Annotated in this window: 51 protein-coding genes and 1 tRNA gene (1 of these 52 cut by a window edge); 24 read left to right on the top strand and 28 right to left on the bottom strand. The window is 39.3% G+C overall.

Going from position 1 to position 57,671, the window contains the following annotated elements:
- The 3 genes in view from sdhA to sdhC are tightly spaced (at most 1 nt apart) and all read right to left on the bottom strand, a layout consistent with a single transcriptional unit that may run on beyond the window.
- Positions 1–968, bottom strand: the 5' portion of a protein-coding gene (sdhA, locus tag QQK09_RS07135) for a succinate dehydrogenase flavoprotein subunit (RefSeq protein ID WP_284203424.1). Its footprint begins 799 nt before the window's first position; 968 of the gene's 1,767 nt are visible here — the first part of the coding sequence; its start codon is at positions 966–968; its stop codon lies off the left edge, out of view.
- Position 969: 1 nt separating this feature from the next.
- Entirely contained in the window at positions 970–1,314 is a 345-nt protein-coding gene (gene sdhD, locus QQK09_RS07130; protein WP_284203423.1) for a succinate dehydrogenase, hydrophobic membrane anchor protein, read from the bottom strand.
- Entirely contained in the window at positions 1,308–1,682 is a 375-nt protein-coding gene (sdhC, locus tag QQK09_RS07125; protein ID WP_348532701.1) for a succinate dehydrogenase, cytochrome b556 subunit, read from the bottom strand. The genes sdhD and sdhC overlap by 7 nt, the downstream gene beginning before the upstream one ends.
- Positions 1,683–2,055: 373 nt before the next feature.
- Here sdhC and QQK09_RS07120 point away from each other — a divergent pair, with 373 nt between their 5' ends.
- Together QQK09_RS07120 and aat are read left to right on the top strand one after the other, a co-directional pair.
- On the top strand, positions 2,056–3,369 hold the full coding sequence (locus QQK09_RS07120) for a citrate synthase (RefSeq protein ID WP_284203422.1): 1,314 nt from the start codon (positions 2,056–2,058) through the stop codon (positions 3,367–3,369).
- An 86-nt stretch (positions 3,370–3,455) separates the two neighbouring features.
- A complete protein-coding gene (gene aat / locus QQK09_RS07115) occupies positions 3,456–4,175 on the top strand; it encodes a leucyl/phenylalanyl-tRNA--protein transferase (protein ID WP_284203421.1) in 720 nt (239 codons plus the stop codon).
- Here the strand turns inward: aat and QQK09_RS07110 are convergent, their stop codons facing one another.
- On the bottom strand, positions 4,176–4,580 hold the full coding sequence (locus QQK09_RS07110) for a CBS domain-containing protein (RefSeq protein WP_284203420.1): 405 nt from the start codon (positions 4,578–4,580) through the stop codon (positions 4,176–4,178).
- Between the two features lie 134 nt (positions 4,581–4,714).
- Between QQK09_RS07110 and QQK09_RS07105 the strand changes: the two genes are divergently transcribed.
- A complete protein-coding gene (locus QQK09_RS07105; protein ID WP_284203419.1) occupies positions 4,715–5,257 on the top strand; it encodes a DUF2058 domain-containing protein in 543 nt (180 codons plus the stop codon).
- Positions 5,258–5,375: 118 nt separating this feature from the next.
- Here the strand turns inward: QQK09_RS07105 and QQK09_RS07100 are convergent, their stop codons facing one another.
- Positions 5,376–6,332, bottom strand: coding sequence for a magnesium transporter CorA family protein (locus QQK09_RS07100; protein WP_284203418.1), 957 nt, complete (start codon positions 6,330–6,332; stop codon positions 5,376–5,378).
- A 338-nt stretch (positions 6,333–6,670) separates the two neighbouring features.
- On the opposite strand from QQK09_RS07100, the gene QQK09_RS07095 reads away from it, so the two are divergent.
- Together QQK09_RS07095 and QQK09_RS07090 are read left to right on the top strand one after the other, a co-directional pair.
- Complete coding sequence (locus QQK09_RS07095; RefSeq protein WP_284203417.1) at positions 6,671–7,540, top strand: mechanosensitive ion channel family protein; 870 nt, start codon at positions 6,671–6,673, stop codon at positions 7,538–7,540.
- Positions 7,541–7,554: 14 nt separating this feature from the next.
- On the top strand, positions 7,555–8,901 hold the full coding sequence (locus QQK09_RS07090; RefSeq protein ID WP_284203416.1) for a magnesium transporter: 1,347 nt from the start codon (positions 7,555–7,557) through the stop codon (positions 8,899–8,901).
- A 98-nt stretch (positions 8,902–8,999) separates the two neighbouring features.
- Here the strand turns inward: QQK09_RS07090 and QQK09_RS07085 are convergent, their stop codons facing one another.
- On the bottom strand, positions 9,000–9,848 hold the full coding sequence (locus QQK09_RS07085) for a LysR family transcriptional regulator (RefSeq protein ID WP_284203415.1): 849 nt from the start codon (positions 9,846–9,848) through the stop codon (positions 9,000–9,002).
- A gap of 152 nt (positions 9,849–10,000) precedes the next feature.
- Here QQK09_RS07085 and rimK point away from each other — a divergent pair, with 152 nt between their 5' ends.
- Genes rimK through QQK09_RS07070 form a run of 3 tightly spaced genes read left to right on the top strand, consistent with a single transcriptional unit; the run spans position 10,001 to position 12,401 of the window.
- Positions 10,001–10,906 carry a 30S ribosomal protein S6--L-glutamate ligase gene (gene rimK / locus QQK09_RS07080; RefSeq protein ID WP_284203414.1) on the top strand — a complete coding sequence of 302 codons (906 nt, stop codon included), beginning with the start codon at positions 10,001–10,003 and terminating at the stop codon, positions 10,904–10,906.
- Between the two features lie 3 nt (positions 10,907–10,909).
- Positions 10,910–11,953: a succinylglutamate desuccinylase/aspartoacylase family protein gene (locus tag QQK09_RS07075; protein WP_284203413.1), complete on the top strand. Its 1,044-nt coding sequence runs from the start codon at positions 10,910–10,912 to the stop codon at positions 11,951–11,953.
- 4 nt (positions 11,954–11,957) lie between these two features.
- Complete coding sequence (locus QQK09_RS07070) at positions 11,958–12,401, top strand: ATP-dependent zinc protease family protein (RefSeq protein ID WP_284203412.1); 444 nt, start codon at positions 11,958–11,960, stop codon at positions 12,399–12,401.
- Positions 12,402–12,555: 154 nt separating this feature from the next.
- On the opposite strand, the gene QQK09_RS07065 is transcribed toward QQK09_RS07070, so the two are convergent.
- From QQK09_RS07065 to QQK09_RS07050, 4 genes are all read right to left on the bottom strand, one after another.
- The gene (locus QQK09_RS07065) at positions 12,556–13,278 is read right to left on the bottom strand and encodes an amino acid ABC transporter ATP-binding protein (protein WP_284203411.1); all 723 of its coding nucleotides are present in this window, start codon (positions 13,276–13,278) and stop codon (positions 12,556–12,558) included.
- Complete coding sequence (locus QQK09_RS07060; protein ID WP_284203410.1) at positions 13,275–13,925, bottom strand: amino acid ABC transporter permease; 651 nt, start codon at positions 13,923–13,925, stop codon at positions 13,275–13,277. Before QQK09_RS07060 ends, QQK09_RS07065 begins: the two co-directional genes overlap by 4 nt.
- Positions 13,925–14,596: an amino acid ABC transporter permease gene (locus QQK09_RS07055; RefSeq protein WP_284203409.1), complete on the bottom strand. Its 672-nt coding sequence runs from the start codon at positions 14,594–14,596 to the stop codon at positions 13,925–13,927. Before QQK09_RS07055 ends, QQK09_RS07060 begins: the two co-directional genes overlap by 1 nt.
- A 212-nt stretch (positions 14,597–14,808) precedes the next feature.
- A complete protein-coding gene (locus tag QQK09_RS07050; RefSeq protein WP_284203408.1) occupies positions 14,809–15,636 on the bottom strand; it encodes a transporter substrate-binding domain-containing protein in 828 nt (275 codons plus the stop codon).
- 430 nt (positions 15,637–16,066) lie between these two features.
- Here QQK09_RS07050 and QQK09_RS07045 point away from each other — a divergent pair, with 430 nt between their 5' ends.
- On the top strand, positions 16,067–17,146 hold the full coding sequence (locus QQK09_RS07045) for a threonine aldolase family protein (RefSeq protein WP_284203407.1): 1,080 nt from the start codon (positions 16,067–16,069) through the stop codon (positions 17,144–17,146).
- 47 nt (positions 17,147–17,193) lie between these two features.
- On the opposite strand, the gene QQK09_RS07040 is transcribed toward QQK09_RS07045, so the two are convergent.
- Positions 17,194–17,526 carry a thioredoxin family protein gene (locus tag QQK09_RS07040; RefSeq protein ID WP_284203406.1) on the bottom strand — a complete coding sequence of 111 codons (333 nt, stop codon included), beginning with the start codon at positions 17,524–17,526 and terminating at the stop codon, positions 17,194–17,196.
- 292 nt (positions 17,527–17,818) lie between these two features.
- On the opposite strand from QQK09_RS07040, the gene QQK09_RS07035 reads away from it, so the two are divergent.
- Both QQK09_RS07035 and QQK09_RS07030 read left to right on the top strand, forming a co-directional pair.
- Complete coding sequence (locus QQK09_RS07035; protein ID WP_284203488.1) at positions 17,819–18,760, top strand: cytochrome-c peroxidase; 942 nt, start codon at positions 17,819–17,821, stop codon at positions 18,758–18,760.
- 1 nt (position 18,761) lies between these two features.
- Entirely contained in the window at positions 18,762–21,098 is a 2,337-nt protein-coding gene (locus QQK09_RS07030; protein WP_284203405.1) for a response regulator, read from the top strand.
- A 214-nt stretch (positions 21,099–21,312) separates the two neighbouring features.
- On the opposite strand, the gene QQK09_RS07025 is transcribed toward QQK09_RS07030, so the two are convergent.
- A tRNA-Ser gene (locus QQK09_RS07025) sits at positions 21,313–21,403 on the bottom strand.
- 164 nt (positions 21,404–21,567) lie between these two features.
- Between QQK09_RS07025 and QQK09_RS07020 the strand changes: the two genes are divergently transcribed.
- The 3 genes from QQK09_RS07020 to QQK09_RS07010 all read left to right on the top strand — a co-directional run bounded on the left by QQK09_RS07020 (position 21,568) and on the right by QQK09_RS07010 (position 27,516).
- The gene (locus QQK09_RS07020; protein WP_284203404.1) at positions 21,568–23,541 is read left to right on the top strand and encodes an exoribonuclease II; all 1,974 of its coding nucleotides are present in this window, start codon (positions 21,568–21,570) and stop codon (positions 23,539–23,541) included.
- Positions 23,542–23,755: 214 nt separating this feature from the next.
- Positions 23,756–26,005, top strand: a complete 2,250-nt coding sequence (locus tag QQK09_RS07015; protein ID WP_284203403.1) for a YgiQ family radical SAM protein — start codon at positions 23,756–23,758, stop codon at positions 26,003–26,005.
- A 263-nt stretch (positions 26,006–26,268) separates the two neighbouring features.
- Complete coding sequence (locus QQK09_RS07010; RefSeq protein ID WP_284203402.1) at positions 26,269–27,516, top strand: patatin-like phospholipase family protein; 1,248 nt, start codon at positions 26,269–26,271, stop codon at positions 27,514–27,516.
- A gap of 77 nt (positions 27,517–27,593) precedes the next feature.
- Here QQK09_RS07010 and recR read toward each other — a convergent pair whose 3' ends face one another.
- Both recR and QQK09_RS07000 read right to left on the bottom strand, forming a co-directional pair.
- Complete coding sequence (recR, locus tag QQK09_RS07005; RefSeq protein WP_284203401.1) at positions 27,594–28,190, bottom strand: recombination mediator RecR; 597 nt, start codon at positions 28,188–28,190, stop codon at positions 27,594–27,596.
- 162 nt (positions 28,191–28,352) lie between these two features.
- Positions 28,353–28,934, bottom strand: a complete 582-nt coding sequence (locus QQK09_RS07000; protein ID WP_284203400.1) for a superoxide dismutase — start codon at positions 28,932–28,934, stop codon at positions 28,353–28,355.
- Positions 28,935–29,145: 211 nt separating this feature from the next.
- On the opposite strand from QQK09_RS07000, the gene grxD reads away from it, so the two are divergent.
- On the top strand, positions 29,146–29,478 hold the full coding sequence (gene grxD / locus QQK09_RS06995; RefSeq protein WP_284203399.1) for a Grx4 family monothiol glutaredoxin: 333 nt from the start codon (positions 29,146–29,148) through the stop codon (positions 29,476–29,478).
- 89 nt (positions 29,479–29,567) lie between these two features.
- Here grxD and QQK09_RS06990 read toward each other — a convergent pair whose 3' ends face one another.
- From QQK09_RS06990 to zipA, 4 genes are all read right to left on the bottom strand, one after another.
- Complete coding sequence (locus tag QQK09_RS06990) at positions 29,568–30,272, bottom strand: DUF3581 domain-containing protein (protein WP_284203398.1); 705 nt, start codon at positions 30,270–30,272, stop codon at positions 29,568–29,570.
- Positions 30,273–30,319: 47 nt separating this feature from the next.
- Complete coding sequence (locus tag QQK09_RS06985) at positions 30,320–30,580, bottom strand: DUF5062 family protein (RefSeq protein ID WP_284203397.1); 261 nt, start codon at positions 30,578–30,580, stop codon at positions 30,320–30,322.
- A gap of 9 nt (positions 30,581–30,589) precedes the next feature.
- Positions 30,590–32,587 (bottom strand): NAD-dependent DNA ligase LigA, encoded by a 1,998-nt coding sequence (gene ligA, locus QQK09_RS06980; protein ID WP_284203396.1) that lies wholly within the window; start codon positions 32,585–32,587, stop codon positions 30,590–30,592.
- Positions 32,588–32,664: 77 nt separating this feature from the next.
- Entirely contained in the window at positions 32,665–33,552 is an 888-nt protein-coding gene (zipA, locus tag QQK09_RS06975) for a cell division protein ZipA (protein ID WP_284203395.1), read from the bottom strand.
- 181 nt (positions 33,553–33,733) lie between these two features.
- Between zipA and cysZ the strand changes: the two genes are divergently transcribed.
- Positions 33,734–34,519, top strand: coding sequence for a sulfate transporter CysZ (gene cysZ, locus QQK09_RS06970; protein WP_284203394.1), 786 nt, complete (start codon positions 33,734–33,736; stop codon positions 34,517–34,519).
- Positions 34,520–34,531: 12 nt separating this feature from the next.
- Here the strand turns inward: cysZ and QQK09_RS06965 are convergent, their stop codons facing one another.
- The 3 genes from QQK09_RS06965 to pepN all read right to left on the bottom strand — a co-directional run bounded on the left by QQK09_RS06965 (position 34,532) and on the right by pepN (position 39,241).
- Positions 34,532–35,005, bottom strand: coding sequence for a response regulator (locus tag QQK09_RS06965; protein WP_284203393.1), 474 nt, complete (start codon positions 35,003–35,005; stop codon positions 34,532–34,534).
- 11 nt (positions 35,006–35,016) lie between these two features.
- Positions 35,017–36,426 (bottom strand): SLC13 family permease, encoded by a 1,410-nt coding sequence (locus tag QQK09_RS06960; protein WP_284203392.1) that lies wholly within the window; start codon positions 36,424–36,426, stop codon positions 35,017–35,019.
- A 148-nt stretch (positions 36,427–36,574) separates the two neighbouring features.
- Positions 36,575–39,241: an aminopeptidase N gene (gene pepN, locus QQK09_RS06955; protein WP_284203391.1), complete on the bottom strand. Its 2,667-nt coding sequence runs from the start codon at positions 39,239–39,241 to the stop codon at positions 36,575–36,577.
- A gap of 161 nt (positions 39,242–39,402) precedes the next feature.
- Between pepN and QQK09_RS06950 the strand changes: the two genes are divergently transcribed.
- Entirely contained in the window at positions 39,403–39,702 is a 300-nt protein-coding gene (locus QQK09_RS06950; RefSeq protein WP_284203390.1) for an MGMT family protein, read from the top strand.
- 152 nt (positions 39,703–39,854) lie between these two features.
- Here the strand turns inward: QQK09_RS06950 and modF are convergent, their stop codons facing one another.
- The 3 genes from modF to QQK09_RS06935 all read right to left on the bottom strand — a co-directional run bounded on the left by modF (position 39,855) and on the right by QQK09_RS06935 (position 44,962).
- Positions 39,855–41,312 carry a molybdate ABC transporter ATP-binding protein ModF gene (gene modF / locus QQK09_RS06945; protein WP_284203389.1) on the bottom strand — a complete coding sequence of 486 codons (1,458 nt, stop codon included), beginning with the start codon at positions 41,310–41,312 and terminating at the stop codon, positions 39,855–39,857.
- 51 nt (positions 41,313–41,363) lie between these two features.
- The gene (locus QQK09_RS06940) at positions 41,364–42,092 is read right to left on the bottom strand and encodes a hypothetical protein (protein WP_284203388.1); all 729 of its coding nucleotides are present in this window, start codon (positions 42,090–42,092) and stop codon (positions 41,364–41,366) included.
- 182 nt (positions 42,093–42,274) lie between these two features.
- Positions 42,275–44,962: a bifunctional acetate--CoA ligase family protein/GNAT family N-acetyltransferase gene (locus tag QQK09_RS06935; RefSeq protein WP_284203387.1), complete on the bottom strand. Its 2,688-nt coding sequence runs from the start codon at positions 44,960–44,962 to the stop codon at positions 42,275–42,277.
- Between the two features lie 302 nt (positions 44,963–45,264).
- On the opposite strand from QQK09_RS06935, the gene QQK09_RS06930 reads away from it, so the two are divergent.
- A complete protein-coding gene (locus tag QQK09_RS06930) occupies positions 45,265–46,611 on the top strand; it encodes an MATE family efflux transporter (RefSeq protein WP_284203386.1) in 1,347 nt (448 codons plus the stop codon).
- 67 nt (positions 46,612–46,678) lie between these two features.
- Here QQK09_RS06930 and QQK09_RS06925 read toward each other — a convergent pair whose 3' ends face one another.
- Complete coding sequence (locus QQK09_RS06925; protein WP_284203385.1) at positions 46,679–47,497, bottom strand: GGDEF domain-containing protein; 819 nt, start codon at positions 47,495–47,497, stop codon at positions 46,679–46,681.
- A gap of 265 nt (positions 47,498–47,762) precedes the next feature.
- Here QQK09_RS06925 and QQK09_RS06920 point away from each other — a divergent pair, with 265 nt between their 5' ends.
- The 3 genes from QQK09_RS06920 to QQK09_RS06910 are packed head-to-tail and all read left to right on the top strand — an operon-like array spanning position 47,763 to position 50,363.
- Positions 47,763–48,428: a regulatory protein RecX gene (locus QQK09_RS06920; RefSeq protein WP_284203384.1), complete on the top strand. Its 666-nt coding sequence runs from the start codon at positions 47,763–47,765 to the stop codon at positions 48,426–48,428.
- A 4-nt stretch (positions 48,429–48,432) separates the two neighbouring features.
- Positions 48,433–49,842 (top strand): DNA repair protein RadA, encoded by a 1,410-nt coding sequence (gene radA, locus QQK09_RS06915; RefSeq protein WP_284203383.1) that lies wholly within the window; start codon positions 48,433–48,435, stop codon positions 49,840–49,842.
- The gene (locus QQK09_RS06910) at positions 49,842–50,363 is read left to right on the top strand and encodes a class I SAM-dependent methyltransferase (protein ID WP_284203382.1); all 522 of its coding nucleotides are present in this window, start codon (positions 49,842–49,844) and stop codon (positions 50,361–50,363) included. The genes radA and QQK09_RS06910 overlap by 1 nt, the downstream gene beginning before the upstream one ends.
- On the opposite strand, the gene trxC is transcribed toward QQK09_RS06910, so the two are convergent.
- Together trxC and QQK09_RS06900 are read right to left on the bottom strand one after the other, a co-directional pair.
- The gene (gene trxC / locus QQK09_RS06905; RefSeq protein ID WP_284203381.1) at positions 50,356–50,787 is read right to left on the bottom strand and encodes a thioredoxin TrxC; all 432 of its coding nucleotides are present in this window, start codon (positions 50,785–50,787) and stop codon (positions 50,356–50,358) included. The two genes, QQK09_RS06910 and trxC, sit on opposite strands and share 8 nt — an antisense overlap.
- 31 nt (positions 50,788–50,818) lie before the next feature.
- The gene (locus QQK09_RS06900; RefSeq protein WP_284203380.1) at positions 50,819–52,246 is read right to left on the bottom strand and encodes an aminotransferase-like domain-containing protein; all 1,428 of its coding nucleotides are present in this window, start codon (positions 52,244–52,246) and stop codon (positions 50,819–50,821) included.
- A 198-nt stretch (positions 52,247–52,444) separates the two neighbouring features.
- Here QQK09_RS06900 and QQK09_RS06895 point away from each other — a divergent pair, with 198 nt between their 5' ends.
- Together QQK09_RS06895 and QQK09_RS06890 are read left to right on the top strand one after the other, a co-directional pair.
- On the top strand, positions 52,445–52,645 hold the full coding sequence (locus QQK09_RS06895; protein ID WP_284203379.1) for a hypothetical protein: 201 nt from the start codon (positions 52,445–52,447) through the stop codon (positions 52,643–52,645).
- Position 52,646: 1 nt separating this feature from the next.
- Entirely contained in the window at positions 52,647–53,255 is a 609-nt protein-coding gene (locus QQK09_RS06890) for a LysE family translocator (RefSeq protein WP_284203378.1), read from the top strand.
- A gap of 10 nt (positions 53,256–53,265) precedes the next feature.
- Here QQK09_RS06890 and QQK09_RS06885 read toward each other — a convergent pair whose 3' ends face one another.
- Entirely contained in the window at positions 53,266–55,671 is a 2,406-nt protein-coding gene (locus QQK09_RS06885) for a DNA polymerase II (protein WP_284203377.1), read from the bottom strand.
- A 129-nt stretch (positions 55,672–55,800) separates the two neighbouring features.
- On the opposite strand from QQK09_RS06885, the gene QQK09_RS06880 reads away from it, so the two are divergent.
- On the top strand, positions 55,801–57,558 hold the full coding sequence (locus QQK09_RS06880; RefSeq protein ID WP_284203376.1) for an AMP-dependent synthetase/ligase: 1,758 nt from the start codon (positions 55,801–55,803) through the stop codon (positions 57,556–57,558).
- Positions 57,559–57,671 lie beyond the last annotated feature (113 nt).

Here is a 57,671-nt window from a genome sequence, read left to right as displayed (position 1 = left end):
AACAACTCTTCACCTAAGTGATCTAGTTTCAGCTTGATGTGTGTGCCCCAAGGACCTTCACAACCACGACCTTCACGAATTTCAATCATGATAGAACGTGCAACAACATCACGACCTGCTAGATCTTTCGCGTTAGGTGCATAACGTTCCATGAAACGTTCGCCATCTTTATTTAATAGATAACCACCTTCACCACGACACCCTTCTGTTACTAATACACCCGCACCTGCTATCCCCGTTGGATGGAATTGCCACATTTCCATATCCTGTACGGGTACACCTGCACGTAATGCCATACCAACACCATCGCCAGTATTAATGTGTGCGTTAGTTGTTGATGCATAAATACGACCAGAGCCACCTGTTGCTAGTACTGTTGCCTGTGCTTTAAACATCACCACTTCACCAGTTTCAATGTCTATTGCAGTACAACCAACAACATCACCATCATCATTTTTAACTAAATCAAGTGCATACCACTCAGAAAAAATAGTAGTTTTGTTTTTAATATTCTGCTGATAAAGCGTATGTAATAAAGCATGCCCAGTACGATCGGCAGCTGCCGCAGTACGTGAAGCTTGCTCACCACCAAATTCTTTAGACTGACCACCAAACGGGCGTTGGTAAACAGAACCATCTTCGAAACGAGAAAATGGTAGTCCCATATTTTCTAGCTCACGAACCGCATCGGGTCCCTCTTTACACATATACTCAATCGCGTCTTGGTCACCGATATAATCAGAACCTTTGACCGTGTCATACATGTGCCACTGCCAGTTATCGGCATGTGAATTACCCAATGCAACGGTAATACCACCTTGAGCAGAAACCGTATGCGAGCGCGTTGGAAATACTTTAGTAATCAACGCACAACTTTTTCCTTCTTGCGAAATAGATAAAGCAGCACGCATACCTGCACCACCTGCACCAATTACAATCGCATCAAACTCACGAATAGGTAAACTCACCTTAAACACCCCACAAAATTACGAAACCAGAGAGAACATAGATAAATGCCACTGATGTTAAAAGAAATTGTAATGCACCGCGTAACTTGGTGCATTTAACGTAGTCTGTTAATACTTGCCATAAACCAATCCATGCATGTACCAACATTGCAATGAGTGCAAATAGCGTAAATACTTTAGTAGTCGTTAATGAAAAGAAACCAGTCCACGTTGCATAGGTAATATCAGTGCCTGCGATAAAACCAACAAGGTATAAGGTATAAGCAAGTAAAATAAGTGCACTTGCGCGTAATAAAATATAATCATGAACACCACTGCGTCCAAACGTACCAGCAACCTTTACCATACTAAAACCCCCGCTAATAATGACAGTACAGCTGTCACGATGAATCCAACTTTAGCGCTTAGTGATGCAGTATCCATCTCTTCCCAAAAACCTAAATCTTGAATCATATGGCGCACACCAAATACAGCATGGTATGCAAGACCCGTTAAGCAGCCCCACATGACAAATTCAATCAAAAAGTTATCAAAATATCCTACAACTCGATAAAAGTCAGGTTGGCTTGATAATGAACAACTTAAAAGGCTAAGGAATATTGCTAAAGCAATAAAAACGATAATTCCTGAAACACGATGCAGTATTGAAGCAGTTGCAGTGATAGGGAATTTGACCGTGGCTAGGTCTAAATTTTTAGGTCTGTTTTTGCGCACAATTTTTCTCTTTATACTTGGCTAAAACTAAGGGTTGGCTAACAAATGCTATTGTTAGCATATTGTTAAACCATTGTGACAGTCTTATGTCTTTTTTTTGTGATGTAGTATATAAAAACCAGCTCAATTTTGTGATGTAGAATACAGATTTTTTTTATCACTTAAAAAATGATATCTGCTCATTTAGGTCAATGTTATAAACACTTTACCTGTTTGTTTTAATGAATATTTGTTGATTAATCCAACGTTATTGGTTTCGCCATTTGCAAATGTCTCATTGTTGATATGTTAAAATTGACAAGGCACTTTTTAGCCTGTAAAAATATGCGTACTGAAATTCAAGTAATATAAAAAAAAGATAAGGGAGCATCAAATGTCAGAACAAAAAGCAATACTTCAATTACCAGGGAAAGAGCCAATTGAGCTTCCAATCCTTAAAGGTTCTGCAGGTAATGACGTTATTGATATTCGTACTTTAGGCCAAACGGGTTATTTTACTTATGACCCAGGTTTCTTAGCAACGGCATCTTGCGAGTCATCAATAACATTTATTGATGGAGATAAAGGAATTTTAGAACACCGAGGTTACCCAATTTCTCAATTGGCAGATAAATCTGATTACCTTGAAGTTTGTTACTTGCTATTAAATGGTACTTTACCTGACAAAAAACAGTTTGATGAATTTCACCTTACTGTATTAAGACATACGATGTTGCATGAACAATTAGTGCAATTCTACAAAGGCTTCCGTCGTGACTCTCACCCGATGGCAACGTTAGTTGGTGTTGTTGGTGCCCTTTCTTCTTTCTATCATGACTCTTTAGATATTACTAATGAAGAACATCGTGAAATTGCTGCCTTCCGTTTGATTTCAAAAATGCCAACGCTAGCAGCAATGAGTTTCAAATACTCAACAGGCCAACCTTTTGTCTACCCTGACAATTCACTTTCTTATGCAGGTAACTTCTTAAAAATGATGTTCGCCGTGCCTTGTGAAGAGTATGTGGTTAACCCGGTTCTTGAAAGTGCAATGGATAAAATCTTAATTTTACATGCAGACCACGAACAAAATGCATCAACGTCAACAGTACGTTTAGCCGGTTCATCAGGTGCTAACCCATTTGCTTGTATCGCAGCGGGTATTGCATCGCTATGGGGCCCTGCTCACGGCGGCGCTAACGAAGCTTGTTTAGAGATGTTAGAAGAGATTGGTTCAGTTGATCGCATCCCTGAATTTATCGCAAGAGCAAAAGATAAAGACGACCCATTCCGCTTAATGGGCTTTGGTCATCGTGTATACAAAAACCATGATCCACGCGCAACAGTGATGCGTAAAACTTGTCATGACGTGTTAGACGATCTTAATATCGACGATCCTTTATTAGACGTTGCAATGGAACTTGAGCGTATTGCACTTGAAGACCCTTATTTTGTTGATAAGAAACTTTACCCGAATGTAGATTTCTACTCAGGTATCGTATTACGTGCAATGGGTATTCCACGTACCATGTTTACCGTTATCTTCGCTACAGCACGTACAGTTGGTTGGATCTCACATTGGAAAGAGATGTTAGATCAACCAGGTCAAAAGATTGGTCGTCCTCGTCAGTTATACACGGGTGAAGTAGGCTTAGAGTTTGAACACGTGGTTGAACGTTGTAAACAAAGTAAGCTAACTACAGCTTAATAGTAAAAATTTATTTAAATCTATCAAGCCAGTGTTTACACTGGCTTTTTTGTATCCAGCATTCACTGGATTTTTAGAGCTTTGTTATGACTATTTACCTGCCTCAATTGACCGATGACCCACAATTTTTTCCCAACGTAGAAAAAGCATTACAAGAACCAGATGGTTTGTTGGCGATAGGTGGCGATCTTTCTCCTCAACGCATTTTTAATGCCTATCGAAATGGGATATTCCCCTGGTTTAGTGCCGGCGAACCGCTTTTATGGTGGAGCCCAAGTGAACGTGCAACTATCATTGCAGGTGAAGTCCATGTAAGTAAAAGTATGAAACGTTTCATTAACAAAAATCACATGTCGATCACTGTTAACCATTGTTTTTCATCAGTTATTTCTGCCTGTGCAATGCCGCGTGCGACACAAGCTGAAACATGGATTTCAGAGCAGATGATCGATGCCTATATTGAATTGCATCGAATGGGGTTTGCTCACTCTATTGAGGTTTGGCATGAAAAAAAGTTAGTAGGTGGTTTGTATGGTGTTTGTGTGGGACAAACCTTCTGTGGCGAGTCAATGTTTAGTCAAATGGATAACAGCTCTAAAATTGCATTCATCGCGCTTAATCAACACTTTCAGCAAGCGGGAGGAAAGATAATTGATTGCCAAATGCAAACAGGACACCTAAAAAGTTTAGGCGTCCAAACAAGTTGTCGTGATAGCTTTATACAAAATTTGATGGTAACAAAAGATGAAGCGATAAAAACAACGTGCTGGGATCAACAACAAATAAAAATTCAACTTACAAAGTAGTTAACAGGATGCTATCTGCTTATTCATCGCACCTAATACTTTTTTACGAGATATGAGGCCAATATAGTGGTCTCCACTATCAACAACCGGATAAATTTTAGGTTTAGCATCTAGCATTAACTGTGCGACATCCACCACACTCATCTCTTTTTTGATGGTAACGGCAGGGCTAACCATCGCATCTTCAACTAATGCGACTAATTCACAGTGATAACTTGCTTCGAGCATTTTAGCTAAACAGTCCTGTTCAGATAACCAACCGATCACACGCCCTGCATCATCAATTACCGGCCCACCAATTTGATCATTTTCTAATAAAATTTCGACGGCGGTTTGAATTGCCATCTCTTTTCTAAAAGATAAACTTTTACCAATCATATAATGTGAAACGTCTAGATTATTCATATAGTTCCCTTACGTTTATTTATCATCTAATCTTAATCCTTTTTCACTATTTGTCGATTTTTGACAAGAAAAAATTTCTTTCATTACGCTTTGTCGTTAAAATGTTTCTTTATCTCCATTTTCAAAGGTAACTCATGGCCTCTCTACAAGAACAATTGATGAAATCAGGGCTTATCAACAAACAAAAAGCCAAGCAAGCGCAAACTGAAAAACGCCGCAAGGCTAAACAGAAAAAGAAAAAAGGAACCGTTGAAGTTTCTGAAGCACAACGCGCAATAGATGCTCAAAAAGAGCAACAAAAACAACAAGATTTAGAAAAAAATCGCGCAATACAAGCAGAGTTAGATGCGCGTGCCGCACACGGTAAGTTGATTCAGATGATTGCACAGCATTGTGAGAAAAATTATCAAGGTGAAATAGATTATCACTTTACTTACGATAACAAAGTGAAACGTATTGCAATTAATGACACGACGCAGCAAAGCTTAATCAATGGCCTCTTGGCAATTTGTGTTTTGAATGATGAGTTCTACTTAATCAACAAAGAAGCAACAGAGAAGTTGGCTGAAATTGATGCATCTGTATTAGTGGCACTGCATGAGAAAGTCGATATGAGTGATATGGATGAAGATGATCCCTACGCGGAGTTCGCTATTCCTGATGATCTTATTTGGTAGGTCAGGCATAAAATATGCTAAAGGTATTTACGTGCTATTGCACGTAAATACCCTCAATTGCAAATTAGCAAACCGAGACAGCGCCCACTTCCAGCGAGGAGGTTAAATACAAACAAGGTTACAGCCAGCGCTTTTTCTTAAACAAAATAATCAAACTAAGTGCGATTAAAGCCATCACAGTCAGTAAATAATAATACCCATTAACCACTTTCAATTCTGGAATATACTCAAAATTCATTCCATATAATCCCGCCAAAAAGCCTAATGGAATAAAAATTGCGGTAATAACGGTCAGCACACGCATCGTTGCGTTCAGTTGATGAGAAGCGACAGATAAATAGCCGTTAATCAAATCACTGCAAATATCATAATGCATCTGAGAGAGGCTTAGTAAACGTTCTATTCGCTCATGCACATCCGTCACTGTATGCATTTCAGCTTGATTGATAATGTCTGTTTCATCAGCAACTAATAATTTTAATTCGGCACCAATGTTACTGTGATAGTTAAAGATTCGTTTTAATTTGATAAGACGTGAACGATAGAGGGTGATCTCCTGCATCATTTTATCATCACCACCCAATTGAAATTGATCCTCAAGCAACTCTAACTTCTCTTCAAATTCAAATAGCTCCTCTAAATACACGCCACAACTATTGTGAAATACCCTTAATGCCAATGTTATCGGACTTTTGGTCAAATATTTTTCACCTTCACCTGTAAACAACTTATCGATGGAAATAGATTTCTGCTCATGGGATGTAATTAATATATTGGTGCCAACAAACATGCCTATTTGTAAATGCTTAAACTGTAAGTCACCTTGACACTCATAAATACCACGGTAAAGCATAAAAATATAATCATCAAACAACTCAATTTTGGGAGGATGACGCTCTCGATGTAGATCCGTTATCGCTAGAGCATGACAACCAAACTGTTGCAGTATCAAGAGCTCATCAGCTTTATTATGTGACTCCAAATCAACCCATAACGTTGTTTCGGGTTGTACTTTCCAAAGCTCTATTAACTCCTCATTACCATAACGACATGTGTTATCTGACTGTAATAGCATGCACTTGATCATTGTTATTCTCATAATTTGACGGGGACTTTTATTAGTATTACACAACACTTTGGATTTGCTGTACTTTTTGTCATGTTTACCTATTCAAATAAACCTGAAATTATCTGTTGATTACGGTTATATTTGATAACCCCAATATCTGCTAGTTTCCAGTCCCTTAATCTCTCTTTCTGCACAGTAAAATTAAATAAAAAATAAGTATTGTTGGCAATAATAATATGGTAAATAACAGATCAATTTACTGTGGGCTTAAATTGGCTTAACAATATTTAATATACAACAAGAGATTCGCTCTTAACTGCTCCGTTATTAAGGTATGAAAGATAATGCAAGAAAATATATCACCCTTTGATTTTACCGCTTCAGAGTTACTTGAAATGTTATCAGGTAACAAGGCCATATTGACGGTTTTCCTTATCCTGATGGTCATGCTGTGTAAATTTTATTTTTTAAAAATGATCAATAAAAAGGCAGATACCAATAAGCGCGTAAAAATTAATATCGTAAACAATGCCGTTACGGTGATCATTTTAATCGGCATTTTTCATATATGGTCTGCAGAATTCCAAAAATTTGCCATCTCTATTGCCGCATTTGTTGTGGCTATTGTGATTGCGACAAGAGAGTTAATTCAATGCTTCATTGGTTTTTTATACATTGTCTCAAGCCGCCCTTTTCGTATCGGTGATTGGATACAAGTTGGCGATAGTTATGGAGAAGTACACTCTATCGACTGGGCTAAATTAACCCTATTAGAGGTCAATATTGATGCCTATGAATATACGGGTAAAACACTTTACACCCCAAATAGTCAATTGATTACCTCTTCAATCAAGAATTTGAATTTTTTAAAACGTTATGCGATGCACCACTTTACTATTACCCGTGATGAAAGCGTTAACCCGTTTATTTTCTTAGATGAATTGTATGAAAAAGCGGTCGAATATTGTGCTGACTTTAGGGACGTAGCGATTAGATATAACCAACTCATTGAAAACCGATTAGACGTCAACATTGCAGGTCCAGAGCCGCATATCCAAGTTGCCACCTCTAATATTGGAGATACACAGGTATTTTTTACTATCTTTTGCCCAACTGAACGAGCGATGGAGATAGAGCAAAGCTTAACCGCCGACTTTATGCGCCTATGGTTCGACCAAAAACAATCAACTTTAATGAAAGTAAACAACGACTAGTACAAGGAAGAAGCATGTCATTAGATTTATTGCCTGACTACATCGATAAAATCAATCAACGTTTGGAGCGGGAAAAGCCAGTAAATGGACTTATTAGCGAGATTGAGTCTGTTTTAAATGTTGATCAACTTGCTATTTTATTAGAGTCATTTCCGATTAAATTAAGAACCGATTTATGGGAAATATTGAGTGATGAAACACAACAAAATGTGTTTATTGTCATGAAAAATGAATCAAGACAACTGCTATTAGATGTATTGGATGATGCACAATGCTTTCCACTTTTAACAAAATTAGACGCCTTTAATCTTCTTGAATTATCAGAAAGTTTAAACGATCGTTTTATCGATTATGCGGTCAGTAACATGACCGCCAAACAGCGTAGTTTATACAAGAAATCTTGTGATTATGATTTATCAGAAGTGGGTCACTGGCAAAATTTTACCGAATTACAAATACCACAGCGTTTGAAACTTTCTGCGGTTAAAAAGGTCTGCGCAAAAAGCTTACCTGCGTTTACTGATGTCGCTTATATCGTTGATGACAATGCATTATTAGTTGGTGAAATTGCGATTAATGGCATTTTTAATGCAACTGATCAGCAACAATACCTTACAGCGATTAACCAACATGTTGAATTTATTGATAGTAACAATAACATCAGTGAAGCCGCTGAAAAACTTATTAACTCAGGTAAGTCAGCCTTACCTGTTGTTGATGATAATGGCTGCTTAACCGGTCGTTTAGATTTGCCAACGGCTTATCGCTATAAAGAACAAATCATTGAGACACAACTCATTCAATCTGCAGGTTTAGTGGAAGAGGAAGATCTATTCAGCAGTGTTTGGCTAAGCTCAAAAAACCGTGCGGTGTGGTTGGGTATCAATTTAGTCACCGCATTTTTAGCATCATGGTTTATTGGTCTCTTTGAGGCAACTATTCAACAGGTCGTTGCTTTAGCAGTATTAATGCCCGTAGTCGCTTCTATGGGAGGAATTTCAGGTAGCCAAACCATTACGTTAATAATACGGGGATTAGCACTAGGGCAAATTACAGAAGCAAACAAAAGAGATATCATCGTAAAAGAACTTAAAGTTGGTGCTATTAATGGCTTATTATGGGCGATTGTTATTGGTGTGATTACCTATTTGTGGTTCGATACCTTTTTATTATCACTGACCATTTTCATCGCTATTCTAGGCAATATCGTTATTGCCTCGCTGTCTGGTGTATGGGTGCCTTGGGTGCTAAGCCGGTTTAAAATAGACCCGGCATTATCAGGCTCAGTGGTATTAACAACGGTTACTGATATCTTTGGGTTTATTGTTTTCCTCGGTTTAGGTAGTTTATTACTGCTCTAGTATTTTTAGGTGATGAATTAAGGGATTAAGCTTTATATTCATCACCTTACTTACCCGTTTAGCAAAACATGTTCGTGCTTAAAGCGTGCATTCAATGATCATATTACTACATAGGGAAACAGGTTCAACACCTCTTCTATCGTATCTACTTTTTGACTTTTAATGAGGTAATTTGCATAAATTTCTCGGCTAAACACCGGTGCATCTTCGACTAAAAAAAGTTGCTTATTACGTAAATACTCAAAGGTAATTTGGCGAGGTAAATACGCGGCTCCCCCCACTTCTAAAATAAAGTTTAAAGCGAGTCCAGGCTGGCTCATATTATGTCTTGCTTCAGGCGCATCTTGAAAGGCACGTAAATACTGGACGGTGATCGCTTCACCATAATCAACCATTACAAAGTCGTTTAATAGCGATAATTTACTCGCATAATCAGGGTCGGTGGTCACTAAGTGTAGAGGAACCGTTGCGACTTTCTCTGATACCAGTCCCTCAACAAAAGTAGGTTCAAATAAGAAAGCAATATCGATAACTCGGTTCAAGAGGCTTTTTCTTAATTCTAATGGGCTGTATGTGTTTGTTAATAGACTTATATCATCATTATTTAAATGAATTTTTTGCAGCCAATTTTGTAAAATAATATCCCAAATAGACCCCATTGCCCCGACCACTAACTGCATCGAATGCTGCGCGGCAATGCCTACGTCCTGTTTGGTTTTTTGCCACATGAAAATCATCTCATTGGCATGTTTAATCAATCGATGTCCTTCTGGCGTTAACTTAAGGTGTTTTTTACTGCGATCAAATAACATCACCCCTAAATCATCTTCTAACAATTTTATTCTTGCACTAACAGCGGACTGTGTAATGAACAGATTTTCAGACGCGATGCGAAAATGCAGCGTCCGACTGACCTCTAAAAAAGTATTTAGCAACTCTATTTTCATAATTCCCTCAGAAAGCCTAATCAAATAATTTAATCAAACAACGCAAAATAATTAATTTTATTATATTTAAAATTGGTCTTACACTCTAGCGACTTTTACAGCAGTACCACAAATAAATCATATTACATTGACATTTAAACAAGGAATAACCCATGAAAATTGCCATCTTATCTCGAGGCCCTAATTTATACTCAACTCGCCGTTTGAAAGAAGCTGGCGAAGCCCAAGGTCACCAAGTGGATATTATTGATACACTGCATTGCTATATGGACATTACCAGTAGCCGCCCTACTGTACGTTATAAAGGCGAAGAGTTGCCGCACTATGATGCCATCATTCCTCGTATTGGCGCTTCAATCACTTTTTACGGCACTGCAGTTGCTCGCCAATTTGAAATGATGGGCACATTCAATATCAATGAGTCGGTCGCAATAAGTCGTTCTCGCGATAAATTACGTTCAATGCAACTGTTATCTCGTAAAGGAATCGGGATGCCACGTACTGGGTTTGCAAGTAAACCAGATAACATTAAAGATTTAATCAAAAATGTAGGTGGTGCCCCTGTTGTGATCAAGCTACTTGAAGGGACACAGGGAATTGGTGTGGTATTAGCAGATACTGCTAAAGCTGCAGAAAGTATTATCGAAGCATTTATGGGGTTAAAAGCGAATATTTTAGTGCAAGAGTTTATCAAAGAAGCTGGCGGTGCAGATATCCGCTGCTTGGTGATAGGTGGGCGTGTGGTTGCAGCGATGAAACGTCAAGGTGCTGAAGGTGAATTCCGCTCTAACCTGCATCGTGGTGGCTCTGCAGAGGTGGTTAAGCTTTCTAAAGCGGAACGTGAGACAGCGATTAATGCCGCTAAAGTGATGGGTCTAAACTTCTGTGGCGTGGATCTATTACGCTCGGAAACTGGACCTAAAGTGATGGAAGTTAATTCTTCACCAGGCCTAGAAGGTATTGAAAGTGCTACAGGCAAAGATGTAGCAAGTATGGTATTTGATTTTATTGAGAAAAAAGCAAAATCAAGCACTAATAAAACACGTGGGAAAGGATAAACGATGAAACCATTACGTATAGGTGAGTTTGATATATTACCCGGGACTCAGTGTAAAATTGATCTGCCGGTCGCTAAGTTATATACCGATGCGGATGTGTCTTTGCCGGTACAAATTATCCGCGCTAAAAAAGATGGCCCGACCATTTTTATTAGCGCCGCAGTGCATGGTGATGAACTCAATGGCATCGAAATTATTCGCCGTTTAATTAACAAACCTAATTTTAAGATCATTCGAGGCACCGTGATTGCGGTGCCCATGGTCAATGTTTATGGTGTGGTTAATCAAAGTCGCTACATGCCCGATAGGCGAGACTTGAATCGTTGTTTTCCTGGTTCAGCAAAAGGCTCATTGGCCGGACGTGTCGCACATATTTTCTTAACTCAAATAGTGCAACATTGTGATTACGGCATCGACCTGCACACAGGCGCAATTCATCGCTCTAACTTGCCGCAAATTCGTGGCGATATGACTGATCACGAGACAAAAGAGTTAGCAAAAGTATTTGCGGTACCGGTTATTTTACACTCTAATTTATTAGATGGCTCTTTGCGTGAATCAGCCGTTAAAAACAAGACCAAGGTCTTGTTATATGAAGCAGGTGAAGCACTGCGTTTTGATGATTTTTCGATTAATGCAGGTATTAAAGGCATTGAAAATGTGTTGCGACATTTAAAAATGATGCCGCAACGACGATCTAAAAGAAAGCTAGCAGAGCCCTATATTGCTAATAGTAGTGGTTGGTTACGCGCCAATGCAAGTGGTGTGGTAAAGCACTTAGTAACACTAGGCGACCAAGTAACGTGTGGTGATCGACTCGCGGAAATTGGTAGCCCATACGGGGAAATTTTAGGTGTTGTCTGCGCATTAAGATCGGGCATTTTAATCGGTAAGCAAAATATCCCCTTAGTGCAAGAGGGAGAAGCGATGTTTCATATTGCCTACTTTAAAGAAGATGATGAAACCATTGCAGAACATATTGAAACGGTACAAGACTCATTATTACCCGAAGATGAATTTAATGATAAACAGATAACAAGAGAATAAAATTATGCAGTCAACAGATAAAAAAATTATCGGACGATTAGAGTCGATTGCTTTACCAGAATTAGGTATTGAAGAGTTAGAGGTACGCGTCGACACTGGTGCCAAAACATCTTCCCTACATGTCGATAACATTAGTAAATTTATGGAAAATGGAAAACCTTGGGTGCGCTTTGATATTCACCCCGATATCCATAATGTCGACAAATTAATGACTTGTAAGGCGATCATCAGTGATATTCGAAAAATTAAATCTTCAAATGGTGTAGCAGAGCAACGCTACGTGATAAAAACACCGATGACCTTAGGTGACGACAGTTGGCCGATTGAGATAACCTTAACAGATCGTGCTGATATGAACTATTTGATGTTATTTGGACGAGAAGCAATTGGCAAACGCTTATTGGTTGATGCCTCAGAGGTATTTTTAGTACCACTACAAGGAAAGTAGCTCTCTATTTATCATTTTTATTTAGTTAGTTAATCTTAGTTTATAGATAAAGTCAGTCGTTAAGTGAATCCAAATAAAAGCACACAACTATTTTGTTGTGTGCTGCAATGAGAGGAACGATTTCCCCTTCCCTACAAAGCTAACGACATTACAATCACAGTACCTTACTGAGAAACTGCTGTGTTCTCTCACGCTGTGGATTATCCAATACCTGTTGTGGGGTACCTATCTCTTCAATCAATCCTTCATGAAAGAAGGCAACCTTATCAGAAACCTCTTTTGCGAAGGCTATTTCATGGGTAACACAAATCATGGTCATGCCATCATCACGTAGCAATCTCAGGGTATCTAATACTTCTCCTACGAGCTCAGGATCCAGCGCAGACGTTACCTCATCAAATAACATGTAGGGCGGCTCCATCGCTAATGCACGTGCAATTGCAAGACGCTGCTGCTGACCACCTGACATACGTGTGGGATATTCATGCAGTTTATCGCCCAAGCCAACGTGAATGAGCTCTTTGGTAGCAATCTCTTGCGCCTTCTCTTTACTGAAGCCTTTTACGATCTGTGGTGCAAGGGCTGCATTTTCTAACACCGTTAGATGAGGAAAAGAGTTCCATTGCTGAAATACCATGCCCAAATTTTGTCTTAATTTATTAATATCGGTTTTTTTATCGTGCACATCAATACCATCAACGATGATATTACCGCTATTGATCTTCTCGATCGCATTAATGCAGTATAAAAGCGTCGATTTACCACTGCCGCTGGCACCAATAATACTCACCACTTCGCCGCGGTTTACATTTAAATCGATCCCTTTTAATACTTCCAAATCGCCAAATGATTTATGAACACCTTTAATTTCAATCATATTTCCATTTTCCTTTCTACATATTTTCCATAACGCGATAACGGGTAAGAGATCATAAAATAAAATAACCCTACACCGATTAATATCATAATCGGTTGTTGTGTTCTTGAAATCAACTGCTCTGCTGTTCTTAACAGTTCCATATAACCAATCACTGATACCAGTGCAGAGTCTTTTATGACACTCAATGCAACACCAAGCCAAGATGGAAAAACAGCTCTCATACCAATAGGGATGCGAATGTATCTAACTGTTTGCAGATAATTTAATCCTAGTGAACGCGCCGCTTTAATTGTCGATGTAGGCACACTATCAAAACCACTTCTAAAGACCTCACTCATAAATGCCATTGTATACAGCGATAATATAATTGAACCCGCTGCGAAAGGATTAAGTGGATAACCCATCGCACCAATAAAGGTGGTAAACAGAATCAGTTGAATAATCAATGGCACCGATCTAAGTACATCTAAAAAAGCGCCTAACAACATATTGATCGATTTATTGGACTCAGCTCTTACAAAACCAACTAACAACCCTAATAAACTGCCGACAATAATCGCAACAACAGAGATATAAACGGTATTTAAAATACCCGTTAAAATAAAACCAGAATCACTCCAAGAGAGCGGTGTAAATAAATTCATTATGAAAGCTCCCCTTTGAACACTTTCTTAGCAATCAAGCTAGAAGTAAACAATACCAACTTAGTGATCACAAAATACATCGCAGCAGCAACCATAAAAAACTCTAAGGTTCTAAATGAGGTTGATTGTAACCTTTGTGTCTCGCCAGAAAGTTCATTCATTCCCACTAAAATACCCAGTGAGCTCATTAATATTGACCAAACAAATTGATTGGTCATTGGATGATAAATTCGACGAAACATTTGCGGTAAAATAACATAACGATAAACTTTAATGTTATTCATACCTAACGATTTTGCCGCACTGTATTGAGTAGTAGGAATAGATTGAAATCCACCTCTAAAGGTTTCTGCTAGATAACCGGCATTGATAAAAACCAACGCTGAAAAAACAGCAAGATAAGGACTTAAATGGATGCCATAGGCACCGAGACCAAAATAGGCCATGTAGATAAGGAATAGTGCGGGTGTGTTTCTAGCTATCTCAATCCATATATTGGCAAAATGATAAAAAACCTTATTGTTAGACAGCTTGCCTAACGCCAATAATACAGCGATAACAATGCCCACCAGCATTGATAGTACCGAAACGTGTACGGTGGTAAATGCACCACTTAACAGTTGTGGAAACGCATCAAAAACCACATTCCAATGAAATTCGTAATTGTTCATATATCCTCTTTAATAAGTACCTTGGCTGCCCTTATTAGAGCCACCACTTATAAAGACTAAGGGTTCACTACTCATTATCGTTCCATAATCCATAAAAGATAAAAAATATTGTTCATAGGACGCTTGAATTAAGCTAACGATGGAGGAGTTGGTAGTTTTACCCAGAGGTTTGATACCCTCCAGCTAAGCTGGAGGATGATAGTTCGACAACGTTACTTATTGTCTCTTAAAGACTGCACCATATCTGGCGATACAGCGGTACCAAAATGCTTCATATGAAGTTCATTTAAACGACCATCTCGAATCTGGTGTACTAAAAATAGGTTTAGATACTTAATCCAAGCAAGCTCGTCTCTTTTAGCAATAAGGCCCACTACATCATCATAGTTAGGCACATAAGGACCCGCGACAAAACCGTCAAATTGACCCGAAGTTAATTTAGTGGCTATATTCGTATTAGTAGAAATAAGTGCATCAATTTTACCTTGGTATAGACCTAGAAACGCATCGTTCTCTGATTTAAACGAGGTGTAATTGTCACGGCCCCACCCTTTTGAGTCGGCGTATTTAAAGTATTCAGTCTCATAAGTTGTACCAAGTGCAGCACCTACTTTAACATCTTTCAGGTCATCAAAAGACGCCATTCTCACACCTTTTTTAGACAGTACTTGGAACTTAAATACAAAGTAAGGATAGGTAAATCCAACTGATTTTGCACGTGCTAACGTATCTGAAGTTGAACCTACAACAACATCTGTTTTCGCTGATATTAATGAAGGAATACGATCTCCCCAAGTCAGATTGATCACTTCTGATTTAACGCCTAAAACAGCCGCTAAATCGTTACAGTAATCGACATCAAACCCTGCCGGTTTATTGTCTTTATCGGTATAACCCATTGGTGGAAAATCCAGTACAACACCACAATTTAATGTACCGCGTTTTATTACGTCATCAAGCTTATCTGCACTAGCATTAGAAAATGCACCTATGGCAGCAATTGAAGCAACAACTAACGATATTTTCTTTATTAATTTCATACCTTCTCCTTGGTTTTAATTTAACATCGACTCTATATTATTACGTCAAGATGACTAAATGCATCTCAACTTGCGCTAATAAAATAGCACATCCTATTACAAACTAACGTTATTTTTCATAAATGAGTGCTATTTATTTAATATTTTCAATAGTGTAGCAAATTTAAAAATTCCTGCCCATCGCACTGCAATTATTTATTGTTAGACCGTGATATACAAAAAATAGACCTTACAAACTATCGCTCAAAACAACAAATCACTCCCCGTCCCCCCCTATTGTAAAATTACAGCCTACTTACATTAACAGCCGATATTCCATTAATCGTTCAAAATCCCCCGTAAAGTTAATTAACATTATTGCTAGGTTCTTCTATAAAATGAGTTTTTATAGAAGTGAAAACCTCTTAACCCACTTAATTAAGGCAGCACAATGATTGATGAAATACTCATGGGGCATCCACTAATGGCAAAGTGCACTAAGTTTGTCACTCGCCACAAACCGCTAACCCATCGTCAATGGTTAGCCGCAATGCAACAAGCACCTCAATTAGACCTTGCACTTGATATATATGGCGAAGGGCCAACCATTGATATTTTAGAAGACAAGATGGCTAAACTTCTGGGCAAAGAAAAAGCTATTTTTGTACATAAAGGCATGGTGGGTCAGCATAGTGTTCTGCTCCAACACGCTAAGGCATCAGGCAAGTCAAAAATTGCTATTCACCCGCAATCCCACATACACCATGATGAGTCAATGGCTTACCAAGAGCTGTTAGGGTTAGAGGGCGTAATGTTTGGTAAAAATGGTTGTGCGATAGAGGAGGATGACATTAATGGCCTACCTGCAGATCTTGCGCTTATCTCCGTAGAACTGCCAATCCGTCGCGCAGGTTATCGTTTACCTGAGTGGGAAACACTGATGCACTTAAAGCTGCATTGTGAAACAAACGCAATTCCTCTTCATATTGATGGTGCGCGCTTATTTGAATGTGCCGATTATTGGCAAAAGTCCTATGCCGAAGTTGCTGCACTCGCTGATTCGGTATACGTGTCACTGTATAAAACCTTAGGGGCTGCTGCTGGCGGAATTATTGCTGGTGACAAAGCGTTTATTGAGCAATTGCTGCCATGGCGTAGCCGATTAGGTGGTAATATTCTTACCGTTTTCCCCTATGTATTATCCGCCCTCGTGGGTATTGAAAAGTACTTACCTAGGGTTTCAGAGTTTAACCAACGCGCCTTAACCCTCTCGCAGCTGATAAAGGACAAATTGGGGGATTGTGCCATACCGAATAAAGTTCAATGCAATGGTTTTGTGGTGGAATTACCCATTACACCGAGCCAGCTTAAAGAGAAAGCCTTATCCGTTGCTGAAAATGAGCGCATTTGGTTATTTGATCGAATAATCGCCACTGAAAATAATACTAGCCATTTTGAAATTCAAATCGGTGACGCAATGGATGATTGGAGTGATCAAGCGTATGTGAATAAACTCGCTAGCCTGTTATAACAGTTTGTCCTGTTGCAATTATCTTTAGCCCAATAGCACTAAACACGCTATTGGGTTAATAATGTTTGTACTTGCCCTGTATTGAAAGGTCTCACGAGGCGCGCAACTTCTTGTCCATCATGTAACAGGATTAAAGTCGGCCAAAGTTTAACGCTGAATAAACGACCGAGCTTTTTACCCTTACCGTCATATACCTTGATATGCGTGACATCTGCATAGTTAGCTAATACCTCTTGTATTACAGGTTTTGCAGCTTGGCAGTGGCCGCACCAAGGTGTTCCAAATTCAATCATAGTATGACCGCTTAATTCACTCACTTGATTAACGGTCAACGCATCTTCTTGGTAATCTGGATTAATCTCTGTTGGTTCTACTTTCATACTCTCATCTCCTGCAATGATATAACCAAGGTCACTTTATTTTAATAGTGTATTAACATCATACTCCATTGTAGTAAAAAGCGGCGGATCTAACTTTTTGCATTTACAGCCAAAAAAACATGTTAAAAATATGTTAACAGTCACACCTTGAGCTAACATAAACATTTATATCACCAATAAATGACATTAACTTGAAGTTCACTACTGATAAGTGAAGATAATATTTATGTATACAAAATACTATATATCATTAATTTTAGGGGTTCTTCTGTGTTCAATTGTTCCTATTACGGTGTATTTATTGTCCGGAGAAAAAACCACAGAACAAGCCTATATTAAAACGGTCTACTATTTCGAACAGGTTGATGGTCCTATTCAGCCAATACCACGTAAGTTAGATATTGATAAGCGTTGGTTAACCTTGGGTAAAGCACTTTTTCATAGCCCATTGTTATCTAAAGATAATACGATTTCATGCTCCTCATGCCACTTGATCGATTTCGGCGGGGATGATGGTTTTCCTGTATCAACAGGGATCAAGAATGCTGAAGGTGTCCGTAACTCTCCCACCGTGTTTAATGCCTCTTTTAATTTTAGGCAGTTTTGGGATGGACGAGCGAGTTCACTTAGCGAACAAATCGCAGGCCCGGTTCATAACCCAACCGAAATGGGTTCATCATGGGCAGAAGTTGTTGAGAAGCTAAATAAAGATGCTTATTTTAGTAAAACATTTCAGAAATTAAGCCCACAGGGTATTACGACTGACAATATCATCAAAGCCATTACTATTTACGAAGAATCCTTGATCACCCCCAATGCCCCCATTGATCGCTATTTATTAGGCGACAAATCGGCGCTCTCAGAGCAGCAAAAACGAGGATTAACTTATTTTATTAATTATGGATGTGCAAGTTGCCACCAAGGAAAAAATATTGGCGGTAATATTTTTCAAAAACTAGGCCGTGTTAATGATATTCCTGAAATACTGACGTTAGATCAAGGCAAGTTTGAGGTTACAAAACGCGATCAAGATAGATATATATTTAAAGTCCCAAGTCTACGAAACATTGCAGATACCGGCCCTTATTTTCACAATGGATCAATTGACAATTTACCCGAGGCGGTGCGTATTATGGCGAGTTCTCAGTTAGGAAGAGTGTTAACTGACGAGGAAGTAAGGGATATTGTTGCTTTATTGGGTGCTTTCAGTTCGAAAGTGATCGAGGTGCAATAAAGTGACTAAATTTAAATATATTCCAGAGATATTTTGCTTACTGTTATTTACCTATTTTTCAACCTCTTGGGTATTATCGATAGAAGATGATAGATCCAAAAAAGCCTTACTGGCTCCCCTATTGACATTGGAAATATTAATACCACAGCATAAAGTAGAATTGCTTAATGCTAACTTTAGTGATCAATTACATTATGACAAATTAGCCCAACTACAGTTTGAAATTGAAGGTTTACTGTTTGAGGCTACCCTCAATCAGAAATCAAATCGACTATTAAAAGACTATAAAGAAACATCTTTAAACTACATCCAACTCACCAGCATGCTCAAAACATCTCAGCGTTTGATCAGTGAAAACAGTTCTCTTAATGATCAAAAATTACAAGGATTAATGGATGCTATTCGATTGCAGATGTTTGCATTTATTACAACACACAAACAAGAAGACAAAGAAAAGGTCGTTAACTTATTAAATAAAATAGATACTGGCAATACACAGCAAGGTAACTGGCAATACTTACAACTCATTAAATTACATAGTTTATTCGTCTTAGATAATTATGAGCTGACAGCAAGTTATCGACAAAAGTTAATAGAAATGCCGGTCATAGAATCCGTTATTAAAGAGCTTGAACAATTAAATATTGAAATTGATAAAATTGCATTAAAGCAACTTATTGCCCTGTTTAGCGTCGTTTTAGTGTTTTTATTTCTTTTTATTCTGATCATTAAACGTCACCAATCCGCCTTAGAAGAAACCTCAGAATTGCATCGCAAAGCAGTACAAGTTAAAACACAATTTTTGGCTAACATGTCACATGAAATTCGAACACCAATGACCGGTGTGATTGGTTTAGTTGAACTCACGTTACAAACCGACCTAGATGAAGAACAACGTGACTACTTAGAAAAAATTCAATTCTCTGCAGACTCATTGCTGGTGATCATCAATGATATATTGGACTTCTCCAAAATAGAGTCTGGAAAATTGCCCATTGAGCATATTGTTTGGCAACATGACAAATTAATCGATAATGTCAATATGATGCTCGGCAAGGTGGCAGAAGAGAGAGGTATTGAATTAATTTTTGATTTAGCACCAGACATCCCTAATCAAATGGTTGGTGATCCGGTCCGTGTTAATCAAATATTATTGAACCTACTCTCTAACGCGATTAAGTTCACCGAACATGGCCATGTAATTTTGAAAGGTTCGATAATAAATCAACAAGAAGATAATAATACGCCGCAAATTTTGTATCAAATTAAAGATACAGGTATTGGTTTATCAGAAGAACAGCAATCCAAACTTTTCCAGCGTTTCTCACAAGCCGATCAATCGACCACAAGAAAATATGGCGGCACCGGTTTAGGACTGGCTATCAGTAAATTACTGGTTGATTTGATGGAGGGGGATATAAACGTCACTAGCCAATTAGGTAAAGGCTCAACCTTTAGTGTACATCTTCCTTTAGTCGTACCAGATACCGATATAGCACCTTCAGCTATCGTTAAACAACAAGGAATGCGCCTATTACTATTAGAGGACAATAAAGTAACTCAAGGTGTGATTAAAAAGATGGCAGAATATTTAGGGGCAAGCGTCGTATTATCTGCCACCGTTTCAGAAGCCAAGGCACTTTGTCATCAACAACAGTTTGATATTGCATTGGTAGACTGGCATTTAGAGGGTGAAACAGGTTTATCGTTCATAAAAGAAATTAAGCAGCAATCCTGTTGTCCGAAAAAGTTTGTTATTTGTAGTGCCTATAGCCAAGGTTTTATAGAAAAAAACTCAACCATCGATGACGCTATTTTATATTTGGCAAAACCGTTGACCGTTTTATCATTGAGCAAAGTGTTAAATAATGAGTATGCAGAAATTAATCCAGCACCTTCTCAAGTACAATTAAACAATCAACACCTTCAACCAGTCAAAGAGAAGCTTGCTCCTCAAACGGATCATCATAATACTATTTTGTTAGTTGAAGATAATAAAATTAACCAACTGATCGCCTCTAAACTTCTGATTAAACTCGGTTTAAATGTCGATGTGGCTGAAAATGGACAAGAAGCGATTGAGATGATAGAAAACAATAACTATCGTGTCGTGCTGATGGATATACAAATGCCAATAATGGATGGTAAGGAAGCGACTATTGAACTGCGTAAAACATATTCCACTGAACAATTAAATATTATCGCATTAACCGCCAATATTACTGAAGAACACATTGTTTATTATAAAGAAATTGGCATGAATGGTCATTTAGGTAAACCCTATGAATTAGAAAAAATACGAGAGATATTAACCGTCTTTTATTCATTAAATGACTAGGGCTGTTGACCTTTGCCGTTTGAATTTTGTTGAACCCGGAGGGCAGTATTTTCACATCAAAATTTGCAACGCAGTTGCGAGCAGCTTAAACAGCAAGAATAATCGACGAGGATGGTTTATGTCATTCATCCCATTTAAAGTGCTACAGCCGGATAAATAAAGTACATAAAAGCAAAAAGGCTCATTACTTTACAGTAATGAGCCTTTTCTAATGTGGCGGAGGAGGTCGGATTTGAACCGACGGAGAGCTATTAACCCTCGCTGGTTTTCAAGACCAGTGCATTCAGCCGCTCTGCCACCCCTCCGGAACGAGGCGCATAATAGCAACTTGGTAACAAAAGCCAAGTACTTTTTACAATTATTTGTATATTTAACGCTTTTAAGCGTTTGCCTCTTTTATTGCACTCGATAAAACTTTATATTGCTAATTCCTGTTTCTGTAACCTGCATTCATTTAAGGTTTTATTATATGTTTCAAAACAATCCGTTGCTTAGTCAATTAAAAGAAAAGATTCAACAAGATATTCCCAAGCGTCAAGGTATCGTAAAAGCAACTGATAAAGGTTACGGTTTTTTAGAAACAGACAAAGGAAAACGCTTTTTTATTCCACCAAATGAGATGAAAAAAGTACTTCATGGTGATCGTATCAACGCTTTCATTCGTGAAAATGGCGACAAAAGCAGTGCAGAGCCGAATCAATTAAAAAGTAGCGAAATAGATACTTTTGTTGCGCGACTTGTTATGCAACAGGGCAAAGTATCCATTAAAGCAAATAATCCATTGATTAAAGGTTTCTTCAAAATTCAAGGTGGCCAGAAACTCAAAGAAAATGGTTACCAAGATGGCGATTGGGTATCCGTAAAACTCCTTAAACATGCATTAAATGAGGGTAAAGGTTTCTTAGTTGAAGTCGCAGAAAAAATTGCCGACGCCAATGATCCCTTTGCATATCGTTTAATCACGGTTGCCACCCATAAACTACCCAACAAAGCGCCTGAATTTAACCACCCATGGCAGGTGATTGATCCTGAACTAGAGCGTCAAGATCTCACTAAACTGCCCTTCTTCACTATCGATGGTATCAATACTCAAGATATGGACGATGCGCTATACATTGAAAGTAATGAAAACGGTTGGTTATTAACGGTTGCCATCTCCGATCCAAGTGCTTATGTACCAGAAGATAGTGAGATGGATGCTGAGGCAAAACGTCGTGGTTTTACGCTTTATCTGCCAAACTTTAATGTACCGATGTTACCACGCGATCTCAGTGACAGTTTATGTTCACTGAAAGAAGGTGAGAAACGTGCCACACTGTGCTGCCAGATTGAGATTAATCACGATGGCGAAATCATCGGTGAAACTAAATTCTTTGCTGCGTGGATGAAATCCCATTATCGCCTTAACTATTGTGATGTTTCTAACTATCTTGAAAATGAGTCAGAAAACACTAATCAATGGAAACCTAACCGTCAACTAAGCGAACAACTGCACACATTGAGCGCAGCAACATTAAAACGCTTAGCATGGCGTACAGCTAATAACGTGGTATTTAAAAACCAACCCGATTACACCTTAAAGCTAAATAATAAAGGCGAAGTTTACGAAGTACTTTGCGAACCTAGACGCACAGCTAATCGACTAGTAGAAGAGTCAATGATTGCAGCAAACATCTGCGCAGGTCAATATTTAACCAAGCATAAGCAGCAAGGTGTATTTAACGTCCATTCTGGTTTTGCCAGTGATCGCTTAAACAAAGCGGTTGAGTTACTGGCCGAGTATCAAATTGAATCTGACGTAGAAACATTAAGTTCTTTAGCGGGTTACACCAAAATGCGTCAACAAACAGCGCTGTTGAATAACTGTTATTTAGATCATCGCCTACGTAAATTATTAGCGTATGCAGATACTAAAAGTACACCACAAGAACACTTCACCATGGGCGTTGAAAGTTACGCAACTTGGACCTCACCAATTCGTAAATATGGCGATCTACTTAACCATCGTTTAATTAAATCGATTCTATTAGAGACAGATGATGTTCATATTAGCGAGGAAATTGGCGCACAACTTAACGAAGCACGTAAGTCACAACGTCTTGCGGAACGTGATGTAAATAACCTTTTATACAGCCAGTACCTTAAAGATCAGGTGCAATCACAATGGCGTTTTAAAGCGGAAATTTTTGATATTATCAAAGCTGGTGTCCGTGTACGCATCCAAGAAAATGGTGCAACCTTCTTCATCCCTGCCAGTTTATTATGTAAAGACCCAAAAGAAGCGAAGCAAATCACCTGTGATCGTGAATTAGGTCGTGTGATTGTCGCAGAACAAACCGAGATGCAATTAGGCGATATTATCGATGTCATGCTTAATAATATTAAAGTGGAAACAGGACAATTAATCGGACGCCTTGCCGATCCATTGGTGGTACCCGAGTAAACTCTTAAATCGACTTATTTAATGTTAAGCGAACACATGCTTAACTGATAAAGCCCCCTACTTTCATCACCGTAAGTGGGGGCTATTTATATTCCCCAATCCATTCCAACTTTGTCAGCAAATAACTCTGTTCATATCCTCATAAATTTCGCGGTTAAGAAATTCGCAGAGCTATGTTAAACTGCGCCATTATTTTCTATAACAGGCAACAATAATGAGTCTTGATCTCCTACAGGCTGAACGCCCCCTATTTTCTTATCCCTCTTTTAAAGGCCGTAATGAAAAACCTGCGCCTTTTTTACCAATGTCGCGCAAAGAGATGAGAAAACTCGGTTGGGATAGCTGTGATGTGATTCTTGTTGTTGGTGACGCATACGTTGATCACCCAAGTTTTGGGATGGCGGTGATTGGCCGTACCCTTGAAGCACAAGGTTACCGCGTTGGTATTATTGCCCAACCTGATTGGCACAGTAAAGATGGTTTCATGAAGCTCGGTAAACCAAATCTATTTTTTGGTGTTTCTGCAGGTAACATGGATTCAATGATCAACCGTTATACGGCTGAGCGCCGTATGCGTCACGATGATGCGTACACGCCAAACAACGAGGGTGGTAAACGCCCAGACAGAGCCGTGCTTGCTTATACACAACGTTGTAAAGAAGCCTATAAAGATGTGCCTGTTGTGATTGGTGGTATTGAAGCAAGTTTACGTCGTATTGCCCATTACGATTATTGGTCAGACAAAGTTCGTCACTCCGTATTACTGGATTCAAAAGCTGATATTTTATTATTTGGTAATGCTGAACGCCCACTTCTTGAAGTTGCGCACCGTATTTCGTTGGGTGAAACAACTAAAGAGATGCTCGATATTCGTGGCACCGCAGTATTAGTAAAACATGCGTTACCAGGTTGGGATGGGATTGACTCTCAGCAAGTTGATCAGCTAGGTAAAATCGATCCTATTGTTAACCCCTATGCAGATATTAATGTGCAGTGTGCAACACAGCAGATTGCAGATCAAAGTAGTGCAGAACAAGAAGATGTCACCAAACCGATTACTGTATTGCCACCAATGGCAAAATCTCATAAGAAAAAGCCATGGGAAAATACTTACATTCAGTTACCTAATTACGAAAAGGTAAAAACAGATAAAGTATTATACGCTCACACCTCACGCGTTTTACATCAAGAAACTAACCCAGGTTGTGCTCGCGCACTGGCACAATTTCACGGTCAACGTCTGTTATGGGTAAATCCACCTGCTTACCCATTAACTACCGAAGAGATGGATGCAGTATTTGGTTTACCTTACCAACGTGTTCCTCATCCTGAATATGGTGATGCTAAGATTCCCGCTTACGATATGATCCGTTTCTCAATCAATATCATGCGTGGTTGTTTTGGTGGCTGTACGTTCTGCTCGATTACTGAACATGAAGGACGTGTTATTCAAAGTCGCTCTGAAGACTCAATCGTTAAAGAGATTGAAACAATTCGCGATAAAGTACCTGGTTTTACTGGTGTGATCTCCGACTTAGGTGGTCCAACAGCGAACATGTACCGCTTAAAATGTAAGAGTCCGAAAGCAGAGCAAACCTGTCGTCGACTAAGCTGTGTTTATCCTGATATTTGTCATCATATGGACACTGATCATCAGCACACAATTAGCTTATATCGTCGCACGCGTAAACTACCGGGTATTAAGAAGATCTTGATTGCTTCTGGTGTACGTTACGATATCGCAGTGGAAGATCCATTATACGTAAAAGAGTTAGTTGAGCATCATGTTGGTGGCTATCTTAAAATCGCACCTGAGCATACCGAAAAAGGCCCGCTCGATAAGATGATGAAACCGACCATGAGCAGTTATGAAATTTTTAAACAGATGTTTGAAAAATATTCAAAAGCGGCGAATAAGAAGCAGTATCTGATCCCTTACTTTATCTCAGCACATCCGGGCACAACCGATACCGATATGGTTAATCTGGCAATGTGGTTGAAGAGTAATAACTTTAAGTTAGATCAAGTACAAAATTTCTATCCATCACCGATGGCGAATGCAACTACCATGTATCACACGGAAAAGAACCCGTTACACAAGGTGAATAAAGACAGCGAAAATGTGGTTATCACTAAAGGTGCGCGTCAACGGAGATTACACAAAGCGATTTTACGTTACCATGTGCCTGAAAACTGGCCTGAGATTCGTGAAGCATTAAAAAGACTTGGTCTTGCGCGTAAATTAATTGGCCGCGGTGCAAATTGCCTTGTACCACCAGAGTCTCGTGATGAGTTACAAGCGACGGTTAAAAAAGGCGCGGGTAAAGCAGGTCAACCTGCATTGAGTCGCCACACTGGTTTGGATCAATTTAATCAGAAAGACAAAGTAAAACCGACGGTTAAAAAACGTCTGACTCAGAAAAAAAAGATAGGCTCAACACGTAAAATAAAGTTGGGTAAATAAAAACTAAACAACATTAACGTGCTTCGTCAGTGGTATCATTCGATATATCTGACACTGACGACGCAGTTATGCCCATGCCACTTCAAAATGCAAAGTCAGCAGGCAAATAGTGCCAATATGCTAGGTATAAAATTGAAGGTTAGTTATTCTACATTGATATTTTATAACAACGCAGATTGGTGCTAGTGGCAAGGGTATAAACGTCATGCGTTTTCATGTTATCTCCCCTATTACTGTTTGTTAACACTTATAAAAGGCTCTTCGTGAATATTTTATTTTCAAAAAACGCTCTCATCATGCTGTGTATCTTTAGCATCACAGGTTGTGCGACTCGACCCACTCCTTTACCGGGAGAATATTCGGCATTGTTACCTTGGGGCGCATTAGATCTTGATATTAAAAATCATGATTCACACTACACTCTAAGAGAAAGCTTGGGCAATGTATTAGAAGAGAAAATATCCTCCGTTAATCAAGGTACCTCAGAAAAAGATTTTAATATTCTTGCACTATCCGGTGGAGGTTCCGGTGGTGCTTATGGTGTAGGCCTATTAAATGGCTGGAAAGAGCGTGGCACAATACCAGAGTTCGATGTGGTGACCGCCATTTCGACTGGGTCTATCATGGCTTCTTTTGCTTTTTTAGGTGGCGATAAAATTGATGAATTAACCCCTATTTTTCGCAATTTAGCTTCTGAACATCTTTATAAAAGCAGCTGGTTAAGTGTGTTCAGCGACGCAACAATCTCTGACCCAACACCTTTGAAAGAGTTACTTAAAGCAGGCATTGATGAAGCATTTTTAGCTGAGATTGCTGCAGAGCACAAGAAAGGTCGTCGTTTATATATTGGCAGTACCAATTTAGATACCGGACAGCTAGTTATTTGGGATATGGGTGCAATTGCATCAAGTAATCACAAGGATAAAGTACAACGTTATCGCGATATTATTTATGCATCAAGTGCTGTGCCAGTGATTTTCCCACCTCAATTTTTCGATATAGAGGTCAATGGTCAGCATTATTCACAAATGCATGTTGATGGTGGTGTTTATACTAATATATTTGTCATTGGATTATTTATTGATTGGGTACATGAGTTACAGGTGACATTGGATGACGGTAAACAGATGAACACTAACTTGTACATGATAGCTAACCGTAAATATCGAGAACGACATAACTATGATCCCGTACCATTAAACGTACATACGGTATTAAATTCGTTTATTACCGTCGAAATGGATCTGCTTTTTGACCGCAGCGTATCGCGTATTTATCAAAGTGCGCAGGAAAAAAGGGTTAATTTCCACCTCGCGACCATTCCACAGGAATCAAGCCATATAAAATCAATGATGGAGTTTGTGCCGAGCGAAATGAGAGCAGTGTACGATTTAGCCTATGACGATGCACTTGATGGTTATAACTGGCAAACAGAAATTAATTGGAATGAGTATGATCTGCGCAGTACAACAAATGCAGAGCAAGTCCCAGCCACAGAGACTAATGATTAAACACCACGATTAATACCCTATTTTGAGCATGCGAATAGCATGCTCAAATAAACGACTATCGAAGCAGTAATCGCCAGTTAAATCTCTGAACGACCAGAAAAAGAGTGAGATAATGTTGTACTATCAACAAATTCCAACTCTCCACCTACTGGTACACCGTGTGCAATTCTGCTTACTTTAATATTAAATTTCTTCGACATTTCTGCGATATAGTAGGCAGTCGCTTCCCCTTCTACCGTTGGATTTGTTGCTAAAATAACTTCATTGATATGACCCGATGATAATTGTGACTCTAATAAATTTAAGCCAAGTTGATCCGGTCCAACACCATCTAAAGGTGAAAGGTGCCCCATCAAAACAAAATAAGTCCCTGAAAAAAGGGCAGTTTGTTCAATGGCAAGTACATCAACAGGCATTTCAACGACACAGATAACACCATTACTATTACGCTTTTCATTAACACAAAGATGACAAAGGTCTGATTCGGTAAAAGTACGGCATTGTTTACAGTGCCCTATTTCATGTACCGCGCGCTCTAACACATTACTTAATTTCAATGCGCCTTGGCGGTTTTTATCAAGAAGATGATAAACCATACGCTGTGCTGATTTGGGGCCAACACTTGGTAAACATTGTAAGGCTTGGGTTAATTCATCTAATAAAGAGGTGCTCATTAATGGTTATCTCTGGGTTAATATTTGGGGAGAATACTAACATATAATGATGCTAAGTATTGAATAGCTTTAAGTGCTAAATTGCCCCGTTAAGCATTGTTCATAAGCAATAAAAAAGGGCTAAACCATCACAGTTTAACCCTTCGGTATTTTCGCTAAAAATCACGCGAAGTTTTGGTTAACAAAGTCCCAGTTAACCAATGCCCAGAAACCATTTAGGTAATTTGGACGAACATTGCGATAATCAATGTAATAAGCATGTTCCCACAAGTCAACAGTCAGTAACGTCGTTACAGACTCATCGGTTAATGGTGTAGCTGCATTAGACGTATTAACGATATCTAATGAACCATCTGCTTTTTTTACTAACCATGTCCACGATGAACCAAAGTTGTTTACTGCTTTATCGTTCCAGGCAGTTTTGAATGCTTCAAATGAACCAAAGCTGCTGTCGATAGCGGCTGCAATCGCGCCAGTAGGTTCGCCACCAGCATTAGGTGCTAAACAGTTCCAGTAGAACGTATGGTTCCATACTTGTGCAGCGTTATTAAATAACGGACCTTCGCTGTTTTTAATAATGTCTTCTAATGAGCTCGTTGCTAAATCAGTGCCTTCAATCAGGCCGTTTAATTTTACAACATAAGTCGCATGATGTTTTTCATAGTGAAATTCTAGAGTTTCAGCCGAAATATGAGGCTCTAGTGCATTTTTTGCAAAGGGTAACGCTGGTAGTTCAATTGCCATGATAATATCTCCGAGATGTGCGTAACTGCTTAATTACTAGGATATAACAAATATTTACTGAATTATAATAACTATTCATCTTGGTTAATAAATTGATCTATGTCAAACTATTTATATGGTAAAGTAATCTTTATTATCCCTGTTCATAATAACGTTTTTTTCAGTCACGTTAACGGGTACAATTCATAAAAATCATTATTAGGAAATAAAAATGGAAACGTTAGATAAAATCAAAAGCCAAATTAGTGAAAATAGCATTCTACTTTACATGAAAGGCTCTCCAAAATTACCAAGCTGTGGTTTCTCATCACAAGCATCACAAGCATTAATGCAATGTGGCGCACCCTTCGCTTATGTTGATATTTTACAGAACCCAGATATTCGCGCTGAACTTCCAAAATTTGCAAATTGGCCAACTTTCCCACAACTATGGGTAGGTGGCGAGTTAATTGGTGGTTGTGACATCATCATGGAAATGTTCCAAACAGGTGAACTACAACCAATTATTGCTGAAGCAGCGAAAGCTGACGAAGCAGCTGAATAAACCTCATTATTTAGTAGTAATAAAAAAGGCGCTTAAACTAAGTTTAAGCGCCTTTTTTGTATTTGTTACACGTCACTGTTTAAGGTTACTTAAAATGCGTCACGACGCGCTTCATAGTTATTAGCAAACGCAGTGATCACATCATGCTCATAAGGTTTAAGCCCAGCAACGATTAATCTCTTAACACCCTTACCTGCGAGTTTTTCACCATCAAACATCTCAAATTTCAAGAAACTATTGGCACGTTTAGGCTCAACTTCCAAGGTTGCATCTGCTAATTTTATTTGCATTGCATCATTAAAATCAACGCTTGAAAAATCAAAGCTCATGCTGTTGTACATGACTAAAGGACGATTAGGATTAAACATCACGCCATGCTCTTTCATTAGTGGCATTAATAACGTTGGGAAATTTTGCCCAGAGAACTGACCGTAGTTTTTAATCAGAGACTCAATAAATTGACTGTCTTTGTTAATTTTACCTTTACGTTCGATTTCTAAAACACTTTTACCTTGCTCGTTAGTGATCACGATATGATCATCTGCGGTGTCAGGGAAGTTTAGCCCCATATCTGCACCGACCATATTAGTGAAGGTAAAACTCATCGATTCACTCACGCCATAAGTTTGCAACGCAAGCGAAAATAGAAGATCACCCGGTACACAAAAACGTTTATTTTCTGGATCATGAATCGGATTAAAATCAAAACATTGTCGCTTCGCAAAATGACTCGCCTGCTGTGCTGACACGCTAATTAAATTATCTTTAGTTGTATAAAATGGTGCTAATAACATTAATCTTCTCTGCTCTTTTCTATTTTACAATCTAAACAGTATAACCATTATTGTAAAAGTGAGTGTTCTGGTGGTAGATGTTTCATTATCCATACCACTAATTTATGACGAATATTCGCCGTTGTTTCATCGTTCTTACTGAGTGGCGTAATAAGCTTATCTTGCACCAACAAACGATAGATTACTTCCTGTTTATCCTTCGACGATGTTGTTCCATCAATACCTGCATAACCGCGTTTAAGGGCATAATTTGCTCCTAATTTAATCGCGTGTTGTAATAATTGAGATTCATTCTTGATCTTTTTCATCTGAACTCCTTAATCGTTATTTAATAAACTCACTATTGCATCTTCATCCATAATCTCAATACCCAGGTCCTGTGCTTTGGTCAATTTCGAACCCGCGGCTTCGCCTGCAACCACTGTAGTCGTTTTTTTAGAGACACTGCCCGCTACCTTTGCACCGAGTTCCTGCAAAGCAGTTTTAATATCAGCTCGAGAAAGCGTAGTAAATGAACCGGTAATAACAAATGTTTGTCCTGCTAGGGACAACTCAACTTGTTTAATCTCTGGCCAGTGGATACCCGCCTCAAGCAGTTGATTTACCACTTCTATATTATGCTCTTGACGGAAAAAGTAATAAATATGTTTTGCTACAATTTCACCAACATCTGAAACCGATTGCAATTTTTCAACCGATGCAGCTTTTATTGCATCAATATTTTTGTAATGGTTTGCTAAGTTATTTGCGGTTGCTTCACCCACTTCGCGAATACCTAATGAATAGAGAAAGCGTGCTAGGGTTGTCTTTTTACTTAATTGTAAACTGTTGATTAGTTTCTTCGCCGACACTTCCCCCATACGCGGTAACAAGGACACCTGTGCTGATGTTAAAGCAAATAATTGCGCAGGTGAATCGATCATTTTATGATCCACCAGTAACTCTACTAACTTGTTGCCTAACCCATCAATATCTAATGCTTTGCGCGACGCAAAGTGTTTAATCGCTTCTTTACGCTGTGCACCACAGTATAAACCGCCAGAGCAGCGAATCGTAGCTTCACCCTCAATACGTTCCACTGCACTTTCACAAACAGGACAGACTTCAGGAAATACAATGGTTTGTGTCTTTTCACTATCACGTTGTTCAAGTATCACACGCGCAACCTGTGGAATCACATCCCCTGCGCGACGTACAACAACAGCATCGCCAATTAAAATACCTAAACGTTTAATTTCATCTTTATTATGCAGTGTGGCATTAGAAACGGTCACTCCACCGACAAATACTGGTTTAAGTTTAGCAACGGGGGTAATTGCCCCTGTGCGTCCTACTTGGAACTCTACGTTTTCAACGATGGTTACTGCTTCTTCCGCAGGAAACTTATAAGCAGTAGCCCAACGTGGCGCACGCGCAACAAAACCTAAGGTTTGTTGTAGTGCAACGTCATCGACTTTGTAAACAACGCCGTCGATTTCATAAGCTAAATCAGGCCGTTTTTCTGAAATGGCTTGGTAATAATCTAAACAGCCCTGTTCACCCGTCACCTTTTTAACTTCTTCAGAAACCGGAAGACCCCACGCTTTTAACTGTTCAATGCGCGCAAATTGGCTATTCGGCAGTTCGCCATCAAAAACACCCACGGCATAGCAGTAAAAGGCTAATGGGCGACTTGCAGCAACTTTAGAGTCAAGCTGGCGTAAACTACCTGCAGCAGCATTTCGAGGGTTTACAAAGGCCTTTTCACCTGCATCAGTAAGCTTTTTATTTAATTTATCGAAACCCGCTTTAAGCATGAACACTTCGCCGCGCACTTCCAATAGATCAGGAATATTGTCACCACGCAGTTTAAGCGGTAAGTTTTTAATGGTTTTAACGTTCTCAGTCACGTTTTCGCCGGTTTGACCATCTCCACGTGTTGCCGCTTGCACCAGTAATCCATTTTCATAAATAATACTCGCCGCTAAGCCATCAAGTTTTGGCTCAATACAAAAGGCGATATTAGCCTGTGTAGATTTATCTTGTGCACGTGCCATAAAGTCTTTTAATGCTGCAGCTTCAAAAACATTATCTAAACTGAGCATCGGTAATTGATGCGTGACCTGTTCAAATTTACTCAACGCTAACCCGCCCACTTTTTGGGTTGGAGAGTTTGCTAAAAGCAACGTCGGATTCTGCTCCTCTAACGTCACTAATTGCTGAAAGATACGATCATATTCGGCGTCTGGCACAGAGGGCTCATCAAGCACATAATATTGGTAGTTATAATTTTCGAGTTGTTCGCTTAATTGCTGAATTTCGTTCTGAATGCTCATTTTAAACCTGGTTTTTATTTATAAAAAAACCTCGCTATGCGAGGCTTTAAAAGAAGATGTAGTTTAGCATATTCCGTTTACATATAGTGTACTAGACGATTATTGTACTCAATAAATTGGTCTGTTGTCATTTTTTCTCGTTGTGCATTTAAAACATCACAATCAAACTCTTCAGCCATTTGCTCTACCGCACGTAACATTAAATCGAAAGATGTTTTAATATTAATGTCTTTATTAGGAGCGGTTAAGAAAAAGGACACACCCTCTGATTTAAATTGCTCCATATTATCGGTATCAAAAACACCAGGAGCCATCATGTTTGCGATGCTAAACAATACTGGCCCAGTGCCGTCGGAATGCTCATGACGATGGAAAATAGCCATTTCACCATGACGGAAACCTGAGGTTAAGAAAAATTGTAATAACTCATGCCCCCCCAACAACTTCCCTTCTCTGGCAGCCACATTAAAGATAAATAGGTCTTGAGGTTGGTCTGCATTGAGACTCTCTTCCTCAATCACAACATCGTCACTTTCTGGGACAATGTCCTCGACAGGTTGTTCTAATGTTTCCTGTTCTAATTTCTCTTCACTGCTCGGCGCACTGATCACCGTAGCAACGTCAATATCTTCAACATCTTCAACATCTGGTGTGCTAGATATTGGTTGTTCTTCATCGACAAACTCAACAGGATCCACTTTGTCATCGTTTAACGCTAACGAAAAATCGATATTATCGGGTTCTGAGTGTTGATCATTATTGCTGATAATACGGACTTCGCTAATAACATCATCAACCTGCTCGACAGTTTCTTCAGAGGAAGGTTTTTCAGCAAAAATGTCAACATCATTGCCTCTTTCTGTTACCGACTCTTTCTCTTTACGTCCGATAAGGTAACCATGAATTAAAACGCCGCCGATAGCTATCAGGCCGATGACAATTAAAATAGATTGGAAATGTTGCATTTTTGATACTCTTGATTGGGAAGCATAACTTGAATTATAGGTAAACTAGCATTGAACACTGGGGATCGTCTATCACTAGCCCCCTTTTTTTTATAAAACTGTTAAGGATTAAATATTTTCTATCATTATTTATACAAAGCAGAGTAAAATCATCTCATTATTAACTATATGGACTTAATAAATGTTAAATAATCCAACCACTAACACGCCACTTTCTGGCATCAATTACCTACTTAAGGGGGCGAAATTATTAAGCCACCCTAAATTACGTTTTTTTGTATTAATACCTCTAATGATCAACATTGTCATTTTTGCTAGCGCATTTTGGTTTCTTTTTTCTGCGGTTAGTGAATGGATTCAAGGTTATATGGCCGCATTACCCGATTGGCTAAGTTGGATTACATACCTATTTTGGCCATTTTTGATTTTTTCTATTCTAGTCAGTTTCTCCTTTATTTTCTCAACTGTTGCGAATCTCATTGCAGCTCCTTTTAATGGTTTACTTGCAGAAAAAACTGAAAGTTTATTGATCGGTGAAGCAATTAATGACGATGGCATGATGGACTTAATGAAAGATTTGCCGCGAATATTTAAACGAGAATTACAAAAATGGGTCTATTTCTTACCGCGTTTATTGGTTTGTGCACTGCTGTTTTTGATACCAGGCTTTGGTCAAACGATTGCTCCTTTCATCTGGTTCATTTTTTCAGGTTGGATGATGGCAATTCAATATGCCGACTTCCCCTTTGATAACCACAAAATACCCTTCGCCGAAATGAAAAAGGTACTTGCAGGCAGACTAGGTAAGAATTTAACCTTTGGCATGCTAATTAGCTTTTTCACCACCCTGCCTATTATTAACTTTGTGATCATGCCCATTGCGGTATGTGGTGCAACCGCATTTTGGGTTGATATCTATAAACAGGAACTGTTGTTCACGAGCAAGCAGGTAGCAATAGAAGAATAACTACCTATAAGGTTATTTAACTAATCGATATAACGTCGGGGCATCGAGTTTTTCCAAATAATCATCATAATCGATGCCTCGCTCAACAATGTATTCGGTCAACAACTCTTTTACCGTTTGTAACAGTTCAACCGGATCCCATACTTTTTCTAAAAAGTTGTCTAGCTTGGCATTATTGATCGCCTTGATGGTATCTGCTTGCGTTGCAAGTCCTGTTAATAACAGTTTTTTAGTCCCTAGGAAGCGCGGATCGACCTCAACTTCCGTTAATAATTCCACCCCTGTTTTACCCGGCATAACGTGATCAGAGATTAATACTGCAACATACTCTTGATTCGCGTCTAACTCCTCTAATAGCTCTAAACATTCAACAGCAGACTCACACTCTTCAATATTAATAATATCACTAAGGTAGTCGAGATCGCGCACGACAGAATCCAATACTTCACGCTCATCATCAACACAAATAATATTAATTTTTTCCATTTAATCTACTCCTAAATAAATTCCATTTGATTTAATATAAATAACATCACATAAGTAACTAATAAGCCCACAATGCCTAATACTCCTCCCACTTTAGCCATCTGTTTGGTTTCAACATGCCCGGATGCAAAGGCTAATGCATTTGGCGGGGTACTAATTGGAAGCGACATACCTAAAGAGGCTGCAAAGGTAACCGCTAAAATCAACACCACCTCTCCTCCATAAGGTAATAACCCGTGCATCGAAGCACCAAGTGCCGCAACCAAAGGTAATAATAGATTAGCGGTCGCCGTGTGCGACATAAAATTTGCCATCAGCAAACAAAGCAGAGATGCTCCTGCAATCAACAACAGTGGATGTAACCCCGCAAACGGAATTGCATCAATCGCATTCTTAGCCAATCCTGATTTATCGAGTGCAACACCCAGTGCAATACCACCAGAAACAAGCCATAACACATCCCAGGATATCTTTTTCAAATCTTCTTTAGTAATAATCTTAAACATTGAAAAGACAGCAACCGGGATCAGCGCGACTACATAGGAGTTCATTCCATGTAGTCCGCCCATTAACCATAATAAGATAGTAACGATAAATGTTACATAGACAGTGATTGCTTTTGGTGTTTTTAAAAATCGACCTTTAATATTAAGGTTTATCTCCTTGATAGAAGCGGGAAACAGTGCAATTAAGAAAAACCAAGCAATAGCAAGCATGAGAATGACAAAGGGGACACCAAAAATCATCCATTCACCAAAGCTAATGCTATTTTCATCTACCAAATATTTAAGTGCCACCGCATTCGGCGGAGTGCCTATTGGCGTACCAATTCCACCAATGTTTGCTGCAACAGGAACAGAAAGCGCAAAGGCAACCTTTCCTAGATCATCTTGTGAGAAAAGTGCCAATACCGGCGTTAATATCGATAGCATCATCGCAGTCGTTGCAGTATTGCTCATAAACATCGAGAACACAGCGGTGATGATCATTAATCCTAACATCACATATTTAGGATTTTGACCAAATGGTTTTAATAATACACGTGCGAGATTAATGTCCAAACGGTATTTAGTGGCAGCTATCGCTAAGAAGAAACCACCTAAAAAAAGCATAATAATAGGGGATGCAAAAGTGCCCATGATGACTTTATAAGAGATTAACTCCCCCAACTCTGGAGACTCAAATTTAGTAAACCATAACCCTTGATCTGAGATGATGAGTAACTCTAGCACAATGATTAATAGAGACGTTGCATATATCGGTATTGGCTCTAGCACCCAACACAATGCAGCCATCACAAAAATAGCGATCACACGCTGCTCAACTAACGTTAACCCTTCAATACCAAAGCTTGATGAGGGCAACAATAAAATAATTAATGGGATGAGGATCGGAAGAATAAACTTCATATTGTTTTTCATGACTTTTCACATCTTTAGCTACTAAGTGATAATTTTGGCTCAAAATTAGAAAAAATGGGGGGGATATGTCAAAAGAAGTTAAAAAGCCTAACTGAATGTTCAGAAAGGCTTGTGTTGTCACACTATTTAAAAGCTAATAAACTGATTTTTAAAGAGATAGTGCCTTAGTAACCTTTTCATACAGATCTAATGACAAGTTCTCAATCTCTAATAATCGATTTAACTGTGCTTTCATTAACTCAATGCGTTTTGCATCTAATCGCTTGAACTGAATAAGTGGTGTGATTAAGCGCGCTGCAACTTGCGGGTTTTGACTGTTTAGCTTAATCAATTGATCCGTTAAGAACTGATAACCACTGCCGTCAATAGCATGAAAATAATAGCTATTAGCATTCACAAAAGTACCCACTAATGCACGTAAACGGTTTGGATTGCTGTAATCAAAACTACGATGATTAAATAACTGTTCAATATTATCTAATACACTGTCGCTTGATAGTGAAGCTTGCAATGCAAACCACTTATCCATGACTAATCCATTTTCAAACCACTTATTATCAAAGTCATTCATTACCACATCATAACACGCTAATTTTCCGCTATTAGCCGCCTGAAGTGCACCAAGGTGATCGGTCATGTTATCCGCTGTTTCGATCTGTTTTATCACTAATTCATTAGCTAACGTTTGATCACTTTTCGCGATATATAAAAGTGCGCAATTGGCTAATTTACGCTGTGCAATATCATCGGTTGCAGGCTGATATTGTGCACTTAATTGATGCTGATGATAGCGGCGAACAAAAACCGGATATAACGCAGTGGCTAACGCATTCACAATAAACTCACGTGCATCATGAATTAGTTCGATATCAACACGCTCAAATAGCTCCATTGCACCATTCTCACTGATAAAATCAAACATATCAGCAATCAGTGCAGAATCTAATGATTCATTACTTAATACGCTGTTGAACGCATCTACAAATAGCGTTGGTAAAGCAAATGCCTTGCCCGCCTGTTTAAGTTGGACATTATTCACTAGGTATTTGTTGAACAACATCTGCCCTGCATCCCAACGAGAGAACTCATCACTTGCAAAACTGATCAGATGCAATAACTGTTCATCGCTATAAGCATACTGGTATTTCACCGGTGCCGATAAGCTTCTAAATACGCAAGGTACGGGGTGTTCAGCTACATTTTCAAATACAAACGTTTGCTCTTTTTGCGTTAAGCTTAATACTTTGTTGGTTTGACCGTGCCCTAGCTCAATTGCCTTACCTGCTTTGTCTAATAGTTCAATATCAACGGGAATATGCAATGGTAGTTTATTTTTTTGGTCAGCCGTTGATCTGTTTTTTTGCTTGAAAGTAATTTGATAGCTATTACTATTAGCATCAAAATGATCAGTAATACTGATTTGAGGAGTACCCGATTGCGAATACCAACGCTTAAACAAGGTCAGGTCGATACCACTTGCATCGGTCATCGCAGCGACAAAGTCATCACAGGTAACCGCTTGACCATCGTGTCGCTCTACGTATAACGCCATCCCTTGCTGGAATTTTTCTTCACCTAATAACGTATGTAACATGCGAATCACTTCAGACCCTTTGTTATACACCGTAACCGTATAGAAATTATTCATCTCTATCACTGAAGCAGGACGAATGGGATGCGACATTGGGCCAGCATCTTCAGCGAATTGATGATTACGCATGATTTTTACATTCGCGATACGGTTAGACGAACGACTGCCCATGTCAGAGCTGAACTCCTGATCACGAAATACCGTTAAGCCCTCTTTTAGGCTTAATTGGAACCAATCACGGCAGGTGATGCGGTTACCCGTCCAGTTATGAAAATATTCATGACCAATAACGGCTTCAATGCCTAAATAATCTTGATCCGTTGCGCTTTGTGAGTTTGCTAAGACAAACTTAGAGTTAAAGATATTTAACCCCTTGTTCTCCATTGCGCCCATGTTAAAGAAATCAACAGCAACAATCATATAAATATCAAGGTCATACTCTAAGTTGAAGCGTTCTTCATCCCATTTCATGGAGTTTTTAAGCGCGAGCATCGCATGGGCTGTTTTATCTAAATTACCTTTATCAACAAATAATTCTAACGCAACATGACGACCACTTTTAGTAGTAAAGCTATCCGTTAAGCAATCAAATTCACCCGCAACAAGTGCAAACAGATAAGCAGGTTTCGGGAAAGGGTCAACCCATTTCACAAAGTGACGACCGTTATCTAAATCACCTTGATCAACGCGATTACCATTAGATAACAGTGATGGATATAGGGCTTTATCAGCGCTTATTGTGGTGCTGAATTTAGCCAAAATATCAGGGCGATCTAGGTAATAGGTAATACGACGAAAACCTTCCGCTTCACACTGAGTGCAAAAGGCTTCACCTGATTTATACAAACCCTCAAACGCTTTATTAGCAAGCGGGTTAATTTCAGTCTCAATATCGAGGATAAAATTATCTGGTAATTCAGAGAGCTCAATCCCCCCTTCCACCAGCTTATAGTGTGCAAAATCATTACCATCAACAGTGATACTGCGTAGCGTTAAATGTTCTCCAAACAGAAACAGTGGACTATTCTTACCCGCAACGCGTCTGATAACCGAACGTGCTTTCACAATCGTATGCTCATCATACAAGTCAAAATCTAAATCTAAGCTATCAATTAAAAATGCTGAAGCTTTATAGTCAGCGAGATATTTTTCTTGGGGATTTTTTTCAATGTTTTGTTCAATGCTTTCTTCAACATTTTCGTCGATAGAGGAAATTTGGGTCATGGTGCGATACTCTCAATGCAATGATAAAAGGAATGTGCTTAATATACTCGTTAACATTAAAGATGCAAAGCAGCTAAATAGCTGATTTAACTTTATCACCATAATCACATCAAATAAGCTATGATAAATAAATACATTAGCGCTACAAATCAGGAGGATAAGTGACCCAGTTTGAACAATCACTGTATAATATACTCGCAGTAATCCCTAAGGGAAAACTGTGTAGTTACGGGCAACTTGCCAAGCAATGTGGCTATCCTAATCATGCGCGACATGTTGGTAAAACGTTATCGAAATTACCTAAAGATACAAAACTCCCTTGGTTTAGGGTGATTAATGCTCAAGGTAAGATTTCATTAACGGGTGATTCATTTCTAAGACAAAAAGAACGACTAGCAACAGAGGGAATTGAGGTCAATGAACAGGGTAAAATTGTCAATTTCCGTCATTATTTATGGTGATATTTCGATAGAATATACCGAGGCAAAGCGATAACTATTACCACAGCACTGAATTGGTGTTGATAACCTACCTATCATTGATACTGCTACCTCTTCTATAGAGATAGCAGCACAGTCTTTTTCTGACCGTCTTACAACTAATATTATGCCTATCAATTACCCTGATCTTGTTGGGTTATATACCCCTGACTCTGATCATCAAAAACAAACTCTAGATAGTTTTTAATACTCTTTAAACTGTCTGCTTGGTAATGAGAAACATAAAGCAGCTGGCTAAGGTTTTCTCTGGCAATCAATTCAAGCGCATTTTTGACCAGCCTTCTGCCTAAATAATCTAACCCTTGGTAGGGTTCATCTAGAATTAATAACGTAGGCTGCTTCACAATCGCTCTTGCCACTAATAATAAACGTTGTTGCCCATACTCTAATTGCTTAAAAGAGGTTTGTGCAACATCGCTCATGTGCAGCATTGTTAGCCATTCATGCGCAATTGCTATCTCTGCTGCGGTTGCCTGCTGATAAAGACCGATAGAGTCGTAGAAACCCGATAAAATAACATCAAGTGCACTGCAACTAACACGATACTGAAGATGCAAGCTTGAAGAAACCATACCGATATTTTTTTTGATTTCCCAAATCGTTTCACCAGAGCCGCGTTGCTTCCCAAATATCTGTATATCATTACTGTAGCACTGCGGGTGATCACCAAATATCAACCCAAGCAAGGTACTTTTGCCACAACCATTAGGCCCTTTAATTTGCCAATGTTGTCCTTTATTGATGCGCCAATTAAGATCACTAAAAATAGTTTTATCGGTGTAAGCCACCTTACCATTACTGATCTCAAAAATAGGGTTTTCAAAATGTGAACTATGCTGATGGCGACGAATCAGGGTTAACATCTCTTCACTATGTGCCGATGACTGTGCTTTTAATTGCTTAATAACAGGGTGATTATCCCAACTGCTTTTATCCATCAGTTCAGATAGTTCGCCTTTATTAAACAACGCAATGTTATCAACCCAGTCTGGATGGTCCTCTTCACGAGAGAAACAGATTAACATTGGTAGTGAGGCAGATAATTTATGTAGGTAGTTTGATAACGTTTTACGATGCTCAATATCTAACCCAGTAAAAGGATCATCAAGCACTAAAAAATCAGGTTTAGCAGCCAGTGCAATAGCAAGCATCACACGTCGTGTTTCACCGGTAGAAAGAACTCGAAAGCCACTCTCTTTAAGGTTGTGTAAATCAAGTTCTTCAATCAAATGTTCGGCCACGAGATGATCATCGCAGTGCTGTTGAATTAACGCATAAACCGAGCTACCTGCATCAATACGATCAATAAACTCACTATCATCATTAGCAATCTCTTCTTCTAATAAACGCTGTTGCTGCGTCAAAGAGACCAGTTCGACTTTACCTGGGTGACCGCTCATCGTCCCCGCTGAAATCGTCAGTTTTTTGCTTAATAGCTCGCTTAATAACTCAGCAATATCGCCTTCAATACTAAACACCGCCCAAGGCTGATTGTGTTTGATGACCCAGCTATTTATCTGTAATTTTGCATTATCATCAAATGCTTCGAGTTGTTGAAACTTAATATCCATCAAGAGTACGAATCCTTTCGATTAATTATCACTGAATGTTTATTATAACCACTATTCTTGAAGTGTTAACTCCATTTTATATTTGCTGGGTTGTTCGACAAGATCCTCTGTGAATAACATATCTAGGTTATCAAAAGAGAGTAAAGCGGCTTGTGCTTCACCGCTCATTTGAGCTTGGTTCAATAACTCTATTTTTTGATAGAATTTTTCTTTCAGCGCTTCCCAATCTGAATGATCCGTGAGCCCAAGATAATCAATATCGGCAATTAGCTTTTGATAATGGTCAGTCTCTTTTAACATATGCTGCAATACATTTTCATAGTTGCTAGGCGTGACAGATGCTAACAAGTTACGTGCCTTGTCTTTGTAAAGTGCATCAACTAAGCGTTGAAAAGCTTTATTTGCATTACTTACATTATTTTCATGCTTCTTTTCTCTGCGTGCCACCAGATCCATATTCATACTTTTTTCTAGTGCGACCTCTTTTCTGAGTTTCTTTTCTATCTTTAACAACCCTTCTCTGAGTTTGCTAAATTCATTATCGACATCGCGTTTCTTAGTAAACAAAATCCAATCATTTTTACGTTGATACTCTTTTAGTTTAGTCGTAAAAAAGTGATAACCGATGCCGAGTAATGCGGCTATTAATAATAAGGTAAGTAATGAAAGTAGAAGTGGTGTCACGGTGAACTGCATACTTTGCGCAGCAACAGTGAGCAGTGCATCTATGACAACTTTAAAAACAACTAAAGCAATCGCAAACACGATGATATGAGGCATTATTGTTCCTTAATAATAAATTTCGATTTATGAAGTCGTTACCCTTCATTAAATAACACAAATTCATTATTCCCATAAAAATCATATAAATCAACACAGTAGATTAAAGTCTCACTTGTCGTTTATATTATCTTTTGATCAACAGGATCATTAATAGCCTCTACTTTGAAACCTATTAACGATTACGCCTTCAGTTTGAGTGTCATATTAATAACTCCCTCTTCCATATCACGCTCTATTTCAAAACCCAGTTTTTTAGCCAGTGTTGCCATACCTACGTTTGAGATCATGGTCATACCGGTCAAGTAAAGTGTGCCTTTGGTTTTTTGATAACGAATCAATTTATCTAATAAAATTTTACCGAGTCCTAAACCTTGTAAATCTGAACGAACAATCATCGCAAATTCTGCATCGATGTTGTCTGGATCGATAGAGGCACGCACCACGGCTAACGTTTCCTGTTCATTATTCTCATCCATTCGCACTGCAATAAAGGCCATCTCACGCTCATAATCAATCTGGGTCAGCATCGCCATCTCTTCATGACTCATTTTACCGCGCTGTGAAAAGTAACGTTTATAACGGTCTTCCTCTGTTAACGCGTCATCAAAGAGTTGATGGCGCGCTTCGTCTTCTGCTGTGATCGGGCGAACTAAGACGGTTTGACCATTTCTGAGCAATACATCCTCTTCGAGTTGCTTAGGATAAGGGCTAATCGCAAGTTGACCAAAATACCCTTCTGTTGCTAACGCAAGGTGAATTTGACTGTCTAATATGGTGACTTGATCACCTACCACTAACACCGGATTAAGATCTAAATCTTTAATCTCAGGGTTATCCAATAACATCTGTGAGATACGAGTCAGCAATAAACACACGGCATCCATATCAAAATCTTTTGCTGCACGTTTGATTTTTATTTTTTTATCTTTAATACCTTGAATCATTAAGTAACGCGCTAATGCCATATTTAATGGGGGTAATGCAACCACCGCATTATCTAACGTGGTTTGTAGGTCACGTGCATCACTCTCCTGCGAAACGGCAATAATAGGTCCAAAGGTTGGGTCTTGTTTAATCATCACTCGTAACTCTAAACCGATACCACTTGCGACCATTTTTTGTAAGGTAAAACCGGTTAAACGCGCATCGGGTAATAGACTTTTAACACGCTTATTAATCGCGCTTAAGCCTAAAAAAAGTTCTTGCTGATTATTAATATTCAGCATTACCCCGTGGACTTGCGATTTATACTCAATATCGGGAGAGTTAATTTTAACCGCGAGTGGGAAGCCAATCTCTTTACCTCGCTCTAAGGCTTGCTCTTCGTTTATCGCAACTTCAGTATTAATCGTATTCAGATGATAAGCACCTAATAACGGCGTCGCTAAATAAGTATCTAACTTAGCGGTTAATGTTTCAGGATGCACCGCTTGCTGAATATATTCATTGGCAAAGGAATTGTCGTAGACTAAATCTTCAGGCAACGTCGTAGGCGTTTCTAGCAACAACTTTTTGTTACGACGATACTGCACTAAATGCATAAATGCGGTCACAGCACCTTTCGGCGTTCTAAAGGTTGGAATTTTCGCCTTTGTAAATAACTGTCTGGCTGGCTGTGCGGCATCTTCACCCGTCCAGTTAGTGAGAATGTTAATCTGTCTGCGTTTGGGGTGTTTTTGGATAACATCAATAATCGCTTGTGCGCTATTTTTACTGTCTGAAAGTGCAGAGGGAGAGTGCATGATTAAAATAGCATCAACTTGATCACTATCCATCAGATGTTTAAGTGCATTAGCATAGCGTTTGGGGTCTGCATCTCCAATCATATCTATCGGATTATTTCGCGACCAATTTTTAGGTAAGCAGCTGTCTAATTTTTCCAAAAGAGGCGCATCAAGTTCTGCTAAACGTCCTCCTTCGCTGACCAAATTATCGACAGCCAGAATACCTAAACCACCGCCATTGCTAAGTATTGCAAGTCGCTCACCATGTAGATAATTTGAATAGGCAAGTGTTTCTACCGCCGCAAATAGTTCATGTAAATCATGTACTCGCAGCATACCGGCACGTTTGATGGCAGCATCGTACACACTGTCGTGACCAAACTGCCCTTTGCTGTGCAATGCGGCAGCTTTTGCCCCCAATAAAGAGTTACCAGACTTAATCACTAATACCGATTTATGCTGGGAAATAGCACGTGCCGCTGATAAAAATTTTCGTGCGTCTTTGATGCTATCTACATATAAAAGAATAGATTGGGTTTTACTATCACGGGCGAGATAATCTAATAGTTCAGCAAACGAGATATCCTGTGCACTGCCCAAGGAGATAAATGCCGAGAAGCCAATCTGCTTACTGTTTGCCCAATCAAGTACCGTTGTACAGACCGCAGCTGATTGAGAAACAAAAGCGATATTTCCTTTTAAGGCACTGCAATGGGCAAGGCTAGCATTCACTTGAGTATAAGGATTAATCAATCCTAAACTGCTCATACCCAGTAATCGGATAGATAATTTTTTTGCCAAAGCATAAATTTCTAAAGAGGTACTTTCATCACTTTCAGTGGCGACAATAATCGCAGACCGACAACCTTTATCTGCTAATGCTTGTAATATCTCGACCAAACGAAATTCATTGGTACAAATAACCGCAAGTTCGGGGGTAATAGGCAGGTCGGCAATGGTTTTATAAGCAAGCACACCATGAACAGAACGATATTTGGGTGTCACAGGCATGATAGGTCCATTAAACCCCTCTGCAAGCAAATTGTTCATCACTAAGTATCCTGCACGATGTGGCTGTACAGAAGCACCAATAACGGCGATCGTTTTAGGATTGAAGAAGTGTTTAAGCGTTTGTAAGCCCATTATAAATTTCCCTTTGATAGCAACTACATTCAGTTTACTCGGGGACGCTTATCGTGCTTGACATTTTTTATAAAAATATGTCCTTGATCGTGACTATTTATTATCGTCATTAGCCCTGCCTATAAAAGCACCATCAACGCAAGCTTAATAAGGGGTTACTCGCCGTCGCAGCGCTTTGTCAAAAGCCCATAAAACAACCTATATTGATTGATAACAACTCCGTTTAAAATAATCCCAAAACAACATTGCTACACGGGCAGGATAAGCATAGACTTCGGCTTTATTTTCCAGTTGGAGTTAGTGTGCCTTACCGTCAAGAGATCAGTAAAATTCTTAAGCTGAGTGCTCCCCTTTTTATTGCCCAATTTGCACAAACTGCAATGGGATTTGTTGATACTATTATGGCAGGGGGTGTCAGCGCAAATGACATGGCCGCCGTTTCTATTGCTGCGAGCATTTGGCTGCCCTGTATCCTATTTGGTGTCGGAGTCTTAATGGCTTTAATACCATTAACAGCACAGGCTCACGGCGCAAATAATTTAGAAGAGATCCCCAAAACGGGACAGCAAGGTTTATACCTTGCACTGCTTCTCTCGATCCCGATTATTGCCATACTTTATAACGCCGGCATGATTGTCAGCTACATGGCGATAGAACCCGCATTAAAAGAGATCACCACTAATTACCTGTATGCGGTATTACCTGCTGTGCCGGCTTTTTTACTGTTTCAAGCACTGCGTAACTATGTAGAAGGTTTATCACTCACTAAACCTGCAATGGTGATTGGTTTTGCGGGGTTATTACTGAATATCCCGCTTAACTGGATATTTGTTTATGGGCAGTTTGGTATGCCAGCATTAGGCGGCGTTGGTTGTGGTATCGCTACCACCCTCGTCTATTGGTTTATGTTATTTGCATTGACGGGATATGTTTTTGTCACTAAAAAACTACAACAATTCCCACTTTTCAAACATTTTGTTCGCCCAAATTTCAAACAAATATCAGGTATTTCTAAATTGGGTTTACCGGTAGCAATTGCAATGTTCTTTGAGGTCACTATTTTTGCAGGTATCGCGGTACTAGTTGCACCATTAGGGGCATTGGTTGTTGCTTCACATCAAGTCGCAATGAACTTTTCAAGCATGGTATTTATGTTACCAATGAGTATTGCCAGTGCGGTAAGTATCCGTGTTGGCTTTAATTTAGGTCAGAAAAATAATCGTGGTGCTAAAGTGGCTACCTATGCAGGCTTAGTGATTGGTCTTGGTCTATCAATCATTACTGCGTTAGCTACGGTTATCTTTAGTGAACAAATTGCATTGTTATATACCGATAACGCAGAAGTTATTCAATTAGCGATCGTATTGCTGATGTTCGCGGCGCTCTATCAATGTGTTGATGCGATTCAGGTCGTTGCCGCTGGTGCACTGCGTGGCTATAAAGAGATGACCGCTATTTTTACGCGTACCTTTATTTCATACTGGATTGTCGGTTTGCCATTAGGTTATGTGTTAGCGATGACCGATTGGGTGATTGAACCACTCGGTGCAAAAGGTTTCTGGATTGGTATATCCGTGGGTCTTACCGTTGCAGCGATTTTGTTAGGACAACGTTTATTTGTTATCCAAAGAAGACTCGATGCAAAATAGTAAGTTCGTTATTGATGGAAAAATTACAGGGTGATAAATATCAGCCTGTAATTTTTATCTATCGGTCTTAGGCAGAAACCTGGTTTCTGCCATTTTCTTTAGCAATATAGAGGTTTTCATCTGCTCTTAAAAATAAAGTATCAGTGGATTGATCATTATCTAGATAATTAGCAACACCAAAGCTACAGGTAACATCCCTTGCCAAGAAAAACGCATCATTAATAGCGCTATCATCAGAGGTTATTTCAGTTTTGGTGAGATCAAACGCAGTGATTTGATTAAGTCCGTAATGCCCAATTTGTAAACGTTCATCAATGATTAAACGTAATCTTTCTGCAACCAATGTTGCTTCCTGCAAGTTTGTATCCGGCAAGACAATTAAAAACTCTTCACCACCATATCGATATCCAAAATCAGAAGGACGCAGCGCAGTTAACAGTAAATTGCCAAATAATGCCAATACATCATCACCAACAGAGTGGCCATAATCATCATTAATCGCTTTAAAACGATCTAAATCGCACATGATCAGTGAAAAGTCAGTTAACTTTCCAAGGTAAACATCATTTTCAAGACTTATTAATTTACGTTTTACATACTCTTTTTTCTTTAAACCGGTTAAATAATCGATAGAAATGTGGTTAATCGCATTGAGGTTTTTTGCGGCAAGGTCTAAACGTTGATCAGCAAGGTGCTGATTGTGAGAGTCTACAAAAGAGTAATTCATAATGTCACGATAGAAGAGTTCACACTGACTTTCACTGCTATTACGCTGAGCATCATCACGCGGATGTTTAATAAAGTCTAATAGTGAGAAAAAAGCATTAGAAAAGCGAAAACCTGTATCTAACTCAATCACATCTCCTTGCTGATTTAAAACATCCATATAACTTTCACAACTCCGATAATGACGTACAAAATAAAGTGTTAATATAAAGTATTATCTATTCAATATCACTGATTTAAGCCATTTAAAGTGAAGATGATCATAATGAGCCCCATTATAAATGGGAGTAGCCGTATGAAAGGATAGTAAACGCTACTTTTATCGTTTAGCTAAACAATGTTTACCCTTAATTTAGCTAAAAACCGATCAAGCGGTTCATTTTGAGTTATTATTTATTCCTCTTTCCGATAACGACACAAAATAGATGTCTTTCAATAAACCGATAAAACCTGCAACCGATATCGATGGTGTAAAACGATCCGCATTTTGGCATCTAGGCCGACGCGATCATAGTGAACATGAATTACGTAGCAAACTCAGCCGAAAAACTGATAATCAAGCATGGATTGATACGGTAATTGAAGAGTGCTATGAATACCGCTACCTTGATGACGATCGATTTACCGAAACATTTATTCGCAGTTCGCAAAACAAAGGTTACGGTAAAAACCGCATTCAGCGCGACTTACAACTGAAAGGTATTAGTAATCAATTAAGCGCACAACACCTACAACAAAGTGAATTTGATTATATAGATAGTGCGGCACAGCTATTACAAAAACGCTATCGTGAACGTATTGAAAATGCACATTTAAAACAAAAAGTAATGGCGTTCCTACAAAACAAAGGTCATACTTTTGAGCATATTTTTAGTGCGATTGAATGCCACAATGAACACTTCCCTATCGAAGAATATGATGCTTTAGGCGATGCACTAAAACTGCTAACAGGCAAATTCCGCGAGCCCATTATAGGGCAAAAAGTGCAAGACAAAGCGAAGCGCTTTTTAATCTCCCGTGGCTACTCATTTAATGACTGCCAAAATGCAATCAAACAATTTAATTTACAGTTAAGCGAACAAGAAGAGTAATTTCATGGCTAAAGCAAAAACAAAAATCGCCTATGTGTGCAGTGAATGTGGCGCAGATTTCACCAAATGGCAGGGGCAATGTAGCGAATGTAAAGCATGGAATACGATCACAGAATTTCGTGAACCCACCAGCACGACAAAATCAGTCAATGCGGCAGTAAAACGCAATAGTACAGGGGGTTACGCAGGACCAAGTGTTGGCGTACAGCGCATTAATGAAGTACAGGTTGAGAACGCAACCCGTGTTTCCACAGGGCTTTCTGAGCTAGATCGCGTATTAGGTGGCGGTATTACACTGGGCTCCGTAGTATTAATTAGTGGTGATCCCGGCTCAGGTAAAACAACGCTGCTTACTAAGGTAGCAGAGGTGATGTCGCAAACCATGAACACTCTTTATGTGACCGCAGAAGAAAGCTTAAGTCAGTGGGCAAAACGTGGTCTTGAGCGCCTAAAACTTAACTTTAATGAAGCACAATTTATGCTTTCGGATACCGACAGTATCGAAGATATTGTTGATCAGTGTATTGAAAACAACATTAAATTTTTAATCGCAGATTCTATTCAAGCCTTTGAATCCAATTCGGTTGATGGCAGCGCAGGTGGCGTCACGCAGGTAAAGACATGTGCCAAAATATTAAATAGATTGTGTAAACAGCACGGTATTACCCTTATTTTAGTGGGCCAAGTAAACAAGAACTCACAAATGGCCGGCCCGCAAACTTTGAAACATATCATCGATACCGCTATTCATATCGAAGTGAATGATGCCTCTGTACGTATTTTACGTGCCGATAAAAACCGTTTTGGTGATACTGAACAGGTGGGTATTTTCCAAATGACTGAATTTGGTATGCGCTCTGTTGATAATCCTAGCCGTCTGTTTCTATCTGGCAGTGAAGAACACTTTGAGGGCTCGGCAATCTCAGTGATTAAAGATGGTGCACGTAATCTGCTTATTGAGATTCAAGCATTAGCAACAGAAGTAGAGGGTGAAAAGTCGATTCGTAACTGTATTGGTGTCTCTTACAGTCGGTTATCATTAATTACCGCCGTACTGAAAAAACATGGCGGTATTCCAACCTACTATGATATCAATATCAGTTTAGTGGGCGGACTTAAGATGGCTGACTCTGAAACATCGACGGATATGGCAGTAACCGCCGCACTCCTGAGCTCTATTAATTCTAAACCCTTACCTGAAGATGCGGTATTTATTGGTGAAGTTGCGTTAACCGGTGAACTGCGTCAAGTACCGCAAATCGTTCCCCGTGTGCGTGAAGCACTCAGCCATGGTAAAAAACAAATTTTTATTCCAGCCGTCGCTTACCATAAGTCGATGTTACAGTTTGCGCAAAGCGGTCAAACCATTCAACCCCTTAAAAATATTAAAGAGTTAATCGAGGCGCTTAATTGATGCCTCACTCTCCCCTACTCTCGCAATTTAAAGATCGATTCAAGCAACAGGGTAAGCCTATCTTAGACTTGGCCTGCGGACGTGGACGTAATGGTTTGTACCTACACCAACAACATTTTCCAGTACAGTTTGCGGATAAAAACAGCGGACTGCTTGAACAGTTACAGCAGCAACATAACATTCAAGGTCAGGATTGTTACCCTGTCGATTTTGAAACGGGAGCACAGCACCTAGTTGCAAATAGTTTCCAAGCCATTCTGGTGTTTCGCTACCTACACCGACCATTAATGGCGCAGATAAAAGCCGCGATTGAACCCGGAGGGTTCCTGATCTACGAAACCTTTACCACACAAAATAGACAGTTTGGCCGCCCAAACCGTGATGAATTTTTATTACAACCGAATGAACTACAAGAGATATTTCAAGACTGGCACTGCTTATTTTATTTTGAAGGTATTAAAGTGGGACCGGATCGTGCGATTGCACAAATCGTGTGTCAAAAACCTATTCAGGCTATTTAAGTAATGCGTTCTGCAACCACTGGTTGAACTGCGCTTTAGGCAATGCATCATTCAAGGTATCTACCACTTTTCCTTGTTTGAAAAGCATCACGGTAGGAATAGTGCGTATATTATATTGTACCCCTAAACTGAGTTGAGCTTGGATATCTACCTTTACAAAACAGACATCTGGTTGTTGCGCTGACACCGCTTCGAATACCGGTTCAAAGTGACTGCAGGCATTACACCAGTGTGCCCAAAATTTAACTAAAATGGGCTTATCACTCTGCGTTAATCCCATTAGGTTAACGACTGTTCCGTCGATGGGTTTTTCCTCTAATAGATCTGATTTACAACGAACGCAATCAAGTGAATCGTTAATACGCATCGTATCCAATCGATTCATAAATTGGCAATGGGGGCAGTGGATGGTGATCCTACTCATAATAATTCTCTAATGATGATCTAATAGCCACCTAATGATGACCTTCAACGATACTTTGTTTTTTTATATAATGTGCTAAATGACGGATCCCTCGTTCACGCTCAACCTCTGTTTGCTCGCTAAAATTAAGACGCATACAGTTGCGGTATTTTCCGGTAGCTGAAAATAACGTGCCGGGAGCAATACTAACCTCGCCCTGTTTACACTGTGCGGCTAACTTAACAACATCATAGTGTTTGTTTAGCTCGACCCATAAAATATAACCGCCTTGAGGAAAGCTAATGCGAGTATCCTGTGGAAAGTATTTTTTAATGCACTGTATGAGGTGGTCGCGTCCCTGTTTATATAACAAGCGAACTCGACGAGTGTGCTTATTATACCTGCCCGAGTGAATAAAGTCAGCTATTGCGAGCTGTGGTAATGTCGGGCACATTGAACTACTTACGTATTTTACATGGGTTACCTTATCGCGATAACGACCCGGTGCTATCCAACCAACCCGAATACCAGGGGCAACCGTTTTAGAAAAAGAGCTACACAATAAAACACGTCCATCTTCATCAAATGATTTAATGGTTTTAGGGCGTGGTAATTGATAGCTAATATCACCATAAATATCATCTTCGATAATACAGATATCATAACTCTGTGCTAATTGATAAAGGCGTTTTTTATCCGCTTCTGGCATACAGTAACCCATCGGATTATTACAGGTCGGTGTTACTAATATCGCTTTGATGGGCCATTGTTCGAGTGCTAACTCTAGCGCCGCTAAACTCAGACCAGTTTCAGCATTGGTTGGTATCTCAATCGCTTTTAAGTTGGCCGCTTGAATTGCTTGCATCGAACCATAAAAACTCGGTGATTCAACGGCGATAATATCCCCTGGATTGGTCACTGCGCGCAAACAAACCGATAACCCCTCTTGGCAGCCTGATGTAATAACCAGATCATCAGGATGTAAAACACAACCTGAGTTGGTCGCTAATTGTGCTATCTGCTCACGTAATACCAACGCACCTTTAATATCACCATAGGGCAAGCTTAATGCGACTTGATGACGCATTAGGTCAGACATTTTTTTAAGCAAAGGTTTTAAGGTCGATTCCGTCATATTAGGCATTGCATGCTGCAACTGAATCGTATCAACCCCCTCTTTACTGAGTAATACCTCTAAAACTTGCTGCCATTGTGAAACCTCAATGGGACGTTGTGCAGGCCGCGATGTGGCAGGTAAGACAGAAGCTGAGCGCTGATAACAGACAAAATAGCCCGATTTGGGACGCGCTTCGATTAAACTTTCTATTTCAAGTTGATGGTAAGCTTGCTGCACTGTCGATATGCTCACCTTATGCTCAGCAACGAGTTGTCTAATTGAGGGCAGCTTATCACCCACAACAAACAATCCTGATTCAATATTATCACGTAAAACCAGAGCCACTTTTTCATAAAGCTTCATCGCCACCTCGTCAACTTATAATCAAATACAGTAGCATGTTACCTGAAAACGCCAACTTTAAACCATACAGTTAAGCTAAAAATTAACCATACAGCCCAAAAATAGCGAAACTGTATGGTTAAAATAATTTTTGGTGACTCTGTATTGAAAATGCCAGTCATTTACAATGATGCTTCGTTGATTAAAAGGAGTGTGATTATGAACAACAGATTAACTATTAAAGACAGTTTGAAGCAACTGCTTCGTGATTATCAAACACGTCAACATCTTCGTCACCTACCGACACACCTTTTTAAAGATATCGCGCGGACACCTAAACAGATAAACAATGAAATAAACAAAAGTGGCTTTATTGCACTTTTTATATTCACCTTTCGCCGTTTAATAAAAGGAGATTGATATGGATTTTTCACTGTTATTTGCGATTGCGCTATTTGCCTTTGTAATGTCCGTGACGCCGGGTCCCAATAATATTATGCTGCTCGCCTCTGGTGCACAGTTTGGTTATCAGAAAACCCTACCGCATATCTTTGGCATTATTATTGGTGTTGCAACACTGCTTGCTTCTGTCCTGTTGGGGCTAGGATTAGTGTTTGAACGCTACCCTGCGCTTTATGATCTGCTTAAAATAGTCGGCAGCATTTATCTGTTTTGGCTTGCTTGGAAAATTGCAACTGCTGCAACCGATCCACAGTCACTGCAAAGTAAGAGTCAAAAAAGTAAACCCATGACTTTAATTGCAGCTTCATTTTTCCAGTTTGTTAACCCTAAAGCATGGGCAATGAGTATCGGTAGTATAAGCAGCTTTACCCTTGCGGGGGATCACTATATTGAATCTGGTCTATGGATCATGTTCTGTTTTGCTGTGATGGGGTTTATCGCGATCAGTTTATGGGCTTACCTTGGCGCCCACATTGCGCAACATCTCACCACAAAAAAACAGCGGAAAAGATTTAATTATACGATGGGCTTGATGACCATTACGACGCTGTTTTTTATCTTAAACTAATTGAATATTTTCAAAACAATGGCATCTGCTCTGAAACAAGTGCCTCAAAATTACTGTTTCCTGGTAAGAAAGGCAAAATAGCATCGGCAATCGGTTTCAGTTGCTTATCAATATAGTGCTGATAATCGATGCTGGATTGCAAGTATTCAATCGGTTCAGGACCATTGTGAGTAATCAGATAAGCGATGCGCCCTTGACGCTGATAACGAAGTGGTCGTCCTAACTTTCTGTTTTGTGCGTCGGCAATTCGCGCAGCACGCACCTGCGGCGGTACATTTTTGACATACGCATCTAAGTGTCGACGTAAACGTTTATGGTATACTAGTTGCGCATCTAAGTGACCTGCTTTTAACTGACTCACGGTATCGATAATATACTGCGTCACGCTATGCTGTTTAAATACCTTTTCAAATAAGGTTTCTTGGAACTCCCGCGCAAGCTCCGTCCAATCACTGCGCACACTTTCTAACCCTTTAAAGATAATTTCACTGCCCTGCTCAGTGGTTTTTAAGCCTGCATAACGTTTTTTAGAGCCTGAATCTGAACCACGTAACGTAGGCATAAAGAACTGACTAAAACAGGTTTCATATTCGATTTCGAGTAGTGAAGGCAGCGAAAACTCGTCAGCAATTTTTTGTTGCCAATATTCGTTAATACGCGTGGCCAATATTTTTCCTTTTTCATCTGCAAAGGCTAATGAGTCACAATCACGCAGCCAGACAAAGGTTGAATCGGTATCTCCATAAATAACATCAAAACCTAGCTTCTCAATAAACTTACCCGTTTCTATCATTATTTGATGTCCACGCAGGGTAATAGAGCTTGCTAACCGGGTATCATGAAAACGGCATCCTGAAGAGCCTAATACGCCATACATGCTGTTCATAATGATTTTAATAGCGTGTTGAAAAGGTTGATTATTGGCTTTTTTAGCTTCTTCTCGAGCGAGACTCAAACTATCTAATATAGTGGGTAGGTGATGTTTGTCGCGACTAAAACGGGCTCCTCTAAACCCTTCGATACTGTCTTCGATGGGCTCTTTAAGCCCTTCTATCATGCCTAAAGGGTCGATTTTAAAAGTACGAATAATAGAGGGATAAAGCGATTTAAAATCCAACACTAATACCCAATCGTAAAGTCCCGGCTTAGAGTCCATTACAAAACCACCGGGTGAATGTTGCGCTTCGATATCACCAATATTCGGGGCAATATAACCACTGCGATGTAGTAGTGGTAAGTATAAGTTAGTAAATGCAGCGACTGATGCACCACGCCTATCAAGTGCAAGACCTGTTAATTCGGCACGCTGAATTGCATATTCAATCAGTTTCGCATGATCAAAAATACGTTCTACTAACAAACAATCTTGCAAATTATACGCGGCTAATTTAAGCGGTGTATGTTCAAACTGGTGTTTTATCTCTAAGCCTTTATCAACAAACTGACTATTTTCCTCAGTAATGAGCTTACCCTCTGAGAATAAAGATTGGCTCACAGACTCCAAACTAAAGCTTTCAAAATGACGACTGTTGTTTTTCAGCTGCTCGATACCATCAAGTACCACCCGACCATTAAGACGAACCGTCCCTTGCCCAGAACTGTCTTGATGCGCAAACCATTGCAACGCACTATGATCGCGTCCCAAACACAATTTGATATGATGTAATTTAGCGCGTTCTGCCAATAAACGCATATCAAAGTTGCCTACCGCCCAACCAATGACCACATCTGGATCATTAACTTGAAACCAATTTTGCAAGGCGATTAATAGAGCGACTTCATTTTCAACCCACTCGATATTAAGTAAGTCGTAGGGTGCAGGTTGAGGCAAAGCATTACCCACCATAATCACCCTGTTTTGCTTTTCATCGCCGACCGTCAAACCGACGCTATATAACTCTTGTTCAGGACTACACTCAATATCCAGAGAAACAGTCGATATTTGTGCACTGTTTTTAGTAGGGGTTAATTTAGGGTTTTGACAAAAATAGTGCTGACCACGTCGGGTAATAGTCCCTAGCACATTAACGCTACCATAAATAAATCGTTCCATCAGGTAGCGATCACTGACCTTAATATCCGACTCAAATATAGGAATCCCCTGCGAGGTTAAGGCCTGCTGAAGCTGTCGCGAAACCGACAAAGACAGATTATAGATCGCAACCACTTTTTGCTGAGCGAAGGTAGAAAGAGAAAGGGGACGAATCTCATCGGCATGAAGGTATTGCTTAGCCCAAAGTGCCTGTGCTTGTGTGAGATCTTCCTGTTTAATTAAAAATACAGCGCGTAATCCATTAATCACAACCTGACAAGGTCCTTGGTTACTTTTGACCCAAAAAATAAGCTCAATACCCGTATTTGTATCACGTTGCTGTCGCGATAAAATTAAACCTTGTAATTGTGTCAATTTTTGCATAAAAACTCATATTTTAGGGGAAGTTCAAGTTTAACACAGACAGACTAAACACAAACTAGTGAACTAGGCTATATTAGAAAGAGAGTCCTAACTCTCTCATTATTCTACAAAAAACAACTGAGAAACAATATGCAAAATTATAAAACTCTGCCTGAGATGGTCCAACATGTGGTTAATACTTACATGAACTCTTCAGCTTTGAACTACAAAGAGAAAGGCCAGTGGCAAGCACTTTCAAGTGAAAAATTTTATGAGACTATCCGTCGCCTAACACTAGGGTTACGTGCATTAGGTGTTCAGCATAATGATGGCTTTGCGATCATCTCCTCTCCTTCACCCCAATGGATCATGATGGATTTGGCGATCATGCTAAACCGTGCTATTTCCGTGCCGATGTTTGCTAATGTTTCCAGTAAACATTTTGAATTCCAAAAGAAAGACAGCAATATTAATTATATTTTTATTAATGACAGCAATTTACTCGATGACAATATCAGCGATGCATTAAAAGGCTTTAAAAAAGTCATCTCTTTAGAGAATAATTACAGTGCCAAGAATGGATTAAGTTTTGATAAATTACTTGAATTGGGTGATCAACAATCAAGTAAACAGCCACAATTATTCTCTTTAATGCGCGATACGGTGCAACCTGATGATATCGCGACCATTATTTATACCAGCGGCTCTACCGGCATGCCAAAAGGGGTTGAGCTCAGCCATCACAACTTAATTTCACAAATCAAAGCAACATCGGAGCTTTTTAAACTAGATCCAAGCAAGGACAAAATACTGACCTGCTTACCCTTAGCACATGTATTTGAACGTATGGTCAGTTACTTTTACCTATCTACGGGAACGCCGCTCTATTTTGCTGATGATATTAAAAAAGTAGGTGATCTACTGCGTGAAATAAACCCAACGGTGATCACCCTAGTGCCGCGTTTATTAGAAAAGGTATATGCCAAAATGCATAGCCGTATTGAAGATCAAAGCGGGCTAAAACAAAAATTAATGAGTAGTGCCTTTGAACGCGCAGTCACTAAAGTGCCGGCAAAAAACACAGTTGCAGACAAAGTTTATGACAAACTGATCTACAGCAAATTGCGTGTCGCATTAGGGGGCGAATTACGATTATTAATCGTCGGCGGATCAGCGCTCAGCGAAAGTATGGAAAATTTCTTCAAAAACATCGGCTTTGATATCTTTCAGGGATATGGACTAACTGAAGCCTCACCGGTGTTAGCCGTCAATTACCCCGGCCATGTTCGCTACCGAACTGTGGGTAAAGTTTACCCGGGTGTAGAGGTGAAAATTGCAGAGGATAACGAGATATTAGCAAAAGGCCCAAATATCATGATCGGGTATCATAATAATGAAACTGCCACGGCTGAAGCGATAAACAGTGACGGATGGTTACATACGGGAGATTTAGGCTCACTCGATGAAGATGGATTCTTAACCATCACAGGTCGTAAAAAAGAGTTATTTAAAACCTCAAACGGCAAGTATGTCAGCCCTGTTCCCATTGAACAAACCCTGTGTAAATCAGAATTGATCGATATGGCAGCGATTATTGGTGAAGATAGACGCTTCGTTTCCTGCTTATTGTTCCCCGATTATGAAAACCTCGATGCTATCCGTGAACATCGTGGTTATAGCGATATGAGCAATAGCGATTTCTTGCACTCAGATGAAGTGAAAAAAGAGATCAAAGAAGTAGTGCAAAGTGTTAATGCACAACTCAGCGCATGGGAAAAGATACAAAAATATAAATTTGTTAAACACCCTATTACTGTTGAAACAGGTGAATTAACACCCACCATGAAATTACGACGTCATGTGGTTGAAGATAAGTTCAAACAGATCATTGATGATTTTTATAGTTAATAAATTAATGAGTAAGCAGCTATTCGCAATAATAGCTGCTCACCTTTAAGTTGTGTTTTTAACGCAACGATGAATGTTAGTAAAAAGATATTTAAAGAAATAGGTAAACAGTT

It is taken from the genome of Psychromonas marina, from assembly GCF_030161115.1.
Lineage (GTDB): Bacteria > Pseudomonadota > Gammaproteobacteria > Enterobacterales > Psychromonadaceae > Psychromonas > Psychromonas marina.
Note: the sequence above shows the minus strand (reverse complement) of the source record. Positions and strands in the feature narration are given on the sequence as shown.

What these genes read in the sequence shown, in the direction of transcription:
- QQK09_RS07120 (WP_284203422.1), top strand. Translation starts at nt 2,056, where the DNA reads ATGTCAGAACAAAAAGCAATACTTCAATTACCAGGGAAAGAGCCAATT.
- QQK09_RS06985 (WP_284203397.1), bottom strand. Translation starts at nt 30,580, where the DNA reads ATGAAAAAGATCAAGAATGAATCTCAATTATTACAACACGCGATTAAA.
- QQK09_RS06920 (WP_284203384.1), top strand. Translation starts at nt 47,763, where the DNA reads ATGTCTTTCAATAAACCGATAAAACCTGCAACCGATATCGATGGTGTA.
- QQK09_RS06935 (WP_284203387.1), bottom strand. Translation starts at nt 44,962, where the DNA reads ATGGGCTTACAAACGCTTAAACACTTCTTCAATCCTAAAACGATCGCC.
- radA (WP_284203383.1), top strand. Translation starts at nt 48,433, where the DNA reads ATGGCTAAAGCAAAAACAAAAATCGCCTATGTGTGCAGTGAATGTGGC.
- QQK09_RS06925 (WP_284203385.1), bottom strand. Translation starts at nt 47,497, where the DNA reads ATGGATGTTTTAAATCAGCAAGGAGATGTGATTGAGTTAGATACAGGT.
- cysZ (WP_284203394.1), top strand. Translation starts at nt 33,734, where the DNA reads ATGTTAAATAATCCAACCACTAACACGCCACTTTCTGGCATCAATTAC.
- ligA (WP_284203396.1), bottom strand. Translation starts at nt 32,587, where the DNA reads ATGAGCATTCAGAACGAAATTCAGCAATTAAGCGAACAACTCGAAAAT.
- zipA (WP_284203395.1), bottom strand. Translation starts at nt 33,552, where the DNA reads ATGCAACATTTCCAATCTATTTTAATTGTCATCGGCCTGATAGCTATC.
- QQK09_RS06990 (WP_284203398.1), bottom strand. Translation starts at nt 30,272, where the DNA reads ATGTTATTAGCACCATTTTATACAACTAAAGATAATTTAATTAGCGTG.
- recR (WP_284203401.1), bottom strand. Translation starts at nt 28,190, where the DNA reads ATGAGCACCTCTTTATTAGATGAATTAACCCAAGCCTTACAATGTTTA.
- pepN (WP_284203391.1), bottom strand. Translation starts at nt 39,241, where the DNA reads ATGACCCAAATTTCCTCTATCGACGAAAATGTTGAAGAAAGCATTGAA.
- QQK09_RS06965 (WP_284203393.1), bottom strand. Translation starts at nt 35,005, where the DNA reads ATGGAAAAAATTAATATTATTTGTGTTGATGATGAGCGTGAAGTATTG.
- QQK09_RS07110 (WP_284203420.1), bottom strand. Translation starts at nt 4,580, where the DNA reads ATGAATAATCTAGACGTTTCACATTATATGATTGGTAAAAGTTTATCT.
- QQK09_RS07090 (WP_284203416.1), top strand. Translation starts at nt 7,555, where the DNA reads ATGTCATTAGATTTATTGCCTGACTACATCGATAAAATCAATCAACGT.
- QQK09_RS07055 (WP_284203409.1), bottom strand. Translation starts at nt 14,596, where the DNA reads ATGAACAATTACGAATTTCATTGGAATGTGGTTTTTGATGCGTTTCCA.
- QQK09_RS07040 (WP_284203406.1), bottom strand. Translation starts at nt 17,526, where the DNA reads ATGAAAGTAGAACCAACAGAGATTAATCCAGATTACCAAGAAGATGCG.
- grxD (WP_284203399.1), top strand. Translation starts at nt 29,146, where the DNA reads ATGGAAACGTTAGATAAAATCAAAAGCCAAATTAGTGAAAATAGCATT.
- QQK09_RS07065 (WP_284203411.1), bottom strand. Translation starts at nt 13,278, where the DNA reads ATGATTGAAATTAAAGGTGTTCATAAATCATTTGGCGATTTGGAAGTA.
- QQK09_RS07105 (WP_284203419.1), top strand. Translation starts at nt 4,715, where the DNA reads ATGGCCTCTCTACAAGAACAATTGATGAAATCAGGGCTTATCAACAAA.
- modF (WP_284203389.1), bottom strand. Translation starts at nt 41,312, where the DNA reads ATGGATATTAAGTTTCAACAACTCGAAGCATTTGATGATAATGCAAAA.
- QQK09_RS06940 (WP_284203388.1), bottom strand. Translation starts at nt 42,092, where the DNA reads ATGCCTCATATCATCGTGTTTGCGATTGCTTTAGTTGTTTTTAAAGTT.
- QQK09_RS07070 (WP_284203412.1), top strand. Translation starts at nt 11,958, where the DNA reads ATGCAGTCAACAGATAAAAAAATTATCGGACGATTAGAGTCGATTGCT.
- QQK09_RS07050 (WP_284203408.1), bottom strand. Translation starts at nt 15,636, where the DNA reads ATGAAATTAATAAAGAAAATATCGTTAGTTGTTGCTTCAATTGCTGCC.
- QQK09_RS06960 (WP_284203392.1), bottom strand. Translation starts at nt 36,426, where the DNA reads ATGAAAAACAATATGAAGTTTATTCTTCCGATCCTCATCCCATTAATT.
- QQK09_RS07015 (WP_284203403.1), top strand. Translation starts at nt 23,756, where the DNA reads ATGAGTCTTGATCTCCTACAGGCTGAACGCCCCCTATTTTCTTATCCC.
- aat (WP_284203421.1), top strand. Translation starts at nt 3,456, where the DNA reads ATGACTATTTACCTGCCTCAATTGACCGATGACCCACAATTTTTTCCC.
- QQK09_RS06880 (WP_284203376.1), top strand. Translation starts at nt 55,801, where the DNA reads ATGCAAAATTATAAAACTCTGCCTGAGATGGTCCAACATGTGGTTAAT.
- QQK09_RS07060 (WP_284203410.1), bottom strand. Translation starts at nt 13,925, where the DNA reads ATGAATTTATTTACACCGCTCTCTTGGAGTGATTCTGGTTTTATTTTA.
- sdhD (WP_284203423.1), bottom strand. Translation starts at nt 1,314, where the DNA reads ATGGTAAAGGTTGCTGGTACGTTTGGACGCAGTGGTGTTCATGATTAT.
- QQK09_RS06910 (WP_284203382.1), top strand. Translation starts at nt 49,842, where the DNA reads ATGCCTCACTCTCCCCTACTCTCGCAATTTAAAGATCGATTCAAGCAA.
- QQK09_RS07000 (WP_284203400.1), bottom strand. Translation starts at nt 28,934, where the DNA reads ATGGCAATTGAACTACCAGCGTTACCCTTTGCAAAAAATGCACTAGAG.
- trxC (WP_284203381.1), bottom strand. Translation starts at nt 50,787, where the DNA reads ATGAGTAGGATCACCATCCACTGCCCCCATTGCCAATTTATGAATCGA.
- QQK09_RS07075 (WP_284203413.1), top strand. Translation starts at nt 10,910, where the DNA reads ATGAAACCATTACGTATAGGTGAGTTTGATATATTACCCGGGACTCAG.
- QQK09_RS07085 (WP_284203415.1), bottom strand. Translation starts at nt 9,848, where the DNA reads ATGAAAATAGAGTTGCTAAATACTTTTTTAGAGGTCAGTCGGACGCTG.
- QQK09_RS06900 (WP_284203380.1), bottom strand. Translation starts at nt 52,246, where the DNA reads ATGAAGCTTTATGAAAAAGTGGCTCTGGTTTTACGTGATAATATTGAA.
- QQK09_RS06885 (WP_284203377.1), bottom strand. Translation starts at nt 55,671, where the DNA reads ATGCAAAAATTGACACAATTACAAGGTTTAATTTTATCGCGACAGCAA.
- QQK09_RS06895 (WP_284203379.1), top strand. Translation starts at nt 52,445, where the DNA reads ATGAACAACAGATTAACTATTAAAGACAGTTTGAAGCAACTGCTTCGT.
- QQK09_RS07100 (WP_284203418.1), bottom strand. Translation starts at nt 6,332, where the DNA reads ATGCTATTACAGTCAGATAACACATGTCGTTATGGTAATGAGGAGTTA.
- QQK09_RS07020 (WP_284203404.1), top strand. Translation starts at nt 21,568, where the DNA reads ATGTTTCAAAACAATCCGTTGCTTAGTCAATTAAAAGAAAAGATTCAA.
- QQK09_RS06890 (WP_284203378.1), top strand. Translation starts at nt 52,647, where the DNA reads ATGGATTTTTCACTGTTATTTGCGATTGCGCTATTTGCCTTTGTAATG.
- rimK (WP_284203414.1), top strand. Translation starts at nt 10,001, where the DNA reads ATGAAAATTGCCATCTTATCTCGAGGCCCTAATTTATACTCAACTCGC.
- QQK09_RS07045 (WP_284203407.1), top strand. Translation starts at nt 16,067, where the DNA reads ATGATTGATGAAATACTCATGGGGCATCCACTAATGGCAAAGTGCACT.
- QQK09_RS07095 (WP_284203417.1), top strand. Translation starts at nt 6,671, where the DNA reads ATGCAAGAAAATATATCACCCTTTGATTTTACCGCTTCAGAGTTACTT.